The sequence below is a fragment of the Phormidium sp. FACHB-592 genome (genome assembly GCF_014695795.1).
Taxonomy (GTDB): Bacteria; Cyanobacteriota; Cyanobacteriia; order Leptolyngbyales; family Leptolyngbyaceae; genus Stenomitos.
In genome coordinates this window covers 1-43,757 of sequence record NZ_JACJOZ010000028.1, presented here as the reverse complement: position 1 = coordinate 43,757, position 43,757 = coordinate 1, and the positions used below count along the sequence as shown (strand labels likewise).

Annotated in this window: 29 protein-coding genes; 13 read left to right on the top strand and 16 right to left on the bottom strand. The window is 51.2% G+C overall.

Annotated features, from left to right (window positions below):
* Window positions 1-534: 534 nt before the first annotated feature.
* Window positions 535-894: a DUF805 domain-containing protein gene (locus H6F86_RS05995; protein WP_190447200.1), complete on the bottom strand. Its 360-nt coding sequence runs from the start codon at window positions 892-894 to the stop codon at window positions 535-537.
* Between the two features lie 400 nt (window positions 895-1,294).
* Here H6F86_RS05995 and H6F86_RS05990 point away from each other — a divergent pair, with 400 nt between their 5' ends.
* Window positions 1,295-1,711, top strand: coding sequence for a tyrosine-type recombinase/integrase (locus tag H6F86_RS05990; RefSeq protein WP_199305116.1), 417 nt, complete (start codon window positions 1,295-1,297; stop codon window positions 1,709-1,711).
* Window positions 1,712-2,222: 511 nt separating this feature from the next.
* On the opposite strand, the gene H6F86_RS05985 is transcribed toward H6F86_RS05990, so the two are convergent.
* Window positions 2,223-2,873 carry a hypothetical protein gene (locus H6F86_RS05985; RefSeq protein ID WP_190447199.1) on the bottom strand — a complete coding sequence of 217 codons (651 nt, stop codon included), beginning with the start codon at window positions 2,871-2,873 and terminating at the stop codon, window positions 2,223-2,225.
* A 104-nt stretch (window positions 2,874-2,977) separates the two neighbouring features.
* Entirely contained in the window at window positions 2,978-3,211 is a 234-nt protein-coding gene (locus H6F86_RS05980; protein WP_190447198.1) for a hypothetical protein, read from the bottom strand.
* Between the two features lie 178 nt (window positions 3,212-3,389).
* On the opposite strand from H6F86_RS05980, the gene H6F86_RS05975 reads away from it, so the two are divergent.
* Window positions 3,390-4,376: a hypothetical protein gene (locus H6F86_RS05975; RefSeq protein WP_190447197.1), complete on the top strand. Its 987-nt coding sequence runs from the start codon at window positions 3,390-3,392 to the stop codon at window positions 4,374-4,376.
* A gap of 630 nt (window positions 4,377-5,006) precedes the next feature.
* Window positions 5,007-5,879 carry a DUF2887 domain-containing protein gene (locus tag H6F86_RS05970; RefSeq protein ID WP_190447196.1) on the top strand — a complete coding sequence of 291 codons (873 nt, stop codon included), beginning with the start codon at window positions 5,007-5,009 and terminating at the stop codon, window positions 5,877-5,879.
* A gap of 84 nt (window positions 5,880-5,963) precedes the next feature.
* Here the strand turns inward: H6F86_RS05970 and H6F86_RS05965 are convergent, their stop codons facing one another.
* The 13 genes from H6F86_RS05965 to H6F86_RS05905 form a co-directional block, all read right to left on the bottom strand.
* Window positions 5,964-6,866, bottom strand: a complete 903-nt coding sequence (locus tag H6F86_RS05965) for a ParB/RepB/Spo0J family partition protein (protein WP_190447195.1) — start codon at window positions 6,864-6,866, stop codon at window positions 5,964-5,966.
* Window positions 6,853-7,491, bottom strand: a complete 639-nt coding sequence (locus tag H6F86_RS05960) for a ParA family protein (protein ID WP_190447194.1) — start codon at window positions 7,489-7,491, stop codon at window positions 6,853-6,855. Before H6F86_RS05960 ends, H6F86_RS05965 begins: the two co-directional genes overlap by 14 nt.
* A gap of 333 nt (window positions 7,492-7,824) precedes the next feature.
* Entirely contained in the window at window positions 7,825-9,693 is a 1,869-nt protein-coding gene (locus tag H6F86_RS05955; RefSeq protein WP_190447193.1) for a 7-cyano-7-deazaguanine synthase, read from the bottom strand.
* A complete protein-coding gene (locus tag H6F86_RS05950; RefSeq protein WP_190447192.1) occupies window positions 9,690-10,499 on the bottom strand; it encodes a hypothetical protein in 810 nt (269 codons plus the stop codon). Before H6F86_RS05950 ends, H6F86_RS05955 begins: the two co-directional genes overlap by 4 nt.
* Window positions 10,500-10,542: 43 nt before the next feature.
* The gene (locus H6F86_RS05945) at window positions 10,543-13,449 is read right to left on the bottom strand and encodes a DUF499 domain-containing protein (RefSeq protein WP_190447191.1); all 2,907 of its coding nucleotides are present in this window, start codon (window positions 13,447-13,449) and stop codon (window positions 10,543-10,545) included.
* Window positions 13,450-13,481: 32 nt separating this feature from the next.
* Entirely contained in the window at window positions 13,482-14,105 is a 624-nt protein-coding gene (locus H6F86_RS05940) for a hypothetical protein (RefSeq protein ID WP_190447190.1), read from the bottom strand.
* A gap of 22 nt (window positions 14,106-14,127) precedes the next feature.
* The gene (locus H6F86_RS05935) at window positions 14,128-16,980 is read right to left on the bottom strand and encodes a DUF1156 domain-containing protein (protein WP_206756010.1); all 2,853 of its coding nucleotides are present in this window, start codon (window positions 16,978-16,980) and stop codon (window positions 14,128-14,130) included.
* 1 nt (window position 16,981) lies between these two features.
* Complete coding sequence (locus H6F86_RS05930) at window positions 16,982-18,409, bottom strand: GUN4 domain-containing protein (protein ID WP_190447189.1); 1,428 nt, start codon at window positions 18,407-18,409, stop codon at window positions 16,982-16,984.
* Between the two features lie 13 nt (window positions 18,410-18,422).
* Window positions 18,423-21,893, bottom strand: a complete 3,471-nt coding sequence (locus H6F86_RS05925) for a helicase-related protein (RefSeq protein ID WP_190447188.1) — start codon at window positions 21,891-21,893, stop codon at window positions 18,423-18,425.
* A gap of 3 nt (window positions 21,894-21,896) precedes the next feature.
* The gene (locus tag H6F86_RS05920) at window positions 21,897-22,154 is read right to left on the bottom strand and encodes a helix-turn-helix transcriptional regulator (protein WP_190447187.1); all 258 of its coding nucleotides are present in this window, start codon (window positions 22,152-22,154) and stop codon (window positions 21,897-21,899) included.
* 162 nt (window positions 22,155-22,316) lie between these two features.
* Entirely contained in the window at window positions 22,317-23,897 is a 1,581-nt protein-coding gene (locus H6F86_RS05915; protein ID WP_190447186.1) for a hypothetical protein, read from the bottom strand.
* A gap of 493 nt (window positions 23,898-24,390) precedes the next feature.
* On the bottom strand, window positions 24,391-24,654 hold the full coding sequence (locus tag H6F86_RS05910; protein ID WP_190447185.1) for a hypothetical protein: 264 nt from the start codon (window positions 24,652-24,654) through the stop codon (window positions 24,391-24,393).
* Entirely contained in the window at window positions 24,654-24,866 is a 213-nt protein-coding gene (locus H6F86_RS05905; protein WP_190447184.1) for a hypothetical protein, read from the bottom strand. Before H6F86_RS05905 ends, H6F86_RS05910 begins: the two co-directional genes overlap by 1 nt.
* 230 nt (window positions 24,867-25,096) lie before the next feature.
* Here H6F86_RS05905 and H6F86_RS05900 point away from each other — a divergent pair, with 230 nt between their 5' ends.
* The 10 genes from H6F86_RS05900 to H6F86_RS05855 form a co-directional block, all read left to right on the top strand.
* Window positions 25,097-25,666 carry a hypothetical protein gene (locus H6F86_RS05900; RefSeq protein ID WP_190447183.1) on the top strand — a complete coding sequence of 190 codons (570 nt, stop codon included), beginning with the start codon at window positions 25,097-25,099 and terminating at the stop codon, window positions 25,664-25,666.
* A gap of 167 nt (window positions 25,667-25,833) precedes the next feature.
* The gene (locus tag H6F86_RS05895; RefSeq protein ID WP_190447182.1) at window positions 25,834-26,397 is read left to right on the top strand and encodes an SH3 domain-containing protein; all 564 of its coding nucleotides are present in this window, start codon (window positions 25,834-25,836) and stop codon (window positions 26,395-26,397) included.
* Window positions 26,384-26,752 carry a hypothetical protein gene (locus H6F86_RS05890; RefSeq protein ID WP_190447181.1) on the top strand — a complete coding sequence of 123 codons (369 nt, stop codon included), beginning with the start codon at window positions 26,384-26,386 and terminating at the stop codon, window positions 26,750-26,752. The genes H6F86_RS05895 and H6F86_RS05890 overlap by 14 nt, the downstream gene beginning before the upstream one ends.
* A complete protein-coding gene (locus H6F86_RS05885; protein ID WP_190447180.1) occupies window positions 26,752-27,405 on the top strand; it encodes a hypothetical protein in 654 nt (217 codons plus the stop codon). Before H6F86_RS05890 ends, H6F86_RS05885 begins: the two co-directional genes overlap by 1 nt.
* 9 nt (window positions 27,406-27,414) lie before the next feature.
* A complete protein-coding gene (locus H6F86_RS05880) occupies window positions 27,415-27,792 on the top strand; it encodes a hypothetical protein (protein WP_190447179.1) in 378 nt (125 codons plus the stop codon).
* Entirely contained in the window at window positions 27,789-28,169 is a 381-nt protein-coding gene (locus H6F86_RS05875; protein WP_190447178.1) for a hypothetical protein, read from the top strand. The genes H6F86_RS05880 and H6F86_RS05875 overlap by 4 nt, the downstream gene beginning before the upstream one ends.
* Window positions 28,170-29,477: 1,308 nt before the next feature.
* Window positions 29,478-30,011 (top strand): DUF6714 family protein, encoded by a 534-nt coding sequence (locus H6F86_RS05870; RefSeq protein WP_190447177.1) that lies wholly within the window; start codon window positions 29,478-29,480, stop codon window positions 30,009-30,011.
* Window positions 30,012-30,347: 336 nt separating this feature from the next.
* The gene (locus tag H6F86_RS05865; protein ID WP_190447176.1) at window positions 30,348-31,781 is read left to right on the top strand and encodes a HEAT repeat domain-containing protein; all 1,434 of its coding nucleotides are present in this window, start codon (window positions 30,348-30,350) and stop codon (window positions 31,779-31,781) included.
* A gap of 1,466 nt (window positions 31,782-33,247) precedes the next feature.
* On the top strand, window positions 33,248-39,397 hold the full coding sequence (locus H6F86_RS05860) for an SBBP repeat-containing protein (RefSeq protein WP_190447175.1): 6,150 nt from the start codon (window positions 33,248-33,250) through the stop codon (window positions 39,395-39,397).
* Between the two features lie 728 nt (window positions 39,398-40,125).
* Window positions 40,126-43,757, top strand: a 3,632-nt coding sequence (locus H6F86_RS05855) for a DUF4347 domain-containing protein (protein ID WP_206756009.1), incomplete at its 3' end; no start/stop codon positions are given.

Here is a 43,757-nt window from a genome sequence, read left to right as displayed (position 1 = left end):
TTTGCCACGGACTATTGGTAAAGCGTTACGAACCCAAAGCCACGGCTGGCTTGTTTAGGATGCCCATTCATAAGTAAGGCTAACTGGACGATCGCCTGTTCCTCCCTGGACTACTTGCCAACTGGCACAAACGACAAAAGCTCTATGCAGCAGCAGTTTCAGCTTTTTGTCTGTTTGGTTAGTTGCGCTTTGAGCAACTCACCCAAGCAATAAACTAAGGCTTAAAATACTGATGTTGCCGAGTCTTTTTGCTTGAAGGCGTTCCCGTAGCCTTTAGACCAAAACCAACGTTAAGGCTGAAGCTATGCTGTGATTGCTTGCTCTTTTCAAGCCTACCGAGTGCTGTAGCCATCACTCCTGTCGTCAATTTGTTTTTCAAACAGTCACCACACCAAGGGACAGGTACTTTTGGATTCCGACATCACGGTCAGGCGCTTCAAAAGCAGTTCAACCGATCCTTACCGTTGGTTTATGGTCCGTTTGTTACGGGAACGTCATTCTGAGCTGTGATACTAAAGATTTCCTGAACCAAAGCTACCCAATCGACCCGCTGGCAGAGCGGTTGGGATCAGGACCAAACTTATTTTCACCCGTTGTACCCGGCGTCACGGCGAAGACAAGGTTCACGATGGGGACGAGCAACCACCAGCCGCTATGCTCTGTGTCATGCATCCGACGCACGCCAACTGCAAGACTCGGCAGGAAAACGGCAAGTTGATAAATGGTAGACAGCACACTCTGGTCGGTGTTTGTGGCACCACTCAGCAGACCGCTGATGAAGCCCAACACAAAGGCGAAAATAAAGTTGAAGAGAAAAAACATCCAGTATTCTTGCCGACTGGCGCGTCCGCTAAAAACGGCATATTTCTTCAATACTTTCACATACCAGTGCATGACTTGCTGCTCCTTTAAGGCTTGTCTCGGTTTGGTTGCGGCGCTAGCAGCAAGGGACAGTCCGTAGCACCATTCCTCCTTACCAGGCTCAAAGACTCTGCCTACTCAGATCCTTGTAGAGCCGAGGCAGGCGAATTGCTTTTAGTCTTCCCAACTATGAGCATCGCGAGCCGCTTGAGGCAAAATCTTTTCGGTGGGTCAATAAAAGCTGACTGCTGCTATCTCTCTCACTCACTAACTATTGCAGAATAGTTAATGGGTGAGAGAGTGGACTGGAAAGGCTGCTGCGAAGGGATTTGAAGAGTGTAAGGTCGGAAGGTGGTCTAGAGGGGCGACGTTCAGCTCATTAAGTAATTAGGCTAGGATGCTGGAAAGTTAATCACGTCGAAAGGAGATCGCGATGCCGTTTCCCAAGGGTCAAAATCCCAATCATCCCACTGTTGGATCGACCATTAAAGTGGAACCCATTCGAGATAAGAAGGCGATCGCCCGTATCAAGAAAATTCTGGCCGATCGTCCCCGTGATTTGTGCTTGTTCACGCTGGGGATTAACACGGCTTATCGGGCCAATGAGTTGCTGTCACTCAAGGTCGGGCAGGTGAAGAATCTGCAAGCCGGGGAGGTGCTCGACTTGAAGCAGCGTAAGACGCACAAGTACCGCCCCGTGACGCTGAATGCGACTGCTGTCGCGTCGATTCAAGCCTGGTTAGCGAGCGGGGACTTGAAACCGGAGGACTATTTCTTCACAGGACAACGCGGCTGTTTGACGGTGGAGACGATGAGTATGCGGGTGAAGACCTGGTGCCAGGATGTCTGACTGAAGGGCAACTATGGTAGTCATACCCTGCGGAAGACGTGGGGCTACTGGCAGCGGCTAGAACGGGGCACGGCGATTCCCCTGCTGATGGAAGCCCTTGGGCATGCGACGCAGCAGCAAACGCCAGCGTATCTAGGCATTCAATCGAATGAGATTGCGGCCATCTATGAGTTAGAACTATGAATCATTGTGCTTTCGGCGCTCATTATGATTGTGCAAGCCTCAGGGGACTTGTGCTCTCCCAGGGGAATGCGAATCGGTCAAAAAATAAGTATTTATGCTCATAAGAGCAGGGTTTACACACCTCTGACACGAGGATTTTCAGATTAACTTCCTAGAAAGGATGTCTATACAGGCTTTGCCAACTCCCCAGTATTCGGGATCTACCGACTCAAGGTATTTTTTGCTCGACTGGTTGGATAACGTTCCCGGTCAGCGGTTGCCGTACCCCTTGAACTCAGTGCCAGCGGCTTCCTCCAATCCGCTGCACCGAACAATTCGGTGCAGCCTCTCACGGACGGTTCCGGAGTTCCTCAACGGCGTGGAGAATTAGCGGATCGTTTGGATCTGTTGTTTTCACATTTTTTGAGGCGATTCCGTTTCCCGTCAAAGCTGTGACCAGAAGCGTACCGGGAGTCTGCGACAGTTCAACGCGGTAGCCGGTCTCAAGTAGCGGAACCCAGTAATCCAAGGACTCGATCACCTTAACGTTCCGCTCGGTTGCTCGTAGTGTGCGTAATTCTGGCAGCAGGTCTTTAAGATAGACCATGCCGATCGACGTAATGGTTGATACGCGAACAGACGCCGCCTTGTCTTGGAGTAGCGTCCTGTATACAGCAACCTGAAACTCTAGCGGAAACGAGCGAGACAGATAAAATGCCAAGCCACGCCGAACAGCCGCAAACCGATGGTGGGCTAGCTGGCTAATATGGGTGCTAAGCGAAGGGTCATTGAGCGCCAAGTCCATAAGGACGTAGAACCCCAGTTCTCTCTCATTAGCATTGCCGTCCGCCACGAGCTCGAACGCTTTTTTAATGGCAGGTTCTGGGCTATCGCCACTCCGCGAAAGCTCCCAGCACGTGATTAACTCCTTGCGCCTGTCGGGAGCGCGCTCCGAAAGGCGGCGCTTATGTGCTGCAATAACTCGCTCTGTCCAAAGCATATGATTTAGCCGAACGACCACGTTCAGCGGATGCAAGCAACATTGAGGAAAACACTAGAAACTTTCATTCCGCTGCAACGTGCTTGTTCAGCTGTTTAACCAATTCAATCACGCCACTGCGAGGCGATGATGCCTCGTCTACCCCTAACCCAACCCACTTCAACCTTGAGCCGCCATCCTTCATACACAGCGTCTTGCAACCAGCCTTTGCATTCCTCTAGATCAACGACACGACCATCAGGCAGCAGGCATTTTACATCGTAGCGATCGCCAGCAAGTTCATACAAGTCGTTCCAAGCTTCAATCCAGCGTTGCTCAATCTCTGCCTTATTTGTCATGACCGTATTCTCAGTGGTTGCAGCCGAACGATTAATAGACAGAAAGTTTTTGTATAACATTCCTCTACAGGTGTTTAGGCAGAAATTTTCCGTATAGAACCCATTTGAGATCTCTAGGGGAAGCTGCTAACCTTTTGATCATTTTAAGTTAGGTAAGTTAGAGGCAAGGTGAGCACTCATGCGGAAATGGCTCCAAGCACTGGTCGATCATTTTTTACCCGCGATCACTCCTGTGCAGGAGACACCCGCAGGTCGGGCACCAGCGATGCTTCCAGCGATGTCCACACAGCAAGCTTTCACCGTCACTGAGCGAACACAGCTACTTCAGACACTTTTTGCACTCCTTTGGCAGCGGAACGAATGGAACTATGAGCAATGTCAACTGCAATACCGCGATCCCGTTGAAGGGAACGCCCGGCTAGCTAACTATTGGAAGCAAGATCTAGCGATGACTCGCCAGATCAATCAATTGGAGCACCAGTACGAAGCGGGTGTCCCCATTATCCCTTTAAGCCGTTGCCCCTACTGTCAAGCCATTAACTACCACTCGTTCGATGCCTATGACCTAGATGGCTTATGGTGGAGGAGTGTCCTTGGCTTCTTGGACGACGGAGTGGGTGAAAGTGCTGTCCGTCCACGGGAGCAGCATCGCCTGTGTCCTCATTTTTGGATGCTCTCGGGTGCGCTCACTCCAGGGGAAAGCTTTACCGTTGCACCGATGATGGTTACACCAGGACCCGACGTTCCCTTTGTGGTCACAAGCCTCTTTCAGCACTCCTCCATCCGGGTCGTGATTTCTAGCCTGAAGGTAGGCGTGCATACCGCTTACCCGATCGCCTACTACAGTGAGACGAAGCCTGTGGACCTAGCGTATCCAGTTGCCGAGTGGGCAAACAATTACGCGATTTGGGTGCAGGAAAATGGACGAATTCAGCAAGGGCTTCATGCCCACTACAGTCCTGCGCCCTACCAATTCTGGGATGAAGATTTTGAGCTTGCACCCTGGATAGAAGGAGGACAAGTCTATTGGATTGGGTCTGGAGATGAATCGTTGACATTACAACAAAGGACAGAAGGATGCCCCTATCTCAACCTGCCAGGTCGTCGCAAGAGACTTGCTATCCATCAGGGCAAGTGCTGGGTGTGGGGGGAGGATGAGTCTTAGCTTAATTTTCTATGTAGGTATGAACTCCCACTCTTTGTCGGTTAAGTCGCTGGAGTAAGGCATTTATTTTTGGTTTTAGCCCATCTAGATAAAGATCTCAAATGGGTTCTATAACATCCTCGTCTAGGGTAAATACGCGGGATCTTTCCGCAAGATACTCTGACTTGAGTAGAGAAGCAGAAGCTTTCGGCAGTGCGACACAAGGTGGCATGCTTTCGGTGAGAAGTGGAAGAAGCTCACAACCTTGGACTAAATTTGGCATAAATCGCTCATTGGTTATAGTCTGAAACCTCGATACTCTCGTTTCTACCAGTGCCTGTGTGCAAGCTGAAAGGCCGATTCTTGCGTTTCACTTCTGCTGGATGCAGCAGGAGGGCATGAAAGTTGCCGAAACCGTTCATTTTCGGCAGTTTTGCACCAGTGTCTCAAAACTCATTCGCGCCAGACTGTTGTGAGAGTTTGATTCTGAGATGGGTTTCGAGACATCAGAAAGCCGATGCTGCCGTCAAGGCGAGATCGCCCTTCTCAACCTCTCTTTTGCCACCGTTTTTGAGAGGCTTAGGCAAGCTAGAAAGAAAGAAGCAACTGAAGCTTAAGATGTGAAAGACGTTAAAAATCTGTCCGAAGGTTGTGAAGACTGATAGTCTGTTCTATGAATTATTTCAGTCCTCGCCAGGAGTCTTACTAGAGCTGATGGGCATGCCTCCGGCACAGGGAGGAAACTATAGCTTTGTTAGTCAGGAAGTGAAGCAAACCCGATTTCAAATTGACGGTGTTTTATTGCCTCATGACCGTCTTGCTGACTTACCCATCTATTTTGTCGAGGTGCAGGGCTACCGAGACAGGCGCAAGGGGGAAAACTTTTACTACGGATTTTTCAGTGAGATTCTTTTATACCTCAATGACTATCGCCCTCAAAATGATTGGCAGGGTGTGGCCATCTTTACTGAAAGGCGCTTCGATCCTGGGTTGCCCCTACACTTTCGTGAGTATGCTTCTGGAGGAAGGCTCCAACGGATTTACTTAGATGAGACACCTGAGGATTGGGAAGGTCATTCTTTGGAAGTTTCCGCAATTCAGTTGATTGGGGTTAATGAAGCGATCGCTCCAGAGAAAGGGAAGGCGTTGATTGAACGAGCCAGAGTAAGCATTACGGATGCAAAAGCACTGCAAGACATTCTAGAATTGATAAGTACCATCTTCATTTACAAGTTCGGCAACCTGAACCACAAGGAGATTGAATCAATGCTCGGGTTAAGTGAACTAAAACGAACCAAGGTTTACCAAGAAGCCAAGCTTGAGGGGATACTCGAAGTGGTACCTGTGCTACTTGAAACAGGTTTGACGGTAGAACAGATTGCAACACGGTTAGGCTTAGATATCGCGACGGTCAATGAAGTGGCTCAACGACCTTCCATGCCAGCTAAGAAACAAAAAACGGTTACCCCAAGGCAGACCAGCAAGAGAACTAGGGGCAGAAAATCTTCTGATAAGTCTGATTAACTCAAGGATATTTTAGGATTAATGGCTTTTAGGAAGAATCACTGCCTTCTTTGGCAACGAGCCTATCAGCCTGTTAAAACCTTTTCACTCTTCCGATATTAAAGCTTCTAGTTTGATGAGTAAAGCTTGAGCTTGCTTCCATTTTTTGGGGTCTTCCCATAGCTTGGCTTGGATCACTCGGCGAGAGAGAGATTCAACGGTGGCTTTGGGAGAGGTTTTGTCTGACTCGGGCCGAAGGTCTTTAATTCGTTCCCGAATTTGGCTCAGGGAAAGGTCTTCTTTAATTGCTGACTGGAGCAAGACTTGACGTTGGGTTTCGTCCTTTATACGGGCGATCGTCTGAGCCTTCGTGTAGGCAAGTTCACCCTGGCGCAGAGCTTCTAGAACATTCCCTGGCAGATTCAGCAGTGGAAGTCGGTGATTTACGAAAGATTCCCAAGACATTAGTCCTAGACCTGTGAAGACGCTTTCGATCGCTTCGATTTCTGAGTTTCCAACAACGTTGTTGGAAGATTTTTTGCGCTCATATTGGAGGCGGTGCAAGAGGGGGGGGAGATCACTTATAGCTTGGTTAAGTTGAATGCTAAGCAATTGCAGGATGCCTTCAGTTTCTTCGACGGGGTTGAGGTCTTCCCGTTGTAAGTTTTCGACGAGGGCGAGTTGCAGGGCTTCGGTATCAGTCAGTTCCCGAATGATAACGGGGATTTCGTTTAGTTCAAGCTGTTGTGCCGCTCGGTAGCGCCGTTCTCCAGCAACAAGTTCATATTGACCAGGTTTACCCTCTACTGGACGCACTAGGACAGGTTCCAGGATGCCGTGTTCTTGAACAGATAGAACTAATTGTTTTAGCTTCTCTGGGTCAAAGTAGCGTCGAGGTTGTTGGGCAGGCAAGCCAATTGATGCAAGTGGCAGATTACGATCTCCTACTGCTTGTGTTTCAACCTGGTCGAGGCTGTCACGCAGTTTGCTTAGGCTACGCCTTGCCATAGTTCAATGCCTCCGTAAAAAGCTGTTCGTATTCTTCAGCAGCGACTTTGGCAGCTTCGCCTGACATATTAAAGACGGTCGCTGATTGACCGGGAGCATCAGCGATTGCTGTACGACGGTAAATAGTTGTTTCTAGTAATTTGATACCAGAAATGTCAGACAGGGCGGCTCTGGCTTCCCGCAGTAGAATACTACGTTTTTCAGCTTTGTTAAGGAAAATTGCAGCATGGGGTTGTCCCTTCCGCACCTTCTGGACATTGTGAACCAATCGCACAATTTTCTCGGTGCTTGCTAGATCGAGTTGAGCGGCTTGAACTGGAATCAATGCTAGGTCAACTGCTAACAAAATGGATTTGGTGGTTTCGCCCAAAACGCCGGGGGCATCAATAACGATCGCGTCGTATTGATCGGCAAGGTCAGTGGCAGTTTCAAACAACTCTTCAGGATCATCAATAACGCGGAACTCTAGGCTCATATTTCGTAGCCACTGGCTAGAGCTTTGCTGCGAGTCAGAGTCTAGGACCAGGGTGTTTTGCTTGCGATGATGACTCAACCAGTAGGCAAGATGAGCCGCTGTTGTGCTCTTGCCCACGCCTCCTTTCTGGTTGATCACTCCGATTAGCATCTGTTTTTGAGTGTAGGGATGCGATTTGAGTATAGCGGAGAGAGGTAATGACAAATCAATTTGAAGAGATGACTTTGGCAGAATGAAGCGGATCAGTAGCTTTAGTGAAAATTAACTACATGGTAAACTATGCCGCTTCTGTTACGGAATGACTTTCATCCCACGTGAGACCGTCAGCCTTGATTCCTCTTTGATGAATTCGCCAACGGTACCCGCTATTAAAACTAGGCCTAAATGCGCCCGCTGATCCAATTAGAGCAGATCACTATACTCCAGGCATTGATTGATCGCTAAGCAACTGTACAAATCAGCATAGCGAAAGCATTTGAAGATTTACCTGATGAAATGAATTAGCATCTCTGGACGTTTACATATCTCCTTGGAAAACTGAGCTTCATTAGTAATGAGATGATTGGGGTCATACACAACGAAAAGAACACGGCGATTATTATCGCCATACTTCGTTATGTCTTCTGCAACATCTCTAGTAATAGGGCGTTTATCAGACTTTTGTCGTACATATTTTAGTTCAATCCATAAGCGCATGGATTCAACAGACCAATCAGGTTTGGTGAAGGATGATGACCAGGACAAAAATGGAAACTCCCGCATCAAATCACTATCGTGACCAAGAAGAATACCATCGCAAATTTCTTGAAGGTGAGGTTCGTCTTTAGGTTTATGAGTTTGGCAGGCAGCTGGCAATCCAGCTTGGAGTAGAGAAATAATTCGTTCAGCATAGCGTCGCCAGGAGGATTCAAGGTGCTCCTGACCAAAAACCATTCTCAACATTGAGGTTGGTTCGAGTCTCCCACTCATCAAATTATCAATATAAAGACGCAGTTGCTCTTGCAAAACGCGCTGCACAGTTTCTCCATGACGCTTATGCATATCAACAATCTGCTGAGCGACTTCTCTAGATTTAGGTACTCCGCGTACTGCACGGCTCAGTTCCGTAGAGAAACGGGCAACCATTTCGTCATCACTCATCAAATTTAATTCGAGGGCATGGCGCACATAGTCCACTGCCATATTCTTCTCATAACCCTCTTTACGGGGACCTGCAAATACATCAACTTCGTAGTCTACTTCAAAGTCATTCTCCTCCTGCCCAGTAGCAAACATAGCAATTCTGCGATCGATACACTGGCTGCACGTTCCACAATGCCATTGAGTTCTCGGCTTAAACCTTTCATGGGCACAAGAACAACTGTGAGGAATTAGATGACTACCACCATTCTGAGCAATGACAGATACAACTTCTGCTTTTGTTTTGAACAAATAAGGGTTATCAACTTCAAAGGCTCTCTCAAGCACCAATGAGTACAATTTTTTGAACAAGTCTATAACACGCGGATGTGTTGTTCGGGATGCTCTAGCTCGCAGAACCTCATCAGCCACAGGAAAATTTAAGCTAACTACCCCGTTTTCAAAAAAACGTACTCCCTTCGCCTGCATGGATTGGGCTACAGCAGTCCCTAATGCTGAGTACAGGAATGACCGGGTACGTTGGGTTGACTCTCGTCCCAAATCTTCTTGCTTATTAATCCATACAGGAATGTGAAGAACCTGTACCGGGTAAGTCCTTCGTAGCTCTGCTACAAGTTTTTGCAAACGTTTACTTAAATTGGGAGCCGATCGATGGCTAACTAAAACAAGGTTCTCTCCTTTAGCAGCGGTTTCCACTGCTCCAGCAAGGGAGTCTAACCCTCCTGAGCACATTAAAACCCTTTCTACATTGGAAAAAGCCCAGTCTTCTTGATCGCTAAAATCTAGATACAGTTGTTGTTCTTGCTCCTGCTGAAGCAAACAGAACTCAAAACTATACTTATCATCAGAGAGAAAATCGAGAATCTGAACCAGTAGTTTTTGAATGTCAGATTGCTGCCAGAAGTCCAAATCGCGTACCCCAATCACAAACTGGAAGGTACGGCTCCATTTTTCAACGGAATTCTGTTTTGCCCAACCTTGTCCTCGTGGAGTAGCACAATCAGCAGAGTAAACGTAAGCAGCAATTTCGAGCAGATCTGTCAGCCGAGGTGACAGATGTTTCATGAAGACCTTTGCAACGTCCTCTAACTTGATATTGACGTTTGCAGAAGGTCCAGACACCATCAAATCTATAATCTGATGATCTGTAAGCCGAGCATCGCCGGATGGGAGAATCGCGCCATTGCATAAAAACAGACGGGGGGCTGTCATACTTCCCCCCGTTGTTGTTTCAGTTCTGCCTGTAGCTTCTTCAGCGCAACAGCCATGAAGCGCGAAGATTTATACAGATCAATTCCTTCTTGAAATTCTGTTTTTGAGTACCACTGTCCACAAAATTCATAGACGATACGGGCACTCTGCTCACAGTGGCGTTGTAATGCCTGATTAAATTTAGTGATGTCCCCGACTTGAGGGAGGCGATCGCCATCTAAATGAGCAGCAGTGACTCGGCTGAGGTAAAAATTAAGAAACCGAGCCATGAAGCGACCGAAAAAGACCTGCCCTAGCTGAGAGAAACCATTTTTTGTTGAAAGGCTGCGAATAACTGTTTGCAATTCATCGCGGCTACTATTGAGGAGAGATAGTTGTTCTACGCTTGCCAAGGCAGCGATCGCTTCCCCTGCTGCTTTTTGAGCTATTTCGCTAACATCGCTGGTACGTGAATGCTCAAGCAAATAGTCATCAATGACATTTTGAAATTCGGCAGTTAGGTCAAAAACAGTCGCATCCTCTTGAAGATGCACGCCCAGATTCTCTAACTGTGCTTGCCAATCTTCTAGACGAGCCGACAGCACAAGCTGAGTGAGCATGTAGAAGACATACTGCAAACCAATGTCCTCTATTGCCGCCTTCAGTCCATTTTGAGCCGCATCTAATGCTTGAATAGCAACATTCTCGATATCATCAGCTAATAGAACAGCACTACCGCCACCCGAACTCTTTTCACCAGCAATCAAAGAGACTACTGATTTCCACTTTTGGGTTTTAGGGATAGAGCCGAGGCGGGTGTGCCCCATGATTATGCTGCCTTTTAGATAGGTACTTTAAGTAGATTTATCATCATTCAAGCCTTGTTGAAGCCCTAATATCAAGTTCATCTAGAGGTTCTTCGATCGCTCCACTAATCCAGGTGCGATCAAACTGACTTGTGGTATTAGCTTTGATCTTGATTTGAATAGTCATGCTATCAGCCCGATCTGACAAGGTTTGCAAAACCTCAAAAAGTTGAAAGATTTTTGACTTATCAGTAATTGCCTCCAAGCTATAGCTACGAGCAGGTTGTTTCCCATCCACCACCGCAACCGTCACAGTACGTTCAACTGAGCTGCTTTCAGATTTGTATTCAACAGTCTGCTGATTATCGTTTGCCGTTTTAGGGATACTGCCAGGAACATCCAGAAAGCCATCTTGTCCTTCAGAGGAACTTGAGGCAGTGCCTTCTACGTCTGGCTGGTTGAAGTCATCTTTGGGCTGTAGAGCAGCACGAAATTGTTCAACCAATTGGGGAGTGAGTAGGTAGCCAGACAAATCTAATTCATCAGCAGGAATTGATCGCTGATAACTCAATAGATTCAAATTCTCAATTCTTGGGCTACCTGTGGAAGGAATAGTCACATAAGGAACATAGCCAATTAACCCTTGCTCAATCGCCTTTAGAACTGCCTGCTGAATGCTCTGTACATCTAGCATCTTAGGAAAATTAGGGAAGCGGAAAAAGAAACTGACCAGATCATCTCCTTTGATATAGCCAGTTTCAGAGGTTTCTAATCCAGAAAGTTGAACCAACTTAGCGGGACGGAGAGAATCAAAAACATGGCTCTTCAAGGCATCCAGTACCCGGTCTTGCAAATTCTGACTGGTATTAATCTGAGATTGAAGATCAAAGGTTTCTAGATAAATTGGCTTGGTGCCATCCGGACAGGGTAACGGAAGTAAGATGTAGTCGTAGAGACGGCGTAAGGCTGCGCTAATCTCATTGGCAGCGTCTTTTTCTTTCCCCGTTAACTCTTCAGCATCTTCAGGACTGAACTGGTATTTTTTCCGCTGCTCCAGTAGAGAGGCGATCGCCAGAGCAACTCTGGCACCTTTTCTAGCTTTATCTAACTGAACTTTATTGGGAACCACAAACGCCAAAGCGTTTTTATAATCGCGCTTGTCATTTCCCCGATACTCTAGCCAATTCAAAGCTTCTTCCAAAGCAGTTTCTCGGCTTTTTTCTGCCCATTCAGGGCTAAGATAGACAACGGTAAATTGAGAAACATGATCGGAGACGGCAAAAGAATCCTTAGCCCAGAGAGAAACCTTACCACCGCGAAACCCTTGCAGCAGCTTGTTCAATTCTGTGCGGATTTTTTCCAGAACATACTCTCCAGCAATTTTGCCCTCCTCGTCAGCAATCAGCTTATTCAGGTTTGGTTTGGTTTCAAAGCGGTAGCGTTTAGCAACATAGTGGAGGTAGAGTAAGTTTTCCCGCAGATCACTGAGGGTTGCAGTAATGATATTGCGATCGAGTCCTGGCGTAAGGCAAGATGCGGTGATCTCTTGTTCTAAGACACCTCGATCTTCGCCGCTACGGGCACCAAAGGAATACATCAACACAGCCGAGGCAAGGCGTGTGCCAACTTTGAGATGACTGAGTGCCGGAGAATCTTGAGCGATTCGATTGTCTACGGTTTTAACCTTGGCTTTCCTACCAATTAAATCAGCTTCAATGACTGAGTTATATCGTTCACGCTCCCCAACCTGTGTGAAGAACGCCCCTCTCACTGCCTCATTGTGAAAAAGTACATCACCTGGGCTGATGAGCAAGAACGTATGCTCTTCTTTCCAGAGGGAGTAAACGACACTAGCCAGAAATTGGAGCGCACCACGAGTCCGCTGATAACTGGGCAATGTTCCCCAGCGGTGATACATCAAATCCAGCAAATCAGGATGGAACGGGTAACTAAGTTGAATTCGTTCTGCCAGGAGAGCTGCTTGCTGCTCCACTTCTTGTCTACCGCGATCGGTTTCGACATAGCTTTCGCGGAATTTGCGGAATAGGTCAGCTTGTTGGTTCGCAATTTCTTGAATGGTGGCAGGATCGCCAATGCTCTGAAACAACCGACGTTGGACAACCTTCATCACCTCGTCGCCGGAGACAGGCTCTTTCTTGGCATCATTGCGCGAAACTAATTTATCCAGAGTACCGAGCAGACCTTCATTGCCCACAGCTTCCTGTACACTTGCCTGGAGAGAGTAAACCAGAACGGTTCTGGGTAATTCCGCGACGACATCAGGCAGTTTTTTGATGAAGGTTAGCACCTGCTTACCGAGTGTAGAGTCCTTAACTTCCACACCTAAAGCGTTCTCAACGTAGTTGAGAAATTCATCTAGCAGAATCAGTGTCGGACGATCTCCAATAATTTTGCGCCATACGTCATTACCGGGGGCAACTCGTTGTTCATCGTCTGCCCGAATAACTTCATAGGCTTCCTTGCCACCCAGTTGCCAAGCCAAATAGCCCCAAGGGGTTAATATCTGTGGGCCGTCAGGAATCTGAGTTCCCTGAGTCGCACTAAAGTCATCGCCAATGAAGGTGGCAACATCTACAGTGCCGGGGTTCGGCAGTTTTGTAAAGTCTGGATGCTCTAATAAATCCTGGCGATTTTTAGTGATGTGGTAGAGGCTGATTAAGGCATGGGTTTTGCCGCCCCCAAAGGGAGTCCGCAGTTGCAGAACGCGATCGCCCGGTTCGCCACACAAACGCTGCACCACACTGGCCAGAAGACTCTTTAGTTCTGAGGTAAGGTAAGTGGCTGCAAAGAATTGACCAGCATAGCGATAAACGGGAGGACAAGTCGGGTCTTTTCGCACCACCGCCCCTAGTTTGGCAGCGTAAACGGAATTATCAAGTTTGCCATCCAGAATGTCTTGATGGGGAATGGCAACTTGAGCCCAGGGTTTGAGTTGGTATGCGCTGCTCATAAGGTGTGTGGAGGTAAACGATGGGGATATGGTTAGCTAACGCCGACCAGCTCAGAGTTTGGTTGGAGAGTGGAAACTAGAATGCCGAGAATTTTGTTGATTTCTTTGATGTAGTAGTCGCTGACATCAATAAAGGCAGTTTGTCCTTCGAGCTTGAGGAATTTCCAATCGGTGCCCGTGGTAACGGCTCCATAGACTGGATCGGTTGGGTTTTTCTCGTGCTCATTAAACAACCGAGCCGCAATCATGGTGGCGATGCATTGCCCTAAGCCACTGGGAATGCTCTCGTTTTTGGCTTCCACGATCGTCAGCACTGGGCTAGTGATGTAGTACTGTTCGGTGGAACGGCTCAAGATGAAGTCGCAGCGTCCTTCTAAGCCTTGGGCTGGATCGACTTCAAAGGTACTGCCGGAAAAGACTGAAATTTGGTTGTGAAGCAGTCGTCGGACTTCGATCAAGATGGGCATGACCAGCAATTCAGACCGCGCTTTTTCAGTGTTGATCGCACTGGCAAGGGGTAGTTGATCTTTGAGGGTGAGGGTCAGCAATTCACTGGGGGCGATCGCCTGGGTTTCGGCAAACAAATCTTGGGTTTCGTTGGTAACGATCCCGAAGTCTGCTTTAACTTTACTGAGGGTGAAATTGCTGTATGCCATTGGTGTTCTCCCTGCTCCTGCTTTAGCGGCTTTGAGTGAATAAGTTGTCTTCGACCAGTCTCTTCCAGGATGCTAACAAGGTATCAATGGCAGCTTGCTCTTTCGTGCGCTGGGCTGTCGTAGTTTCCTGCCCGGGTTCTGGGGTGAGGGCGCGACCAGCAAGGGCTTGAGCGACCAGGCGTAACTGGGTTGCATCCGGTTGGGCAAGGCTGAGGAGCATGGGAATCTCTGATGGCTTGTGGTCTGCCAGCCAGAGGAGGCGATGCAGCACGTCGATGAGCGTTGGAGCAGCCCCAATTCCCTGCGGTGTGACGTTGAAGGTTTGCCGCCCTTCTGTGCGCTGAATGCCTAAACCCTCAAAAGCACCTCGATCGCTGTAGTCGTTGAGTTGAATGGTGCTTTTAACTTTTTTGACGAGTGCCAGCTTGCTATCGGTCAGCCCGCCCACGCCGTCGAGTTCGACCCCGACCCCTTTAGCGAGGGTGTTGGCTTCGTCAAACTCAACTGCCAGTTCTCCATACTCGTAGCGACCCATGATGTAGTACTGGGTGGGTTTGTCTACCAGGCTCACGCCACGTCTGTCGCACTGCATGACACTGGTAAGAACGGCTTCGACAACTTCTTTTTGCACTTCGCTTAAAAAGGAGTTCGCGTCAAGCTCGTCACCGTTAGGCAATTCGACCCGTTCGTATTGGGTGTAGGCGCGGAGTCCGGCACCAATGCAGGCAATCACTAAATCGGCTCCGCTTACACCTTCTGCCATCAGGGTTGTGACTCGTTCGCGGACGATTTGCGAGAGTTCTGGTTTTACGTCTGTTGCATAGTCACCAACAGGTCCATCTTTACGCTTACGGGCAACCAGGAAAATGCTAGAAGCGAGTGCGGCTGAGTTGGTAGCGCGAAGGCGAGTGCCCATTTCAGTATCAAGAGGCCATGCTTCGGTAATAGTAAAACCAGCACGCCGGAGGGAATCAATTAAGGTTGACCAGCCTGCTGTCGTTTTATGGGCATACACTACAACCATCATGCCCTCTGCCTTTAGCACTCTACTTCCCTCGCAGAATGCCTGGTGCATCATATCTTCGTAAGCCTTTGCCGCCTTCTTTTTGTCTCTATCGTGGCGGATCGGTTCCATGATGGCTTCATTCTTTTTGGGTGTAAGTTGTCCTGAAAGATGCTCTGGGTAGAGATGCCCAATAGATCGCTTCAGCCAGATGTAAAAGAAATCAGACAAATCAGCGTATGGAACGGAATCAAAGTAGGGCGGATCGGTGATGACTGCATCCAGTGATTCAGACTCTATCGGTAAAGCCATTGATGAGCCACGCTTGCAAATTGCTGGCTCTCCACAGTTGGCTTCCTGTTTAATGACATTTAGAATCCAGGGGAGGGAATTACTTGCGCTTCCAGAAGTGATGCCAGTAGGACATCCTTCTGCAAAATCCCATAGCATTGGTAAGGCTTGCCTAACAAATGTGTGGTTAACTCCACTGGCTGTAGGATTTGGGTCATAGGTACATAAGGTACTGGCTCGATCGGCAACCCTGTTGAGCATTAAGCCAAGATAAGTAGTGATCGCCTTTCCAAGCTCTTCTTCATATCCCTTTTGCTCCATTTTCTGATGCGCCAACCTGACCCACTTCGCAAATGTCATTAGTGCCAACAGTTGCCGAGAAGTAAATAAATCAGCCCATTTTAGAAGTCCATAGGGTTGCACTCGAAATCCGAGTGTTCCATATTCTGGTAAAGGCTCTGCTGGGATCGTTAGTTTTGTCTCTTCACAAAGCTTGCTTAGCCGCTCTTGTAACTGACTTTCATTTGGAATATAGCTATCAAACTGTTTGCCGGCTAAGTAAGTTTTTCCTTTCTCCCCTGTGGTTGTACAAACGAGCGCCATTGGTTGTTGATTGATACGACCTGCAACCCCTTCCTTTTTGATGTATTTAACATCCAAGGTTGCGCCGCAATGTCGGCAGGTTGAATTGCCTCGTGAACTACCCGCAGCAGGATCAAACCCCAATCCCCTCTCAGTCTTCGATTCCACTACATCAAACTCAACCCGTTTCGTTTCATGATTCGGGATGGTTTTGAGGGCAACATACTTGTCTTTCTTCTTACACAACCATGTTTGCCGAACCAATGGTACTTGTGCCCCACAAGCCGGATTGGGGCACTTTACCGTTCGCGTCCATAAATAAGCTACCGAGGTCAGTTCATTAGCAAGCTTCAATTGCTTCGGCTTCCCAGAAACCAGCAAACTTAACTGCTCAGACTGTTTTCCTGCCACTTCACCTACCTTGATCGGTGGGTACAGATCGCCAATCTCCTCCCGCACCTGCTCAATCACCCAGTTGCCCCACTTCTCCACCTCATCCGCCAGCTTCTTGCCATACTTCTGTGGGTAAACCAGGGTACAAAGCTGGATGATGTGCGCCACCGGATTCAGGTCAACCGCATAGGTCTCACACCCCAACCGTAGTGACTCCAAGGGGATTGCCCCACCCCCAGCAAACATATCCAGTACCTTGGGCGGTGGCACATCTTTCAAGGGCGTATCAGAAGGCAAACCCAGACGATCCCTCTGTGCCTCTAAAATCTGCCGTCGCGCCTTCTTAAGGGTGTCTTCGCCCGCTTCCCACTTGCACAGGTCAATCATTGCCTTGCTCAAAGCCGTTCGCTTCTGGCTCGTTTCTGGTGCTGCGACCAATGCGGCAAACACTGCTGCCCTTGCCGCTACCAGGGGTCGTCGCGCCCACCACAAATGCAATGTGGAAATATGACCCTTGCGGATCGACTTTTCCCGTGCCGCTTGCACAGAAATCTCACGAATGGGAATAAAGTCTTCAATGAGGCGACGATCCTCTCTCAGAGGCATGTTACGAGCGTTGGTCATAGTGTTCATTGCCAGCTAACGCACAGACTTCAAAGCGGTTCAAAATTCGTTTCCTTGCTTTCGGTCCCTTCCCAGCAGCACGAATAGCGGCAGAGGGGAGGTGCCCTTCAGGAGCCTGCAAGCTATAACGTCGATTGCCTCCAGGTTGCCAGACCTGGTTGATGCGCCAGCCCACGCGATCGCCAAAGCGATTCCAATCCGCTTCTACCGCTTGTAATAGCTTGACCTGCACGCTAAACCCAAACCGACCCTCAGAATAGTGAACCCATAGCTGGTCGATCGCCTGCAAAGCCTCACAGTCAAACGTGTCGATCGCTGGACCCGGCAAATAATCAACCCGCCCAATCACCTGCAACAGCACCTCTCTGGTCTCCAGATCAGCGTCTTGCCACTGCCCCTGGCTTAAGAAGGCCTCAAGTTTGCGATAGTCTGCCCCGACAGCTGTGCCCAGAGACTCAACCTGAGTTGGGGATGACTCCTGGTAAAACTGCTGTTCAACTTGGGACAAAACTTCGGTGGGCAGATGCTTGAAAAACCAATCTCTGGCAGTGCCAAGCCCCTGATCAAAATAGATACTGGCTAAGAGGGCTTCTACGCCATCAGTCAAGTTTTTAGGACCCACCATGCCAACATGGCGGATGAATTTTTCTAGCCCAAGCCCATCGGCAATGACCTCCAGAAGGGGATCATTCACTAATTTGTCCCGGCTAACTGACAGTGTGCCTCGATCCCGTCTGCCTCGGCGCTGGTAGAGATATTCGAGCACAATAAAATCCAGCAACGCATCGCCCAACAATGCCAGTCCTTCATTATGGTCTTCAGGCTTTGGACCTGCTACAGCATAAGAACGTTCTGTAATCGCTGTTTGAAGCAAAGCTTTATCAGAGAATGTGTAGTCGATCGCCGTCTCTACCGCTTCCAGATTGCTCGTTGGTCGATTGCGGTCAATCGCTTGCTGGCGCTTTGGCTGAGGCTGAGAGACATTCAAAAAATGGCTAGCATACCAGTTCTGAGCAATCTCCAACCCCTGGTCAAGATAGACGGCTGCCAAAAGAGCTTCAAAGGCATTAGTAATCTCTTTCTGACTGATTTGGTTGTCTTCGCTTGTGACTCTAATCAGTTCACTGAGCCGAATTTTGGCTGCAAGCTGCTCCAGATGGGTGTCCATCACCAAGCGATCGCGCTCACTTGAGAGAAAGCCTTTGCCCAATTGATTCCCATACATCCCATAGAGAGACTCAAGCACAATCAAGTCAAGCAGTGCATCGCCAAAGACGGCAAGCCATTCGTTGTGAGCTTCGGGAGTCCCTAGATAACGGGCATACGTTGGGCGCGTTAGAGCCTGCCAAAGCAACGCTTGGTTGTGGAAGGACAACCCGATCGCTGACTCAATTGCTGTAACATCACTCATACCATTGCCTCTTTTACTTAGTCAGTGAACCGGGTTTCAATACATCTTTCTCTGCGGTGCGGGTAATCGCATCAGCAGGCACTAAGTAACGAGTGACTTGCTTAATTTCTTTAGCGTCACCGACCAGAACCTTCGCTGGATTTTGGATCTTCAACAGCTTTGGCTCGCTGGTTTTGCAACCCCAAACTACATAGAGCCAATAGGACTCTCCCAACTGCTGTGCTTTTCGCCACTCATTGGAAGTCAGTGAGACCTCCTCATTCGCTTGTGCCCGTCCTTTCACCTCAATCCGCCGCACGGGGGCTATACCAGTCTCCAGGTCAATGGGTCCCAGACTACGAATGTCAAACCCACTACCATCCCGGTTTTGGCTCACATCTTTTGGCTCCCAGCCCCTCTGCTGCTCATACTCCATGACATACCGCATGGCAAAGGCTTCGACTTCCGGATCATTCTTCATCCCTGGCATTGCTGCCACTAAGGCTGGAGCCGGGTGAACGATCGCACAGCCCAAGTAGGCAACCCGCCCAAAGCTGACGATTTTGAGGTAATCCAATTCACTCTGCTTGGCTCTGTAACGTTCCTTGAGGTCTTTCACGCGCTTTTGAGCACTGTCTCGTGCCACGCGATAGGTTTCATCCCCTGCTGCTACCTTTGCTGCTAGCTTCATTTGCGTAGATTGACCGTCCCGAATGGCAGCATCCATCGCTTTCTCCAGATAGTCCTGCCGAATGTCTAGCTCACGCTGTCGCTGCTGCTGCTCCTGCTTTACCATTGGCACCTGAATCTTGACCTTCAGCCACTTCTCAAGGCGCTCTTGCTCCTGAGGTGCAGGAGCGGTGAGGGCTTGGGAACCGGGAGGAATCGCGTCAGCATTAGCAGGGGCAAGATCATGGAGACAGTCGGGGGAGATTAAGACCAATTCGCCTGCTGCCTTTTCCAAAACCGCGCACAAAGTGGCTTTCAATACCGCTGCCTGTCCTGTTCTTTGTTGCCCAGCCACCTGAAGCTCAAAGAAGTAGATCCGGTAAGGCTCATCGGCATCCGCATCTAAAAAGAGGGCAGACCCAGTGCAGATGGCATTATCCAGTTCAACATCTAATCGCTCGGCGATCGCTGCAAACAACGGATGACCTGGCGATAACAGCTCAGCATCCTGGTGATTGGGGTTAGCCATTTGTTCCTTATAGAAGGAAAGCTTCGGATAATTCTTATCGACCGTACCCAAGCGCCGCACTGCTTCTAGATTGTTAGAGCGAAATTCCTCTTTGACATAGGGCACTCGCCATAGCCCATCGGCTCGGACTTCTAAATTGACACTTAGAAACTCACACGATCGCTTGAAGAACTCCTCGATATAGCGGGGCATCAGCCGCTGCTCTTCCGAGCGAAAGTCCTGGGTCTGGGTACGTCGAATTTGAGACAGGTCAACGTGACTTGTCGCTAACGCCAGACCGGTTGCTTGCTCCAGTGCTTCTAAACGGTGAGGATCAAGTTGCTCCAGTTGCTCTAGGGCGTTTTCTTCAGAAGCCTTGCTATAGGTCGCATCCTTCACCATGTCCTCAAAACGAATATCGTTGAGTTGCAGAAGCTGACCGACCACATCAAAGACGCGATCGCCCATTGCCTTCCGAATCTCCTCCAGCTTAGTCAACAGCTTTTCCAGTACCCGACCTTCTACCGTATTGATCGCCACAAAATTGAAGATGTAAACATCCTGAGTCTGACCAATGCGGTGAATGCGCCCCATGCGTTGCTCTAGTCGGTTGGGGTTCCAGGGAATGTCGTAGTTGATCATCAACCGACAGAACTGAAGATTGATGCCCTCCCCGGCTGCTTCTGTTGCCAGACAAATCTGGCTGTTGAGCTGAAAATTCTTCTGAGCTTGCTTACGAGCCAGCGGGTTCATACCACCATGAATCTGACAGGTGGTATAACCCCAAGCCTCTAAACTCTGCTTCAGGTAAGCCAGGGTGTCCCGATGTTCGGTAAAAAGCAGCAGCTTTCCCCGACCGTTTTGAAGTTCTGAGAAAAGCGATCCTTTCAAGCACTCCTTTAACTGGTTCAGCTTCATCTCAGTACCAGCGGCAATCGTTTGCTCAGCCAGCTTGACCAAGCGCTCCAGTTCATGCAGCTCATCGCGGATTTGCTCCAACCGCTCTGCCGTTGTAGACTCGATCGCTAAACTCTCTTGCTCGTCCTCTTCGTAGTCGTCGCTTTCTTTCTCCAAATCGACTGGTTTACTGAGATTAAGCAAGCGAGCGTGCTGCTCTTCTGGAGACAGCCCCTTTAACTCCTCCAACAAATCAGCAAACCGTTGTCGCCGTCGTTTTAACGAACTGAAAATAGCATTCAGACTACTCGCCAAACGGCGTTGTAAGACGGTGCGCGCTAAAGCAACGGCTGCCTGTTTCCGTCCCTTGGTTTTCCCCAAGAACTTGTTGATGTACTTGGTGACTTCTTTGTAGAGATGCTCCTCCTGTGGTGAAAGCTCAAAGGGAACGGTTTGGGCAAACCGTTCCTTGAACAGCTTCCGCCCATCAAAATCTTTGAGTTCCTCCTTGATACGTCGGAGAAACCAGGGGCTATTCTCCATCCGTAACATTTCTGGGTTGATTTGATCAGAGACAAACTGTTCAGGGTCCAGCAGCCGCAGAAAGTTATGGAATTGGTCTACATTTCCCTGATGTGGTGTAGCCGTGAGCAGCAGAATGCGTTCGCAGTTTTTGGATAAGGCCTCAACTAGCTCATACCGTCCAGTGCGCCTTAAATCATCTCCCTGGGTCCGAGCAGAGCACTTGTGCGCCTCATCAACAATTACCAAATCCCAATCCACTTGAAGAATGCCAGGCGTAATATCATCTCGTTTGGCAAAATCAATGGAGGCAACGCACTGGCGAAAGCGCTCCCAGGGATTACCCGCTAGCTGTCCCTTCGCCAGCGTGGAGTTAATCACCTCAAACGTTTCAGAAAACTTGCTCTTCAGCTCGTCTTGCCACTGCAAGGTTAGAGGGGCAGGAGCCAGAATCAACACCCGATCAATGGCTCCCCTCAGCTTCAACTCCTTAAGAAGCAACCCTGCCATAATGGTTTTGCCCGCACCTGGATCGTCTGCCAGCAGAAACCTGAGTCGTACCTGCGGCAAAATCCGCTCATAAACAGCCTCTAGCTGGTGCGGCAGAGGACGAACTCCGCTTAGACTGACTGCAAAGTGAGGATCGTAGGCAAAGGCCAACTTGATCCGTGCTGATTCAATAAAAAGGAAAAACTGATTGCCATCGACTGGAGCGGCTGAAGCTTGGCTCTGTGTGCTTAAAATTTCCTCAACTTCAGTAGTGCCGATGTACGCGTCCCTCAGATCACCTTGCTGAGTACGAACTCTAAGAAGAACAATATCTTCGACGATGCTGGCATCCTCAACAGTAACAGTCCCATTAAATTGTCCAGGGATGGAAATCCGTTTGCCAACCAGTTGTGCTTCCATCAGTTAAGCTTGCGTCTCTGAAAAATACTTCTTTGTCAAAGGCTGAACCCGATCCCCTTGGGCACTCAATAACTGCTCAATCTGCTTCAGTGCGAGACGTGATGGCTTCATCCGCCCACGCTCCCAACGATTGACCGTGTTATATGTGACCCCTAATGCCGCCGCGAATTGCTCTTGGGTCAGCTCTGTTAGAAGTCGCAGCTCACGAATGAACTGACCGACTTCTGGTTGTTTGAGCATAGACGGCTTCGCAATCAACATTCAATCTTCGTTGCAACACACGTTATACTCCAGTGTTCCCAGGTTGAATGGAAACCCTGGGTGTTCGGCAGAGAGTTCATCCCGTTCTTATAGACTCTTCATTGAACTTTAACGGGGTGAGTCCGACCGCTGCTCTAAATAGACAAGCTGATCTGTCAAGCCTTACTCCGATCCATCCAAAAACGGAAGTAAGAGCTGATCACGCCACGCCTGCCGTTGTCGTTTTTTGGCTGTTTCTGACTGCCGCCTTACTTCTACCTGTTTCAACACCTCTTTGATGTAAGCAATGCCCTCCTCTTGGGTCATATTCCTGGTCTCTACCTGACTCAAAGCTCCGCTGGGAGAACTATTACACCCGATCGTCCATGGTTCTAAACTTTCCAAAGGGCTAGAAATCCCTTCAGGCAAGCTATTACACCCACTTTCACCCAATAAGTTTGTGTGATTGTTGGAGCCGGATGCCGTCCACGAGCAATCCGGCTCCACAGCACTCTGAAGCACGTCGATTGTTGCGTTTTGTAAATGTCTGGGATGCCACAGATCGCGATGACGATAGAGCGTTGTCCCACTCAAGCCATAGGTCACCAGCGCATCAAAGCGTGCGGTGATGCCTGACGGTAGCGCTGCCTTTTCTAATAAGTCAGTGACGGCTTGTTGAATCCTTGCTCTCGCTTCTGTTTGTTGTTGCTGGTTCCAACTGGACTCTGACTCGTCAGGACAATCGGGACTTAACGCTACGGGACGTTTGTCGGTGCCGTAGTGAAAGTAGTGGCTTTGCTCAACGGCGAGCCTCCAGTCTTGAGCACGCTTTTCCACCTCCTGCTGATGCTGGCACCAGTCGTGATAGCCAGGGAGGTTCTGGGCGATCGTGACGATGTCGTGCACCAAGGCATGGCCTTCTAACGGCTTGTCAGTATAGAGGACATGTCCAAAGATGTAAGAACGCATGGCAATGCGTCCGAGTAGCCGATTGGTTTGTCCCGGACCTGTCCAACCCTGCTCAATTTCAGCATTGAGGTCATTCAGGAACTTATCGGCTTTACCGGTGACACGAAACTGTCGCCGTCGCGCGGCTTTGAGAATCCGCTCCAGTGCTTTGGTATCGAGACTGTTGCGACCTTGAGCAAACTGCCAGTGCTGCACAAAGGTCTCCTGATTGCCCCAGAGCATCTGCAGGTCTTGATTCAGGAGATACGACCCCGCTTGCATCGGCAGCCGATGACCGTTGTAGAGACTGTGCTCGCCACTGGTGACGTAGGCTTTGCAGTTGGGAAAGACTTCGAGCTGTCCCGGTGCTAGTTTGAAGCCATTGTTTTCGAGCAGGGTGGAGACGGCCAGGGCGATCGCCCATGTCTTCTGCTCCGTATCAAAGGGGAAGTAGAGATGGAGACCACCGCTGTAGCTGGAAGTGCAGACCATGGCTTGCACCAGCCCTAAGACTTCTAAGGCTGCGACCAGCCGTCGCCAGGCGAAGCGATCACGCGTGGGGTGGTAGGCACTGCTCTTGTCCACATCGAGAACACAGTAGCGGGTGGTGGGACCAAAGCGGACACCGTAGAGCATGGCTCCCTGTTGGAGCAGGCGATCGGACAGGGGATAACGGCTCTCGGTTTGCCAGTCGGGTCGTTCGTCGGGATGGGGATGCTCGGCCCAGAGATAGTCATAACGGTGGGGCCAGAGCGCGAGGAAGGGATCATCACCTTCCTGCACAGAGGGAAAGGTACGGGAGGGGGCTAACGACATAGGCTGCCCTCCCTCAAGACACAAAAAATTCGATGCACAGTGTAACTCCCTATAGCTGGACTAACAGCAGATAGGCAGCCATGCCAAAACGAGAACAATCCATCAAAAAGGTTGCACCTTTTGACAAATTGCCACTAAAATTGGCATAGCAAAGCTAGTGACCTAACATCCGCCCGCCAAAGCATTAGTTAGAGTCCCTGCTCCTATCCTTCAAATCAAATAACAAGCCTTTCGACCCCTTCTGTTTCGCTGCAGTGGGGGTTTTTGGCTTCTAGGGTTACCTAGAACATGACGGTCACTCCTCTCGCTGCAAACGTGGAAACTTGTGATTCACCCGTTGCTCTCACTGTGATGGGAGCTTTGCTGTGGTGAAGTATCAATGATCTAACTGCGGCTCCTGCCCGCTGGCAAAGTTTTTCAGAAACTGCTCCTAGCTTCTGGGGCAGCCTCTGAGGACCAAGCTCATCTGCATCAGCGTGCTGAGTGACCTGCATCAGTTTTTCACTACCAGGTTGTTCACCACCGCAATCAACGCCGCAATATTCTCAGACTGGCTCTGAGCCGTAATTTGCTGGCTATTGACGACTTGAGAAAGCAAGTCAATTTTATCGCCCAACTTGTTCACGTTGGCGGTTAGCTTCGTCTGTTCAGCAACGAGCTCCTTCATCGACTCATCGATCTTCAGTAAGTTCATCTGATGCTGAGCGGCAAAATCGGTCAAAGTTTCGAGCGTAATCGTCAATGAGTCTCTTGCCATTAGTTCTTACCTGTCTGCTGTTCTGATGGGATTTGACCTTGTCTCTTTGCTTCTTCAACGGCACGCTCAATGAGCAGAACCACTTGAGCAGACATTGATCGTCGCTCAACCTTGCATAAGGTTTCAAATTCCTGCTTAAGATCTGACGGAATCAGAACCGATAGCCGCTCATTGTCTGCCATTTCTTGCAGTTCCATTGGGTCATCCCACATTTTTACACCTCATTCACGATGTTGAAGCTGATCGCTTATGAGTAATTTATAGCCTCTATTGTGCTTTTATGTGTAAAAAATATTATTTAATGTGTTACAAATGGGTTCATTGATGGAACGCGATGGGAACTGGACTGGAACACGCACGGAACAAAGTCATCGTGTTCCTCGCCCATGCCAGGTTGTTCCAACTGTGCCATACCCGTTCCAGTAAGCCTTTAAGGGGGAGCATGAAGACATCACTCACTAAGTTCTGCCGTGACCACAATCTACCTAAGTCCACCGTTTATCGACGTGCTCAAGAATTGCAGATTGACACTAGCGAAGGACTGACACCTGACGCCTGTGTTCAGTTGCTGCATGAGTTTGATGTGATGCTGGAGCTACCAGAAGCAGAGCCAGTTGCAGTGGAAAAGCCAACTGTCACTGTCGAGATTGGCAACCATGTGATTGTTCTGTCTCAGCCCGAGCTACCGCAGACCTACAGCTTAGAATCGCTCCGACAAAGCGATGTTGTAGCGTTTGATGACCCGTTAGCGATCGCTGCTCAATTCTTGCAAACGGCTGATGCGTTGACCGAGGAAATGCAACGCGACATTCGAGTGCGAGAACACAAGCTGCAACAGACCCAGCAGGCGAAGGCTGCGATCGCCGAGAAAGCCAACGAATTCAAGCTGGAAGCACGTCTCTATCGTGAACGAACCGCGATGCTGGCCACAGCGCAAAGCCAGGAGACGCAAAGTCTACAGCAGTCGCTCACCACACTGCAAAACCTGGGAAAGCCTCCAGCGGACGCCTAATGCGCCTGCTGCTATCACTCATGCTCATAGTGCTCGCTTGGGCGCTCTTAAGAGCCGACACACCGATGGCTGACCCTAGCCCTTCGACAACAGAAGCCAGCGCTCACCGTCCAAAGTAAACCGCTGGCTCTGGACTCCCAACCTTCCCATTAGGAGTAACTTCAATTATGACAAACCCGATACCCGGTGAAGGGCCGTTTTTCACCCTTAACCCGGTGCCACCGCCTCAGCCGTCAGCCGCTCGGAGTTGGGGCTTACCGCTGGCTCTGGGACTGCTGGCGATTCCACTGCTCATGTTCGGCTTCGGCTTCTCGCAACAGCAGCTACCAGACACAACCAGCCCTACCGTTATTCCTTCCGTCTCACCGTTGCCGACCCCGTCATTAGCATCCCGGCAGGATGCGACCACACCACAGTCAGAAGCCTCTGTTACACCGCCCTTAGTACCTTCATCGGTGGCAACACCTTTACCGCTGGCAGCACCGTCTAGCGATCCGGCCACTTTCCCGATCACCCGCATTCAGAGCCTTGGCGTGGCCGCCAACTTCCGCGCCGCCCCCGGCTTGCAGAGCCAGGTCTTAGGCGTGCTGCTGCATAGTGACTTAGTAGAACTGACCCCGGATCGCCGCGTGCAGCAAGACGGCGTAGTGTGGGTGCCTGTCCGGTGGCGGGGTCAGTCTGGCTGGCTAGCCAGCAACTTCCTTGGAGACTCCACCCATGCCCAACCCTAAAGCTTTACCCCCAGTTGCACCCGCAAAGCTCGCCGTCTGGGCGGACCAAGCAGGCACGCCCTATCTGGTGCAACAGCAACCGGACGGCAGTACCACCTTTACCCCCTTGGAAACGGCGTTGGCGCAAGCACAAACACCCACTACTCCTGAGCGCGTCACGAACTACCGTGATCCGCTTAACACGTTGCTGCTCGGCATTGCTGTGGTGCTGGGGTTTGTCTTGGGTGGTTATTTGTTGGGCTTTTTCGCCGGTGCCGCTGGTCAGCGCGTCGTCATCGTCCCCCGTTCACCTCTCTGCGACACCCACCGCAGCAGTTTCCTGTTCTGGTCTTCTGAAACTAAGGAGTGCCACTAATGTCCGCACCGAGAGCTAAAGGCTACAGCAGCAGCCCCAAAGGTATTCAATCTCATGTTCTGCCTCATGCAGGCGCACTGACCGAACGGGCGACCCGCTACTTCGGTATCAACCTGGCACGGCTGCCCCAAATGAGCGACCACGAGCTCGCTCTCTTTGCCGATCGCGCCACTGCCATGACCCGCCTCAAAGAGATTCTACCGATCCTCGAAAAGCACTTCACCACACTGATTGAAGGGCAAGTCGAGTACGAGCAGTTTGTCCAGCGCGTCTTAAAGCAAGTTGAGAAAGGCTCCAAGCAAATCGACAAGAGCCTACTCGATGCGTGGCTTCTGAGCAAAGGCTACGACAAGCATCTGCAACTGCTGAACCAGAAGGCCGGGCACGGGATGCAAAAGCTGGAAGCCGAATACCGCTCCGAGTATGACCTGAACCGTCTGGACTTCCAGAGTGCGATCAAACTGATTCACCTGCGGCATCAAAACCGCGCCAAAGCGATCGGTGAGAAAGTCCCTCAAGCGCAGCGTCAACTGCAAGTGCAGGAAGCCTTACGGCGGCAGGCAGAAACCCGCAAAGAACTACTGACCTACGGCACCGCTGGCAAGCCTGGCAAAGGCTTTTGGCATGGTGTCAAAGACTTCTTTCGAGTGTGAGGTTGAGCCATGTTTGACCCCTACGATTCACCGCTGCTGCTGCCACCGTCCGACGGCTACTACGAGCCGGAGGCAGCACCAGAACCAGACCGCATCGATTACGCCCTCGAAGGCATCAGCCGCTTCATGGGGCTGTTTGCCTTGGGCATCACCGTCACCTTGATGGCCCGCTGGATAACAGCGCTGCTGCCCTTTTATTGGATTGGGGCGATCGCCTGCCTTCTCTCTCTGACACTCCCTGCCTACCTGTCTCGCAGTGCCCGGTTGTTAGCCATCGCGATCACCCTGGTTGTCGCCATCTTCACGGGCTGGTTTGACCAGCTTGCCCACACCAGTCAACAGGTACAACAGCAAGTGCAGCAACAGGTGCAGGAGGTTTTGCGGTGAAAGACCCTTATCTAACGCAGATTCTGGGGCTGCTGGCTGCTGGCATGACTAGTACCGCACTCGCGGTCAGCGGCTATCTGCACCAACCGGAGACGTTCCGCTTTCTGGGCACGCAGCTCACCTATCAGGCAGCCTATCGTAAAATTCCGCTGTCCTTAGTCGGCACTGGGCTGTGTGTGTCCGCCTGGTTGCTCACCCAGACGCGACGCGATTACCGTCGCCAGTATGAAGAGTGGGAGCGTCAAACGCTATTGAAGCAAGGTCAGCTGCAGTCGATCGCCCATCATGCCGAACTGGAAGGCTACCAACAGGTGGCGCAGCTACAGGCAGCCGAACGGCTCTACCCCCAGATGGCACCCTATCGACCATTTAATTGAGAAAACAACGTAAGAGTGCTTCTGAGAAGGTCTTCTACGTTGTTTTACTACTAAAACAACGTAGACTCTTGACAGTAGGCTTGAGGAGCTTCCAGGCGGGCATTGGGATGAGACGCTTAATGCTAGAAGTAATCAAAAGGTTTAATTGCTTCATCTTTTTTTGCTTTCATGTTCTCTTGTTTCGCATAAATGCTGATGAAAGTAAGAGTAGATGGATGTAGTAACGACTAAAAAAAGAGGCTAGAAATTAGCAGGCTACAGCTAAAATTAGCAGGTGCTTGTTTACCTTCTAGAATTAAAAACTAAGGCTAAAAAAGGTCATTTAGGTTCAACCTTCAGTCAGGCCAAAGCAGCTTGCTCACCGCGGCGAAAGCATGCGGTTAGCAACACTATAGGGAGTGGTTGGGAGCGATGAGGCTGCCTGAAGAAAGATGTGTGGTCTCTATCGACACTGTAGACATGCCGCTTTAGGCAGCGATCTGTCGCACTGATGCCTGTTTGCTGAGAACACATCACGGCCCTGGGCACTGGTTCTTGTTGCCCTGCTGCCATGAGACTTTATAGCCCTGCATCCCTTGCACCAATACGCTGGCTATGGCAGGACCAGTGGGAGTCGCAGTAGTCCTCAACTCTGATGTGTGAGCGAGGGCGGGTCTAGCGATCGTGTTGTCTCCAGCCTCAGATGAGTGTCGGCAACAAAGTCTGGGCATCCTGAAGCAGAGCCTTAAGCCGCGAGAAGACTTCACCATGGGACTGTGCCTGACACCCGCTTGCCAACAGCCTGTTTCAAAGCCAGGGCATACTCTTTGCCTGGACTGTTGGAGAAGTGCGCGTCAGGTAGACCCGATCACTCCCAGCAGTAGCAAGGTTCCGGCAGCCCCAAAACAGTTGTCTGCGACGTGCTTGAGTGAACACTTCAACCTGCGGTTTACAAGGTCAATCCCTACGTTGGAACAGCGGAACAGGAGCGATCGGCTACGATAGAGCAGTGATGTGCCGCCGCTTAACTACGCCGTTAGATTGCAGAGATGATTTGGAGTCGTAGATGGGGGAAAACGAGCTAAAGCGAGTCATCCAAATCTCCGTTCATGTATACGAAAACGGTAAGCGAATTGTGGATGATACATTTGGTACAGTAGTCTTTAAAGGTAAAGAATTACAGCGATCTGAAATGTGGGAAAATATGGTTCAAAATACGTTGTATTAAAAGTGCCTAACAACAGCACTGTACCGGAACGCCCAATATAGCCGGTTGAGTTGCAAAGGTTATTTGCGTCCGGTGAGCGCAACCGTTATCCCACAAAGCCCATGCCCAACTCGGAAGCCGTCAAATTGCAGATCCGCTCGGCGTTCGCGAGCGTCGAGTTCCCGGGCGATTGGTGCCTACGCGGCAGCAACGAAGGTGACGAGCCATTTCGGCTTGAGCAGGAGTTCAAAGGCAAGACCGATTGGCAAGCGCTCGACCCAGCCTTCATTGATCGCGCGCCGGGTGGATATGGGTCTGCCCTCAGCTTCTTCTCAGACGAAGCTTTTCGGTTCTATCTGCCGGCGTACCTGATCGCGGATATTGACGGCAAGCTGGACAGGCATGACCCCGTTTTCCACCTGACGCACGGACTGACGGACAAAGGAAGAGGCAAACGCGTCAACCCGCGCCGTTACGGAGAACGGACGTGGTTCGACGAGCAGAGACACCAGTTCGCAGTGTTCGATCGTGAACAGGCGCGCGCGATCATGAGCTATTTGGAGCTGAAGCGCAAGACCGACAAGTTTCAACGCAACGAGATTAATCAGGCGATCGCAAATTACTGGTCGGGGCGCGCGGCAGCCAGTGCGGAATAACCACGTACTGCAACGGACCGGGCGGGCGGAACGATCCCTGTGACTGTAACGCGGCCCGGCGCCCGGCCGACCGTTGAATGCTGGTCTGTTAGATGGGGTTAAGATGCACCCGATGGTTGAGGAGCCTGTGCCAGGAAACTGGCAAGCACGGTTTTGTAGCAGAGGGTAGGGCAGCGATGTCCGACTCGACTGCAGCTCAACCCCATTTTAATTTTTCGACAGATGTTATTGGATTACTTCGGAGTATAGTTGAGCTGGTCCTTGAAGAACTACCTAGATGCTGCAGAGTTTAGAGAGTTCTTTTAGATATGCTGTGCTTTGGTGTGAGAAAACTTTATGAGCTGGAAAACATGGACGTATGGTGCAACTGCCTTTCTAGCTGTAGGTTTGACCATTGAGACTGTACTACCGCCTGGATTTGCCCTAAGCTCCTGCCAACGTAGTCTTGCTGATAATTCTGCTCCTCCTAACACTACGGCATCAAACAAAAGCAATAAAGCTATCAGCGATGCGGCTTCTGCACTTATGGTAGCCCTCAAAGACCCCAGTGAATCGGTGCGCTATAGTGCTGCTAAGGCTTTAGGGTCTATTGGTCAGGATGGTCAGGCTAAGGATGCCGTTCCAGTACTCACGATAGCCCTCAAAGACCCCAGTGAATCGGTACGCGCTATTGCTGCTCTTGCTTTAACATCGATTGGCGAGGATGCGAAAGCGGCCGTCCCTGCACTCATGACAGCCCTCAAAGACCCCAGTGAATTGGTGCGCGCTAACGCTGCTCTTGCTTTAAGTTTTATTGGCAAGGATGCGAAAGCGGCCGTCCCTGCACTTATGACAGTCCTCAAAGACCCCAGTGAATCGGTGCGCGCTAACGCTGCTGAGGCTTTAACATCGATTGGCGAGGATGCGAAAGCGGCCGTCCCTGCACTTATGGTAGCCCTCAAAGACCCTAGTGAATCGGTGCGCTATACTGCTGCTGCGGCTTTAACATCGATTGGCAAGGATGCGAAAGCTGCCGTCCCTGCACTTATGGTAGCCCTCAAAGACCCCAGTGAATCGGTGCGCGCTAACGCTGCTAAGGCTTTAGGGCTTATTGGCAAGGATGCGAAAGCGGCCGTCCCTGCACTTATGACAGTCCTCAAAGACTCCAGTGAATCGGTGCGCGCTATTGCTGCTCTTGCTTTAGGTTCGATTGGCAAAGATGCGAAAGCGGCCGTCCCTGCACTCACGATAGCCCTCAAAGACCCCAGTGGAGCGGTGCAATCTAGTGCTGCTCTTGCTTTAGAGTCTCTCCTTAAAGACCCCAGTGGAGCGGTGCAATCTAGTGCTGCTGCGGCTTTAGAGCCTTTCCTCAAAGAACCCAGCGAATCGGTGCCATTCAGTGATCCTACGGCTTCAACGTCTATTGGCAAGGATACAATTCCTGCACTCATGACAGCCCTCAAAGATCCCAGTGAATCGGTGCGCTCTGATGCTGCTCTTGCTTTAGGTTCTCTTGGTCCGGATGCGAAAGCGGCAATTCCTGCACTGATGACTACAGCCCTTAAAGACCCCAGTGAATGGGTGCAATCCAGTGCTACTACGGCTTTAGGGTCTATTGGTCAAGCGGCAATTCCTGCACTGATGACAGCCCTTAAAGACCCCAGTGAATTGGTGCGCTCTAGGGCTGCTGTTGTCTTGGGTCGGACTATCGCTCCTAGTAGCGCTTCTGTATTTACCATTGAGGCCGTTCACATAGCCGAAGCGATTGAAAAACTTTTTGGGCGAGAGTGAACGGACTACAGAAAAGTGAGAAGTGCCATGCGCTTGCTGTAATACCTGAGGTTTAAGTAGTAGGGGTTTTTATGTGAAAAAGCCCGGTGCCAGCAACCGGGCGCTGTTGTAAAGTACAGCAGGGTTCTCGGACTAGGCTGGCAGGCTTAGTGTGCCCCAAGGCCGCTTGAGTCAACGCTGAGCACTGGTATGGCAAAAACGATGTTCAAGACTGTCTTTTGGCTGACCGCTCTCAGCCTGATTACTTTTGGTGTGTTGAGCGACAAGGATGGCGGCAGCCCTACCCGGAACCAGCAAACTAGGTTGGAACACATGTTGTGTCGACTGCACCCCAGTCGCTGCTAAGCAGGCAACTAAGCTGATGGTCTCAGCGACACTGAAGTTGGTAAGTCTACAGCTAGTGACAGTAACAACTGCAGAATGAGCGCTATGGGCTGCGGCTGTTGCTGTCATTCGAGCCAGGACCTTATCGATCCGGCGAAGCTTGCAAAACGACAGCGCACGTAAAACTAGCGTGATTCAGTTTTTGATTGAAGCGGCTAGCAGCAGCAAATTACGACTTAGCCTCAGCGATGCCAACCACCGCCTTGTTAACCTCAGCGGCGCTCTATTGCTTGCTGTAGATTGACGCCAAGCCGAAGCAATCACTCCAGAACAACTAAAGGAAAAGGAAAGCCGAAGTTGTTCAAAGCGTTTGACCAAGCGAGGCGAGCTGTAGAGCGGGCGAGGCAAAAGAAAAGGGAGTGACCCATACTGGAGCAAAAAGACTGACTTGGTGACTTAAAGCGCTTCACCTGTCAGACCTGCCTTGCCATCCAGGGCTTGCATCTAAAGCCCGACGTTCGCAATCGACGCCTGTCCTGCACAGTCTCCTTGAGGGCTGAAGCTCGGACGGTTTAAGCCCACAAAGACCGTTGCTAAAGCGAAGCCTTCTAGCCTTAACGACCACTTTTTGTCCGTTGCTATAACTAAGCCGGGGTGTACTAGTTGTCTTGGACTAACCTTGGACTAATTTGAAGCAAAAGTGGGTAGTACAAAGGCGCTTTTTGCTCCTTTGCAGCGGCTGAAACCCTTATTCCACGTTGCACCGTTGCTCCGGGGTGCAACTAACCAACCCCACTTAGCGAGGCGTTCATGGTGGTCATGCCGTCCGCAAAGCGCTCAGCGTTATTTTTGGTCCGCTTGCTACGGGAATGCCGTATCCAAAAGGGCTCTTTGTTCCACTGGGTAAGAGCAGCACGAAGTGGAACAGTTGTCAGAACACAGTCTTGTTTGTGAATCAGGCATGAATGCGTTGAGAAGCTTGCTTGAAGGCGGCACTTAGCGGGCACTACTGGGGAACCCTTTGCTTAAACCCGCGCGTTCAGTGGCAGCGCTGCCACTGAACGCGCGGGTTGTGACACTGCAGCTCCTGGTTGCCAGCCAAGCACCGCAGCCATCCGCACCCTTTACCCCGCCACCTTGTCATGGAAGCAGCCTTTTCGTCTACCGCCAGTCTTCAGCCACTGTCCACCGCCAGCGCCCTGAGTGCAACCGCTCTGCAGGCGACAGCGCTGTCGCCTGCAGTAGTAGCAGACTCACACCTCACTCTGGTGCACGCCTCTAGTCTGGTTTTTCTTGATCCAGGTGTGAAGGACTACCAGCACTTACTGACCGGTGTGCAGCCTGACACGGAAGTGCATGTGCTCAACGCAGCGCAGGATGCGGTTGACCAAATCACTCAAACGCTGTTGGGGCGTACCAATCTTGCCAGCCTGCACATCGTTTCTCACGGTCAAGCAGGTGGTTTGGCGTTGGGCAACCACTGGCTGAGTCTTGCAAATCTTCGCAGCTACAGCAGTGAGTTGCAGTCGTGGGGCAACGCCCTCACCGATGCTGCCGATATTTTGCTGTATGGCTGTGATGTGGGGCAGGGCGCAAGCGGTCACGCCTTTGTCCGGCAACTCGCCCAACTCACTGGCGCTGACATTGCCGCTTCCAATAATCTGACCGGCAGTAGCGCTCTGGGTGGTGATTGGACGTTGGAGGTGAACACAGGCAGCCTGGAAACAGGGCTGGCCTTTTCGTCAGCAGCGACCCTGGGCTATGACGGTGTGCTGGATGATGCAGTCTATGCCGCGGCTCAGCAGTTCACCGCGGGCAGCGTGACAGCACAAAAAGTCATGACTGATAGTGCAGGCAACGTTTACACCACAGGCACCTTCATTGGCACCGTTGATTTTGACCCGAGTGCGGGCACGGCGAACCTCACCAGTGGGGGGGATAATGACATTTTCATCAGCAAGCTCGACAGCAGCGGCAATTACGTCTGGACCAAACAACTCGGCGGTACCAGTAATGACTTTGTCACCGGCATCAGTGTGGACAGCAGTGGCAACGTCTACACCACGGGCTACTTCTATGGCACCGCCGACTTTGATCCCGGTGCGGGCACAGCTCACCTCACCAGTGGGGGGAGTCAGGACATTTTCATCAGCAAGCTCGACAGCAGCGGCAACTATGCCTGGGCCAAACAACTCGGCGGCACTGGCTATGACCAAGCCAGTGGCATCAGTGTGGACAGTAGTGGCAACGTCTACACCACAGGCTACTTCCTTGGCACTGCCGACTTTGACCCGGGTGCCGGCACGGTCAACCTCACCAGTGGGGGGGATAATGACATTTTCATCAGCAAGCTCGACAGCAGCGGCAATTATGCCTGGGCGAAACAACTCGGCGGCACCAGCAGTGACGTTGCCACCGGCATCAGTGTGGACAGCAGTGGTAACGTCTACACCACAGGCTACTTCCTTGGCACTGCCGACTTTGACCCCGGTACAACCACGGTGAACCTCACCAGTGCAGGGAGGAATAATGACATTTTCATCAGCAAGCTCGACAGCAGCGGCAATTATGTCTGGACGAAACAACTCGGCAGCACCAGCAGTGACGTTGCCGCCGACATCAGCGTGGACAGCAGTGGTAACGTCTACACCACAGGCTCCTTCTTTGGCAACGTTGACTTTGACCCCGGTACAACCACGGCGAACCTCACCAGTGTGGGGGGGGTGCAGGACATTTTCATCAGCAAGCTCGACAGCAACGGCAATTACGTCTGGGCGAAACAACTCGGCGGTCCTAGCATTGAGGGTGCTACTGGCATCAGTGTGGACAGCAGTGGCAACGTCTACACCACAGGCTACTTCAATGGCACCGTTGACTTTGACCCCGGTGCCGGCACAGCGAACCTCTCCGGGGGTGGGGGTGGGGACGGTTTCATCAGCAAGCTCGACAGCAGCGGCAATTATGTCTGGGCGAAACAACTCGACGGTACCATCAGCGGCACCAGCGGTGGCCTAGCCAAGGGCATCAGTGTAGACAGCAGTGGTAACGTCTACACTACGGGCACCTTCAGTGGCACTGTTGACTTTGACCCCGGCGTGGGCACGGCGAATCTGACAACAGGGAGCTTAACTAATAGCTTTATCAGCAAGCTCGCCAGCAGCGGCAATTATAGGGCTGCGGTTCAGTTCACCTCAGGCAGCGTGACGGCAAAAAAAGTCGTGACTGATAGTGCAGGTAACGTCTATACCATGGGTGCCTTCAGTGGCACTGTCGACTTTGACCCCGGTGCGGGCACAGCGAACCTCATCAGTGGGGGGGATAATGACATTTTCATCAGCAAGCTCGACAGCAGCGGCAATTACGTCTGGGTCAAACAACTCGGCGGTCCCACTGGTGAGATTGCCACCGGCATCAGTGTGGACAGCAGTGGCAATGTCTACACTACGGGTGCCTTCAGTGGCACTACCGACTTTGACCCCGGTGCTGGCACGGCGAACCTCACCACTGGGGGGGGGTATGACATTTTCATCAGCAAGCTCGATAGCAGCGGCAATTACGTCTGGGTCAAACAACTCGGTAGCACCAGCGAGGACATTGCCAACAGCATCAGTGTGGACAGCAGTGGCAACGTCTACACCACAGGCACTTTCGATGGCACCGTTGACTTTGACCCCGGTGCTGGCACGGCAAACCTTACCAGTGCAGGGGGGAGTACTGACATTTTCATCAGCAAGCTCGACAGCAGCGGCCATTACGTCTGGGCCAAACAACTCGGCGGTACTGGCTATAACCAAGCCAGTCGCCTCAGTGTAAACATAGACAGCAGTGGCAACGTCTATACCACGGGCACTTTCTTTGGCACTGCCGACTTTGACCCCGGTGCCGGCACGGCCAACCTTACCAGTGCAGGGGGGAGTACTGACATTTTCATCAGCAAGCTCGACAGCAGCGGCCATTACGTCTGGGCGAAACAACTCGGCGGCACTGGCTATGACCAAGCCAGTGACATCAGTGTGGACAGCAGTGGCAACGTCTACACCACGGGCACTTTCTTTGGCACTGCCGACTTTGACCCCGGTGCCGGCACGGCAAACTTTACCAGTATGGGGAGTGATGACAGTTTCATCAGCAAGCTTGACAGCAGCGGCCATTACGTCTGGGCGAAACAACTCGGCGGCACTGGTTCTGACCAAGCCAGCGGCATCAGTGTGGACAGCAGTGGCAACGTCTACACCACGGGCACCTTCAATGGCACCGTTGACTTTGACCCTGGTGCCGGCACAGCGAACCTCACCAGTGGGGTGAGGAGTAGTGTTTTCATCAGCAAGCTTGACAGCAGCGGCACTTACGTCTGGGCGAAGCAACTCAGCGGCGCTGGCGGTGGCCAAACCAGCGGCATCAGTGTGGACGTAGACAGCAGTGGCAATGTCCACACCACGGGCACCTTCAATGGCACTGCCGACTTTGACCCCGGTGCGGGCACTGCCAACCTAGCGACGGGTGGAGTCACCAATAGCTTTATCAGTAAGCTGTCTCAAGTCGCTCCTAATTCTGCCCCTACCCTTACGGTGTCCGTCACGGCTCTGGGCTACACCGAAAATGACCGCGCGATCCTGATTGACCCCACTGCCACCGTCGCCGATGCTGACTCCACCGACTTCGACACAGGCACGCTGACGGTCAACTTCAGTGCCAATGGTACGGTGGACGATCGACTCGCTATCCGTAACCAGGGCACTAGCACCGGGCAGATTGGGGTTGCGGGTAACACCGTCAGCTACGAAGGCAGCCCCATTGGCACTGTCACAGGTGGTACAGGCACGGCTGCCCTCATCATCACCTTTAACACCAGCGCGACCGCCACCGCCGTCAGCGCCCTGCTGCAAAACCTCACCTACGAGAACGTCTCTGAGGCTCCTAGTAACGCCGCCCGAACGGTGCAGTTCGTTGTGACCGATGGCGATCATGGCACCAGTACAGCTGTCACCAAAACCATCAACGTTGCAGCAGTGGATGATACCCAGTTCTTTGTCACCAACACAAATGACAGTGGTGCAGGTTCTCTCCGGCAGGCAATGCTCGATGCTAACGCTGATTCCGGGTCAGAAACCATTACCTTTGTTGGCTCCACCTTCACTGACACGACGCCGGACACAATTACTCTTGCATCGGGGCTGACGCTCACTGACGACGTAACGATTCTGGGTACTGGAGCCAATCAATTAACTGTCGCGGGTACAGGAACAAGCAGTTTCTATGGCTTCGCTATCAACGCAGGCGTAACGGCAAGCTTTGATGGCTTAACGATTAGCAATATTGTCGGTGGCATTTATAACCAGGGCACGATCACCAGTCTGAGCAATACCACTTTTAATGGCAAAAAACTTGGCATTAATAACCAGGGCACGATCACTAGCGTGAGCAGCAGCACCTTCAGTGGCAATCAGGACTATGGCATTTATAACCAGGGCACGATCGCCAGTGTGAACAACACCACTTTTAATGGCAATGGCCTTGGCCTTTATAACCTGGGCACGATCACTCTCATCAGCAACAATACCTTCAGTGGGAATCAGGTTGGCATTTTCAATAGTGTTGTTGGCTCCCGTGTCATCACCACAATAGTCAACAACACGATCGCTGGCAATACGATCGCTGGCATCGATAGTGACGGACCGATCACCAACCTGTACAATAACTTGCTGGTTAGCAACGCCAATAACTCTATCCGTTCTACTGTCCCCAATCAAGGCAACAACCTAATAGGCACCTTTGCCGCCCTCAAGGTTGACTCCGTGCTCAAAAACAACGGTGGCTCGACGCAGACTCACGCTCTGTTGGCGGGTAGCTCTGCTATCAATACAGGCGATAATACTAAACTGCCCCAGGAGACGCTTGATCGCGATGGCAACGGCAACACCACCGAGCCCATTCCCTTTGACCAACGCGGCACAGGCTTTAACCGGGTTGTCGGCGGCACTGTAGATATTGGCGCGTTTGAGTTCGATAGCACTCCCAAGGCGCTCCCCACCTCTGCCGATAAGAGCGTTACTTTCAACGAAGACACCCTTTACAGCTTCAGCCAAGCCGACTTTGCCTTTAGCGATTCCGATGGCGGCACCTTTACCTCCGTGCGAATCACCCAACTGCCAGGAGTGGGGCAACTCTTCCTCGACAACAATAGCGACAATGCTCAGGGTACAGGCGAAGCGATCACCGCCAATCAAGTCATTGCCGTTGCCGACCTGGGTAAGCTCAAATTCAAACCGGCTGCGGCTGCCAACGGCACCAGCTATGCCAGCTTCCAGTTCCAGGTGAACGATGGCATCGACTTCAGCGCGTCCTACACTGCTACGCTGAATGTGACAGCAGTCAACGATGCTGCTGCCACCCTCCTCTGGCGTAATGGCACCACGGGCGCAGCTCCTACTGGCACAGGCGAGAACGCGGTTTGGCAACTGCAAGACTTCACGCTCCAGAGCAGCTACTACATTCCCACTCTGGCTGATCTCAACTGGCAGATCGTTAGCACCGCTGACTTTGATCGCGATGGCTATGCCGACATCCTCTGGCGCCACCAGACGACGGGCGAGAACGCGATCTGGCAAATGAACCGCACCGGACTCCAGAGCGGCTACTACCTTGCCACGATCGCCGACCTGAACTGGCAGCTCTTGGGCACCGACGACTTCAATGGCGACGGAACAGCCGACCTCCTCTGGCGCCATCAAGCGACGGGTCAGAATGCCATCTGGCAGATGAATGGCTTTGCCACCCAAACCGCCGCTCTCATTAACACCGTCGCGGATGTGAACTGGCAGATTGTCAGCACGGCTGACTTTGACAATGATGGGAAGGCTGACCTGCTGTGGCGCAACCGGGCGACGGGCGAGAACGCGATCTGGCAGATGAATGGCTTGGCGACCAAGAGTGCCTTCTATATCAATGCCGTAGGGGACACTAACTGGCAGGTGGCAGGCACGGCTGATTTTGACCATGATGGCATGGCGGATATCGTGTGGCGCAACCAAGCGACCGGTGAGAATGCCATCTGGCAGATGAATGGCACGGGGTTACAAAGCGGCTACTTCGTTACAGCAGCACCGGATGTGAACTGGCAATTGGTGGGTGTCGCTGATTTAGGCGGTGACCGGACACCCGACTTCCTCTGGCGTAATGCTGCAACAGGACAAACGGGGCTTTGGCAACTGAGTGGTTTCAGCTACGTGCAAGCGTATCAACTCCCCAACGCACCGAGTGAGTGGAGTGTGCGACCGTTCACGCTCGCTTAACTTAAGACGGGCACTGGACACGGGCACGTGTTTGGGGTCTAGGGAGTAACAGAATAGTGAACCGATTTAAGGCTGTAGACCGGCCTTTGACGCTGATGCTACGCTCCATCGCTTCCATCACTTTGCCATGCCGAAGCTGCTGAAACAGTGATCTTTTTTCCAACCAAGCTTGCAGAAACAACCGTTTCTGCAATAAGTGTGCAAGCACCGCGTAGCAACTGGTTTCATGTTGCCTAAACCTGTTGCCAAAGCCGCTTGAATGGCAACAGGTTTGAGTACGCTTTGTCCACAGATCTCGTTGTCTACCGAGCGCTAAACGTCCTTAAGTCGGTTGACTGCTCCGTTACTCCCCAGACCCCTAGTGGCGATCTTCTAAGGGCGTCAAACAACGGGTATGAATTTGAGGCGGTTGAAACCTACTCAGACTGGCAGTCGATCGTGCCGTCGAGAGGAGTGTCAAAAAACGCCCCTTGAGGCTGCGGGGCAAGGGCACCACGCGTGAAGCCGTTACTGTCACACAGTCTTGTTTATGAATCAGGCATGAATACGTTGAGAAGCTTGCTTGAAGGCGGCACTTAGCGAGGACAACTGGGGAACCCTTGGCTGAACCGGCGCTTTAAGTTTCGGCGCTGCTGCTTGGCTGTGTGAGCCACGCCGTTAGCACTGCGTGCCTTGGCTGCCCTTCCATTACCGCAATCATCAACATCATCTACCCCTCTACCCTCGTCATGGAAGCAGCCTTTTCGTCTACCGCCAATCGCCAGCCACTGTCCACTACGCTTACGACTGCAGCACTCAATCCAAGTGAGCCGACCAACCTCACAGCGCGCTCAGACTCGTTCTTACCGCTTTCCCAACGCTCTAGTGCTGCCACTAACCTTGTCTTTATCGACTCTGGCATCAGCGACTATCAAAGTTTGCTTGCAGGTGTACAGCTTGGAACCGAAGTGCATTGGCTTGACACGGCGCACGCTGCGATCGACCAGATCACCCAAACCCTGTTGGGACGCACTGGCATTTCGAGTCTGCACATTGTCTCTCACGGCAAAGCTGGCGGCTTGGCGTTGGGTACGGACTGGCTGAACCTGGATAACCTCCGTAGCTATAGTGGTGAGTTGCAGTCGTGGGGCAACGCGCTCACCGCTGATGCCGATCTTTTGCTATATGGCTGTGAGGTGGGGCAAGGTGCGATCGGTCATGCCTTCGTTCAACAATTGGCTCAACTTACTGGTGCTGATATTGCTGCGTCTGATAACCTGACTGGCAGTAGGGCGCTGGGCGGCGATTGGACACTAGAGGTAAATACAGGTGAGATCGCTGCATCTTTGGCCTTTCAGGCAAGCGCGATCGCCAATTATCAATACATCCTGCCCATTGACCTCATTTCAGCCGCCGATCCTACTATTTCCAACGATAGTGCTAGTGGGTCAGACTACTTTAATATCAGCGATGACGGACGCTACTTAGCATTTTCTAGCAGTGGTAGCAACATCGTTGCAAACGACGCAAATAATGCTCAGGATATCTTTGTGCGCGATTTGCAAACAGGCACCACAGGTTTAGTGAGCGCGAATAGCAACGGTACTGGTACTGGTAACGCACCTTCCTATATTTCCGAAATTAGTGGCAATGGGCGTTATGTCACCTTTATTAGCGAAGCCAGCGATCTAGTGGCAAACGATAACAACAATACATCTGATGTTTTTGTACGCGACTTAGTAACAAATACGACTACGTTAGTCAGCGTGAACAGCAGTGGTACAGGTGGTGGGAATGCCTCTACCACCATTGGGAGCCTTAGAATCAGCAGTGATGGACGTTACGTCACCTTTACCAGCAGCGCCAGTAATTTGGTTGCCAACGATAGCAACAGTCAAGCGGACGTCTTTAGGCGCGATCTGATTACAGGCACAACCACATTAGTGAGTGTAACCAGCACAGGTACGGGCAGCGGGAATGGCACTGCTTCCATACCCAGCATGACTAGAGATGGGCGCTATGTTGTTTTTGCCAGCACTGCCAGTAATCTTGTCACTAATGACACCAACGGCACGACTCAAGATGTATTCCGGTGGGACTCCATCACAGGTGTAACGACTTTAGTGAGCGCCAACAGCAGTGGCACAGGCAGCGGCAATGGCTTCTCGGGTGAGGCAAACGTTCGGATTAGCGACGATGGACGCTACATCGCATTCACTAGTACCGCCAGTAATTTAGTCGCTAATGATATTAATGGCAGTTTTCAGGATGTTTTTGTGCGTGATGTCGAAACAGGCACGACTACATTAGTGAGTGTTAACAGCACAGGCACGGGTAGTGGGAATGGCACTTCTATTGCTCCTCCTAGCCTTAGCAGTGATGGACGTTATGTGGCCTTTGCCAGTCGTGCGAGTAATCTGGTTGCCAACGACACCAATGGCAGCCAGCAAGATGTTTTTGTGCGTGATTTGCAAACAGGTACAACCACGTTAGTGAGCACCGACAGCACAGGTACAGGCAGTGGCAATGGTTTGTCTGGTAGCGCTAGCAGCAGTGGCAATTTCGTTCGGCTTAGTCGCGATGGGCGCTACATCGCCTTTGTCAGCCATGCCAGCAACTTGGTTGCCAATGATATCAACGATAAAACAGATGTATTCATTCGCGATCGCATTGCTGGTACGACAACGTTGGTCAGCCAGACGAGCAATGGAAATGCTGGTAATGGTGATTCCTATGCGCCCTCGTTCTTCAGCAGCAACGGGCGCGTCATCTTTGCCAGTAGTGCCAGCGACCTGACTATCAATGATGCCAATGACGCTGCCGATGTCTTTGTCTACGATGCAACGACGAACACCAATACTCTGGTGTCTCAACGTGATCCTGCTTTACCGCCTTCGGTCTCAGGTGGCGGTAGTTCTAGCACCAGCCCTAATGCCCTAAGTGCGGACGGGCGTTATGTGGTGTTTACGAGCGCTGCTGGTAATCTAGTGCCGAACGACAATAACAACGCTCAGGATGTCTTTTTGCGCGACCGCACTACAGGTATCACAACTCTCGTCAGTCGCACAAGCACGGGCAGCAGCGGTAATGGTTCCTCTGGTACTCCAGTGATCAGCAGTGATGGACGTTACATCGCTTTCAATAGCAATGCCAGTAATTTAGTCGTTGGCGACAATAACAGCACAGATACATTTCTGTATGATCGCATCATAGGCACGACGACCTTAATTAGTCGCACCAGCACAGGTTTCACTGGTACCAATTTCTTTTATCAGCCCGCCATTAACAGTGATGGACGCTATGTCACCTTTGCCAGCACTGCCAGCAATCTGGTCGCAAACGACAATAACAACACAACCGATGTCTTCTTCTGGGATCGTCAGACTAGTAATCTTACGCTGGTTAGCCACACCACTACTGCCAATACGGGTGACCAATACTCCTCTCAGCCCACGATTAGCAGCGATGGACGGTATGTTGCGTTTTCCAGCGCTGCGAGCAATTTGGTTGCAGGCGATAGTAACAATGCGCAAGATGTTTTTGTTTGGGATCGTCAGACAGGCGATATCACCTTGGTGAGCCATACCAGCACAGGTAGTAGTGGCAGCAGCCACTCTTCTAACCCGGTCATTAGTGGCGATGGAAACTATATAACGTTTGTCAGTAATGCCAGTAATCTGGTGACAGGTGACAATAATAGTGCTGGAGATATCTTTCTCTGGGAACGCCAAACAGGGAGCCTTACCCTTGTCAGCCGTACCAGTACAGGTAGCAGTGGCAACTCATCCTCTACTGCCCCTGTCATTAGTAATGATGGACGCTACGTCGCCTTTGTCAGTGATGCCAGCAACTTGACTGCGGGTGATAGCAACTTGACCGCCGATGTGTATGTGTACGATCGCCAAACCAATACCGTCAAGCTAATCAGTCACACAAACACAGGCAGCGGCAATAGTTACGCTTCCAACCCAGTGATGAGCGCTGATGGGCGGTATATTGCCTTTCACAGTAATGTTAGCGACCTTGTTCCGGGTGATAGCAACAGCAGTGCAGATGTATTTCTTTGGGATCGTCAGACGGATAATGTAAGTCTGGTTAGCCGCATTAACATAGGGAATAGTGGCAACAGTGCTTCCAGTAACCCTGTATTAAGTAGTGATGGAACTTATTTAGTTTTCTCTAGTCGTGCTAGCAATTTAGTTCCAGGGGACCTCAATGCGCTTGCTGATGTCTTTGGCGCTCAGATCGGCAGTGCCGCCACGATCGCGCTACCTGGGAGCAATCTCACCTATGTCGAAAACAATCCTGCCACGGTGCTGGACAGTAATGCCACTGTTGTTGATACTGATTCGCCCAACTTCAACACGGGTAAGCTTACCGT

Bases quoted from the DNA above. Each gene is read 5' to 3' on its own strand.
- H6F86_RS05960 (WP_190447194.1), bottom strand. From the start codon at position 7,491: ATGCTAATCGGAGTGATCAACCAGAAAGGAGGCGTGGGCAAGAGCACA.
- H6F86_RS05940 (WP_190447190.1), bottom strand. From the start codon at position 14,105: ATGGCATACAGCAATTTCACCCTCAGTAAAGTTAAAGCAGACTTCGGG.
- H6F86_RS05890 (WP_190447181.1), top strand. From the start codon at position 26,384: ATGCCCAACCCTAAAGCTTTACCCCCAGTTGCACCCGCAAAGCTCGCC.
- H6F86_RS05900 (WP_190447183.1), top strand. From the start codon at position 25,097: ATGAAGACATCACTCACTAAGTTCTGCCGTGACCACAATCTACCTAAG.
- H6F86_RS05930 (WP_190447189.1), bottom strand. From the start codon at position 18,409: ATGAGTGATGTTACAGCAATTGAGTCAGCGATCGGGTTGTCCTTCCAC.
- H6F86_RS05895 (WP_190447182.1), top strand. From the start codon at position 25,834: ATGACAAACCCGATACCCGGTGAAGGGCCGTTTTTCACCCTTAACCCG.
- H6F86_RS05870 (WP_190447177.1), top strand. From the start codon at position 29,478: ATGCCCAACTCGGAAGCCGTCAAATTGCAGATCCGCTCGGCGTTCGCG.
- H6F86_RS05925 (WP_190447188.1), bottom strand. From the start codon at position 21,893: ATGGAAGCACAACTGGTTGGCAAACGGATTTCCATCCCTGGACAATTT.
- H6F86_RS05880 (WP_190447179.1), top strand. From the start codon at position 27,415: ATGTTTGACCCCTACGATTCACCGCTGCTGCTGCCACCGTCCGACGGC.
- H6F86_RS05860 (WP_190447175.1), top strand. From the start codon at position 33,248: ATGGAAGCAGCCTTTTCGTCTACCGCCAGTCTTCAGCCACTGTCCACC.
- H6F86_RS05950 (WP_190447192.1), bottom strand. From the start codon at position 10,499: ATGGGGCACACCCGCCTCGGCTCTATCCCTAAAACCCAAAAGTGGAAA.
- H6F86_RS05915 (WP_190447186.1), bottom strand. From the start codon at position 23,897: ATGTCGTTAGCCCCCTCCCGTACCTTTCCCTCTGTGCAGGAAGGTGAT.
- H6F86_RS05920 (WP_190447187.1), bottom strand. From the start codon at position 22,154: ATGTTGATTGCGAAGCCGTCTATGCTCAAACAACCAGAAGTCGGTCAG.
- H6F86_RS05935 (WP_206756010.1), bottom strand. From the start codon at position 16,980: ATGCCTCTGAGAGAGGATCGTCGCCTCATTGAAGACTTTATTCCCATT.
- H6F86_RS05945 (WP_190447191.1), bottom strand. From the start codon at position 13,449: ATGAGCAGCGCATACCAACTCAAACCCTGGGCTCAAGTTGCCATTCCC.
- H6F86_RS05865 (WP_190447176.1), top strand. From the start codon at position 30,348: ATGAGCTGGAAAACATGGACGTATGGTGCAACTGCCTTTCTAGCTGTA.
- H6F86_RS05965 (WP_190447195.1), bottom strand. From the start codon at position 6,866: ATGGCAAGGCGTAGCCTAAGCAAACTGCGTGACAGCCTCGACCAGGTT.
- H6F86_RS05975 (WP_190447197.1), top strand. From the start codon at position 3,390: ATGCGGAAATGGCTCCAAGCACTGGTCGATCATTTTTTACCCGCGATC.
- H6F86_RS05955 (WP_190447193.1), bottom strand. From the start codon at position 9,693: ATGACAGCCCCCCGTCTGTTTTTATGCAATGGCGCGATTCTCCCATCC.
- H6F86_RS05910 (WP_190447185.1), bottom strand. From the start codon at position 24,654: ATGGCAAGAGACTCATTGACGATTACGCTCGAAACTTTGACCGATTTT.
- H6F86_RS05885 (WP_190447180.1), top strand. From the start codon at position 26,752: ATGTCCGCACCGAGAGCTAAAGGCTACAGCAGCAGCCCCAAAGGTATT.
- H6F86_RS05985 (WP_190447199.1), bottom strand. From the start codon at position 2,873: ATGCTTTGGACAGAGCGAGTTATTGCAGCACATAAGCGCCGCCTTTCG.
- H6F86_RS05980 (WP_190447198.1), bottom strand. From the start codon at position 3,211: ATGACAAATAAGGCAGAGATTGAGCAACGCTGGATTGAAGCTTGGAAC.
- H6F86_RS05905 (WP_190447184.1), bottom strand. From the start codon at position 24,866: ATGTGGGATGACCCAATGGAACTGCAAGAAATGGCAGACAATGAGCGG.
- H6F86_RS05990 (WP_199305116.1), top strand. From the start codon at position 1,295: ATGCCGTTTCCCAAGGGTCAAAATCCCAATCATCCCACTGTTGGATCG.
- H6F86_RS05995 (WP_190447200.1), bottom strand. From the start codon at position 894: ATGCACTGGTATGTGAAAGTATTGAAGAAATATGCCGTTTTTAGCGGA.